This window comes from Pseudonocardia kujensis, from assembly GCF_021283305.1.
GTDB classification, from domain to species: domain Bacteria; phylum Actinomycetota; class Actinomycetes; order Mycobacteriales; family Pseudonocardiaceae; genus Pseudonocardia; species Pseudonocardia kujensis.
The window spans coordinates 1-56357 of record NZ_JAJSOK010000035.1; the positions used below are offsets into that span (position 1 = coordinate 1).

54 protein-coding genes and 1 pseudogene (1 of these 55 running past the window's edge) are annotated in these 56357 nt (G+C 74.7%); 23 read left to right on the plus strand and 32 right to left on the minus strand.

What is annotated here, in order from left to right; all coding sequences use genetic code 11:
• From LWC35_RS22605 to LWC35_RS22615, 3 genes and pseudogenes are all read left to right on the plus strand, one after another.
• Nucleotides 1-1998: pseudogene (locus tag LWC35_RS22605) on the plus strand (hypothetical protein); the annotation flags it as partial.
• A 50-nt stretch (nucleotides 1999-2048) separates the two neighbouring features.
• Nucleotides 2049-3122 carry a class I SAM-dependent methyltransferase gene (locus LWC35_RS22610; RefSeq protein ID WP_232872219.1) on the plus strand — a complete coding sequence of 358 codons (1074 nt, stop codon included), beginning with the start codon at nucleotides 2049-2051 and terminating at the stop codon, nucleotides 3120-3122.
• A gap of 1 nt (nucleotide 3123) precedes the next feature.
• Entirely contained in the window at nucleotides 3124-4032 is a 909-nt protein-coding gene (locus LWC35_RS22615; RefSeq protein ID WP_232872221.1) for a GNAT family N-acetyltransferase, read from the plus strand.
• Here LWC35_RS22615 and LWC35_RS22620 read toward each other — a convergent pair.
• From LWC35_RS22620 to rimP, 8 genes are all read right to left on the minus strand, one after another.
• Entirely contained in the window at nucleotides 3966-4559 is a 594-nt protein-coding gene (locus LWC35_RS22620; RefSeq protein WP_232872304.1) for a class I SAM-dependent methyltransferase, read from the minus strand. The two genes, LWC35_RS22615 and LWC35_RS22620, sit on opposite strands and share 67 nt — an antisense overlap.
• Nucleotides 4560-4746: 187 nt before the next feature.
• A complete protein-coding gene (locus LWC35_RS22625; RefSeq protein ID WP_372463081.1) occupies nucleotides 4747-5751 on the minus strand; it encodes a DHH family phosphoesterase in 1005 nt (334 codons plus the stop codon).
• A gap of 70 nt (nucleotides 5752-5821) precedes the next feature.
• On the minus strand, nucleotides 5822-6295 hold the full coding sequence (gene rbfA, locus LWC35_RS22630) for a 30S ribosome-binding factor RbfA (RefSeq protein ID WP_232872223.1): 474 nt from the start codon (nucleotides 6293-6295) through the stop codon (nucleotides 5822-5824).
• Between the two features lie 69 nt (nucleotides 6296-6364).
• On the minus strand, nucleotides 6365-6658 hold the full coding sequence (locus LWC35_RS22635; protein WP_232872306.1) for a DUF503 domain-containing protein: 294 nt from the start codon (nucleotides 6656-6658) through the stop codon (nucleotides 6365-6367).
• 56 nt (nucleotides 6659-6714) lie between these two features.
• Complete coding sequence (gene infB / locus LWC35_RS22640; protein ID WP_232872225.1) at nucleotides 6715-9879, minus strand: translation initiation factor IF-2; 3165 nt, start codon at nucleotides 9877-9879, stop codon at nucleotides 6715-6717.
• Nucleotides 9880-9975: 96 nt separating this feature from the next.
• Nucleotides 9976-10248 carry a YlxR family protein gene (locus LWC35_RS22645; protein WP_232872307.1) on the minus strand — a complete coding sequence of 91 codons (273 nt, stop codon included), beginning with the start codon at nucleotides 10246-10248 and terminating at the stop codon, nucleotides 9976-9978.
• A gap of 113 nt (nucleotides 10249-10361) precedes the next feature.
• Entirely contained in the window at nucleotides 10362-11426 is a 1065-nt protein-coding gene (gene nusA, locus LWC35_RS22650) for a transcription termination factor NusA (protein WP_232872226.1), read from the minus strand.
• The gene (gene rimP / locus LWC35_RS22655) at nucleotides 11423-11986 is read right to left on the minus strand and encodes a ribosome maturation factor RimP (RefSeq protein WP_232872228.1); all 564 of its coding nucleotides are present in this window, start codon (nucleotides 11984-11986) and stop codon (nucleotides 11423-11425) included. Before rimP ends, nusA begins: the two co-directional genes overlap by 4 nt.
• Nucleotides 11987-12105: 119 nt before the next feature.
• Between rimP and LWC35_RS22660 the strand changes: the two genes are divergently transcribed.
• Together LWC35_RS22660 and LWC35_RS22665 are read left to right on the plus strand one after the other, a co-directional pair.
• The gene (locus LWC35_RS22660) at nucleotides 12106-12621 is read left to right on the plus strand and encodes a hypothetical protein (protein ID WP_232872230.1); all 516 of its coding nucleotides are present in this window, start codon (nucleotides 12106-12108) and stop codon (nucleotides 12619-12621) included.
• Entirely contained in the window at nucleotides 12618-13067 is a 450-nt protein-coding gene (locus LWC35_RS22665) for a ferritin-like domain-containing protein (protein WP_232872231.1), read from the plus strand. The genes LWC35_RS22660 and LWC35_RS22665 overlap by 4 nt, the downstream gene beginning before the upstream one ends.
• A 313-nt stretch (nucleotides 13068-13380) precedes the next feature.
• On the opposite strand, the gene LWC35_RS22670 is transcribed toward LWC35_RS22665, so the two are convergent.
• Entirely contained in the window at nucleotides 13381-14397 is a 1017-nt protein-coding gene (locus tag LWC35_RS22670; RefSeq protein WP_232872233.1) for an aminotransferase class V-fold PLP-dependent enzyme, read from the minus strand.
• A 232-nt stretch (nucleotides 14398-14629) separates the two neighbouring features.
• On the opposite strand from LWC35_RS22670, the gene LWC35_RS22675 reads away from it, so the two are divergent.
• The gene (locus LWC35_RS22675; protein ID WP_232872234.1) at nucleotides 14630-15040 is read left to right on the plus strand and encodes a secondary thiamine-phosphate synthase enzyme YjbQ; all 411 of its coding nucleotides are present in this window, start codon (nucleotides 14630-14632) and stop codon (nucleotides 15038-15040) included.
• A gap of 9 nt (nucleotides 15041-15049) precedes the next feature.
• On the opposite strand, the gene LWC35_RS22680 is transcribed toward LWC35_RS22675, so the two are convergent.
• Entirely contained in the window at nucleotides 15050-15373 is a 324-nt protein-coding gene (locus LWC35_RS22680) for a hypothetical protein (protein ID WP_232872236.1), read from the minus strand.
• Nucleotides 15374-15447: 74 nt separating this feature from the next.
• On the opposite strand from LWC35_RS22680, the gene LWC35_RS22685 reads away from it, so the two are divergent.
• Together LWC35_RS22685 and LWC35_RS22690 are read left to right on the plus strand one after the other, a co-directional pair.
• Nucleotides 15448-16296: a DUF8017 domain-containing protein gene (locus LWC35_RS22685; protein WP_232872237.1), complete on the plus strand. Its 849-nt coding sequence runs from the start codon at nucleotides 15448-15450 to the stop codon at nucleotides 16294-16296.
• An 89-nt stretch (nucleotides 16297-16385) separates the two neighbouring features.
• Nucleotides 16386-18119 carry a serine/threonine-protein kinase gene (locus tag LWC35_RS22690; protein WP_232872238.1) on the plus strand — a complete coding sequence of 578 codons (1734 nt, stop codon included), beginning with the start codon at nucleotides 16386-16388 and terminating at the stop codon, nucleotides 18117-18119.
• Here LWC35_RS22690 and LWC35_RS22695 read toward each other — a convergent pair.
• Together LWC35_RS22695 and LWC35_RS22700 are read right to left on the minus strand one after the other, a co-directional pair.
• The gene (locus LWC35_RS22695) at nucleotides 18074-19198 is read right to left on the minus strand and encodes a ferredoxin--NADP reductase domain-containing protein (protein WP_232872240.1); all 1125 of its coding nucleotides are present in this window, start codon (nucleotides 19196-19198) and stop codon (nucleotides 18074-18076) included. The two genes, LWC35_RS22690 and LWC35_RS22695, sit on opposite strands and share 46 nt — an antisense overlap.
• Before the next feature lie 111 nt (nucleotides 19199-19309).
• A complete protein-coding gene (locus LWC35_RS22700; protein ID WP_232872242.1) occupies nucleotides 19310-21052 on the minus strand; it encodes a proline--tRNA ligase in 1743 nt (580 codons plus the stop codon).
• A gap of 151 nt (nucleotides 21053-21203) precedes the next feature.
• On the opposite strand from LWC35_RS22700, the gene LWC35_RS22705 reads away from it, so the two are divergent.
• Nucleotides 21204-22424 (plus strand): acyl-CoA dehydrogenase family protein, encoded by a 1221-nt coding sequence (locus tag LWC35_RS22705; RefSeq protein ID WP_232872243.1) that lies wholly within the window; start codon nucleotides 21204-21206, stop codon nucleotides 22422-22424.
• Nucleotides 22425-22474: 50 nt separating this feature from the next.
• On the opposite strand, the gene LWC35_RS22710 is transcribed toward LWC35_RS22705, so the two are convergent.
• The 3 genes from LWC35_RS22710 to LWC35_RS22720 all read right to left on the minus strand — a co-directional run bounded on the left by LWC35_RS22710 (nucleotide 22475) and on the right by LWC35_RS22720 (nucleotide 26469).
• A complete protein-coding gene (locus tag LWC35_RS22710; RefSeq protein ID WP_232872245.1) occupies nucleotides 22475-24322 on the minus strand; it encodes a sigma-54-dependent Fis family transcriptional regulator in 1848 nt (615 codons plus the stop codon).
• 95 nt (nucleotides 24323-24417) lie between these two features.
• On the minus strand, nucleotides 24418-25548 hold the full coding sequence (locus LWC35_RS22715) for an LLM class flavin-dependent oxidoreductase (RefSeq protein ID WP_232872246.1): 1131 nt from the start codon (nucleotides 25546-25548) through the stop codon (nucleotides 24418-24420).
• Nucleotides 25549-25560: 12 nt separating this feature from the next.
• Nucleotides 25561-26469 (minus strand): alpha/beta hydrolase fold domain-containing protein, encoded by a 909-nt coding sequence (locus LWC35_RS22720; protein WP_232872247.1) that lies wholly within the window; start codon nucleotides 26467-26469, stop codon nucleotides 25561-25563.
• Nucleotides 26470-26670: 201 nt separating this feature from the next.
• Here LWC35_RS22720 and LWC35_RS22725 point away from each other — a divergent pair, with 201 nt between their 5' ends.
• The 5 genes from LWC35_RS22725 (at nucleotide 26671) to LWC35_RS22745 (ending at nucleotide 30704) form a co-directional block, all read left to right on the plus strand.
• Nucleotides 26671-27510, plus strand: coding sequence for a mycofactocin-coupled SDR family oxidoreductase (locus LWC35_RS22725; RefSeq protein ID WP_232872248.1), 840 nt, complete (start codon nucleotides 26671-26673; stop codon nucleotides 27508-27510).
• 88 nt (nucleotides 27511-27598) lie between these two features.
• Entirely contained in the window at nucleotides 27599-28033 is a 435-nt protein-coding gene (locus LWC35_RS22730) for a PPOX class F420-dependent oxidoreductase (protein ID WP_232872249.1), read from the plus strand.
• Between the two features lie 113 nt (nucleotides 28034-28146).
• Nucleotides 28147-29427, plus strand: a complete 1281-nt coding sequence (locus tag LWC35_RS22735) for a phosphodiester glycosidase family protein (RefSeq protein ID WP_232872250.1) — start codon at nucleotides 28147-28149, stop codon at nucleotides 29425-29427.
• Nucleotides 29428-29473: 46 nt separating this feature from the next.
• Complete coding sequence (locus LWC35_RS22740) at nucleotides 29474-30043, plus strand: VldE C-terminal domain-containing protein (protein WP_232872251.1); 570 nt, start codon at nucleotides 29474-29476, stop codon at nucleotides 30041-30043.
• 4 nt (nucleotides 30044-30047) lie between these two features.
• A complete protein-coding gene (locus LWC35_RS22745; RefSeq protein ID WP_232872252.1) occupies nucleotides 30048-30704 on the plus strand; it encodes a Dph6-related ATP pyrophosphatase in 657 nt (218 codons plus the stop codon).
• Here LWC35_RS22745 and metX read toward each other — a convergent pair.
• Nucleotides 30685-31827, minus strand: coding sequence for a homoserine O-acetyltransferase MetX (metX, locus tag LWC35_RS22750; protein ID WP_232872253.1), 1143 nt, complete (start codon nucleotides 31825-31827; stop codon nucleotides 30685-30687). The genes LWC35_RS22745 and metX overlap by 20 nt on opposite strands.
• Nucleotides 31824-33134, minus strand: a complete 1311-nt coding sequence (locus tag LWC35_RS22755; protein ID WP_232872254.1) for a bifunctional o-acetylhomoserine/o-acetylserine sulfhydrylase — start codon at nucleotides 33132-33134, stop codon at nucleotides 31824-31826. The genes metX and LWC35_RS22755 overlap by 4 nt, the downstream gene beginning before the upstream one ends.
• Before the next feature lie 204 nt (nucleotides 33135-33338).
• Here LWC35_RS22755 and yaaA point away from each other — a divergent pair, with 204 nt between their 5' ends.
• The 3 genes from yaaA to LWC35_RS22770 all read left to right on the plus strand — a co-directional run bounded on the left by yaaA (nucleotide 33339) and on the right by LWC35_RS22770 (nucleotide 37400).
• Nucleotides 33339-34085 carry a peroxide stress protein YaaA gene (gene yaaA / locus LWC35_RS22760; protein WP_232872256.1) on the plus strand — a complete coding sequence of 249 codons (747 nt, stop codon included), beginning with the start codon at nucleotides 33339-33341 and terminating at the stop codon, nucleotides 34083-34085.
• 694 nt (nucleotides 34086-34779) lie between these two features.
• Entirely contained in the window at nucleotides 34780-35640 is an 861-nt protein-coding gene (locus LWC35_RS22765; protein WP_308194636.1) for a serine protein kinase RIO, read from the plus strand.
• A 383-nt stretch (nucleotides 35641-36023) separates the two neighbouring features.
• Entirely contained in the window at nucleotides 36024-37400 is a 1377-nt protein-coding gene (locus LWC35_RS22770; RefSeq protein ID WP_232872309.1) for a DEAD/DEAH box helicase, read from the plus strand.
• A gap of 252 nt (nucleotides 37401-37652) precedes the next feature.
• Here LWC35_RS22770 and LWC35_RS22775 read toward each other — a convergent pair whose 3' ends face one another.
• Nucleotides 37653-38081: a LapA family protein gene (locus tag LWC35_RS22775; RefSeq protein WP_232872258.1), complete on the minus strand. Its 429-nt coding sequence runs from the start codon at nucleotides 38079-38081 to the stop codon at nucleotides 37653-37655.
• 102 nt (nucleotides 38082-38183) lie between these two features.
• The gene (locus LWC35_RS22780) at nucleotides 38184-38642 is read right to left on the minus strand and encodes a GNAT family N-acetyltransferase (protein WP_232872260.1); all 459 of its coding nucleotides are present in this window, start codon (nucleotides 38640-38642) and stop codon (nucleotides 38184-38186) included.
• Between the two features lie 61 nt (nucleotides 38643-38703).
• On the opposite strand from LWC35_RS22780, the gene LWC35_RS22785 reads away from it, so the two are divergent.
• The 3 genes from LWC35_RS22785 (at nucleotide 38704) to LWC35_RS22795 (ending at nucleotide 42732) form a co-directional block, all read left to right on the plus strand.
• Nucleotides 38704-40086: a mycothione reductase gene (locus tag LWC35_RS22785; protein ID WP_232872262.1), complete on the plus strand. Its 1383-nt coding sequence runs from the start codon at nucleotides 38704-38706 to the stop codon at nucleotides 40084-40086.
• A gap of 97 nt (nucleotides 40087-40183) precedes the next feature.
• On the plus strand, nucleotides 40184-41167 hold the full coding sequence (locus tag LWC35_RS22790; RefSeq protein ID WP_232872264.1) for an acyl-CoA desaturase: 984 nt from the start codon (nucleotides 40184-40186) through the stop codon (nucleotides 41165-41167).
• A gap of 125 nt (nucleotides 41168-41292) precedes the next feature.
• The gene (locus LWC35_RS22795) at nucleotides 41293-42732 is read left to right on the plus strand and encodes an MFS transporter (RefSeq protein WP_232872266.1); all 1440 of its coding nucleotides are present in this window, start codon (nucleotides 41293-41295) and stop codon (nucleotides 42730-42732) included.
• 45 nt (nucleotides 42733-42777) lie between these two features.
• On the opposite strand, the gene LWC35_RS22800 is transcribed toward LWC35_RS22795, so the two are convergent.
• On the minus strand, nucleotides 42778-43599 hold the full coding sequence (locus tag LWC35_RS22800; protein ID WP_232872268.1) for a lysophospholipid acyltransferase family protein: 822 nt from the start codon (nucleotides 43597-43599) through the stop codon (nucleotides 42778-42780).
• A gap of 166 nt (nucleotides 43600-43765) precedes the next feature.
• Between LWC35_RS22800 and LWC35_RS22805 the strand changes: the two genes are divergently transcribed.
• Nucleotides 43766-44467, plus strand: a complete 702-nt coding sequence (locus LWC35_RS22805) for an alpha/beta hydrolase (RefSeq protein WP_232872270.1) — start codon at nucleotides 43766-43768, stop codon at nucleotides 44465-44467.
• Nucleotides 44468-44640: 173 nt separating this feature from the next.
• Here LWC35_RS22805 and LWC35_RS22810 read toward each other — a convergent pair whose 3' ends face one another.
• From LWC35_RS22810 to dxr, 11 genes are all read right to left on the minus strand, one after another.
• Nucleotides 44641-45210, minus strand: a complete 570-nt coding sequence (locus LWC35_RS22810) for a pyridoxamine 5'-phosphate oxidase family protein (RefSeq protein ID WP_232872272.1) — start codon at nucleotides 45208-45210, stop codon at nucleotides 44641-44643.
• Nucleotides 45211-45241: 31 nt separating this feature from the next.
• Nucleotides 45242-45787: a TIGR03086 family metal-binding protein gene (locus tag LWC35_RS22815; protein ID WP_232872274.1), complete on the minus strand. Its 546-nt coding sequence runs from the start codon at nucleotides 45785-45787 to the stop codon at nucleotides 45242-45244.
• 47 nt (nucleotides 45788-45834) lie between these two features.
• Complete coding sequence (map, locus tag LWC35_RS22820; protein WP_232872279.1) at nucleotides 45835-46686, minus strand: type I methionyl aminopeptidase; 852 nt, start codon at nucleotides 46684-46686, stop codon at nucleotides 45835-45837.
• A gap of 119 nt (nucleotides 46687-46805) precedes the next feature.
• Nucleotides 46806-47189, minus strand: coding sequence for a DUF3054 domain-containing protein (locus LWC35_RS22825; RefSeq protein ID WP_232872280.1), 384 nt, complete (start codon nucleotides 47187-47189; stop codon nucleotides 46806-46808).
• 55 nt (nucleotides 47190-47244) lie between these two features.
• Entirely contained in the window at nucleotides 47245-49065 is a 1821-nt protein-coding gene (locus LWC35_RS22830; RefSeq protein ID WP_232872281.1) for a penicillin-binding transpeptidase domain-containing protein, read from the minus strand.
• Nucleotides 49066-49186: 121 nt separating this feature from the next.
• The gene (locus tag LWC35_RS22835) at nucleotides 49187-50023 is read right to left on the minus strand and encodes a GNAT family N-acetyltransferase (RefSeq protein WP_232872282.1); all 837 of its coding nucleotides are present in this window, start codon (nucleotides 50021-50023) and stop codon (nucleotides 49187-49189) included.
• A 100-nt stretch (nucleotides 50024-50123) separates the two neighbouring features.
• Nucleotides 50124-51269 (minus strand): flavodoxin-dependent (E)-4-hydroxy-3-methylbut-2-enyl-diphosphate synthase, encoded by a 1146-nt coding sequence (ispG, locus tag LWC35_RS22840; RefSeq protein WP_232872283.1) that lies wholly within the window; start codon nucleotides 51267-51269, stop codon nucleotides 50124-50126.
• A 179-nt stretch (nucleotides 51270-51448) separates the two neighbouring features.
• Entirely contained in the window at nucleotides 51449-51664 is a 216-nt protein-coding gene (locus LWC35_RS22845) for a hypothetical protein (RefSeq protein WP_232872284.1), read from the minus strand.
• Between the two features lie 149 nt (nucleotides 51665-51813).
• On the minus strand, nucleotides 51814-52305 hold the full coding sequence (locus tag LWC35_RS22850) for a phosphatase domain-containing protein (RefSeq protein ID WP_232872285.1): 492 nt from the start codon (nucleotides 52303-52305) through the stop codon (nucleotides 51814-51816).
• A gap of 39 nt (nucleotides 52306-52344) precedes the next feature.
• Nucleotides 52345-53637: a M50 family metallopeptidase gene (locus LWC35_RS22855; protein ID WP_232872286.1), complete on the minus strand. Its 1293-nt coding sequence runs from the start codon at nucleotides 53635-53637 to the stop codon at nucleotides 52345-52347.
• Complete coding sequence (dxr, locus tag LWC35_RS22860) at nucleotides 53634-54794, minus strand: 1-deoxy-D-xylulose-5-phosphate reductoisomerase (protein WP_232872287.1); 1161 nt, start codon at nucleotides 54792-54794, stop codon at nucleotides 53634-53636. The genes LWC35_RS22855 and dxr overlap by 4 nt, the downstream gene beginning before the upstream one ends.
• Before the next feature lie 81 nt (nucleotides 54795-54875).
• On the opposite strand from dxr, the gene LWC35_RS22865 reads away from it, so the two are divergent.
• A complete protein-coding gene (locus tag LWC35_RS22865; protein WP_232872288.1) occupies nucleotides 54876-55127 on the plus strand; it encodes a DUF2631 domain-containing protein in 252 nt (83 codons plus the stop codon).
• 17 nt (nucleotides 55128-55144) lie between these two features.
• Complete coding sequence (ligD, locus tag LWC35_RS22870) at nucleotides 55145-56101, plus strand: non-homologous end-joining DNA ligase (protein WP_232872289.1); 957 nt, start codon at nucleotides 55145-55147, stop codon at nucleotides 56099-56101.
• A 35-nt stretch (nucleotides 56102-56136) separates the two neighbouring features.
• On the opposite strand, the gene mug is transcribed toward ligD, so the two are convergent.
• Nucleotides 56137-56357 carry the final stretch of a G/U mismatch-specific DNA glycosylase gene (mug, locus tag LWC35_RS22875; RefSeq protein ID WP_232872290.1) on the minus strand. The gene runs 334 nt beyond the window's last position, so 221 of the gene's 555 nt are visible here — the last part of the coding sequence; the start codon falls outside the window, past its right edge; its stop codon occupies nucleotides 56137-56139.

Below are 56357 nucleotides of genomic sequence, written 5' to 3' on the forward strand. Positions count from 1 at the left end.
GCGGGCGTGCCGGGGGTGGGGGGGGCGGCGGGGGCGACCGCGGTCCGGGCCGCGACCGCCGCGACCGCCGGCGCGGCCCACGAGGACGCCGTGCGGTGGCTGGCGACCGCCCTGACGCACCTCGACCCCGCGGGCCCCGTACCCGGCCGGGGGGAGGTGCTGTGCGCTCTGGGCGAGGCGGCGCTGGCCGCGGGCGATCCGGGACGCTCCCGGGCGGTCTACCTCGAGGCGGCCGCCGACGCCCGCCGGCACGACCGTCCCGACCTGCTCGCGACCGCCGCGCTCGGTGCGACCGGGGGCACCACCGGCTTCGAGATCGACCTGCGCGACCCGGGCCGCTGCGCTCTGCTCGAGGAGGCGCTGGCCGCCGTCCCGCCGGGCGAGCCGGCCCTGCGGGCGGCCCTCGCGGCCCGGCTCTCGGTCGCGCTGGCCTTCACCGGCGACGAGCCGCGCCGGCTGGCCCTGGCCGACGAGGCCGTCGCCGGCGCCCGCAGGCTGGGCGATCCCCGGGTGCTGGCCGCGGCCCTCGCGGCCCGCTGCGACGCGACGGCCGGGCCGGCGCACGTCGCCGAGCGGCGCGCGGCGGCGGACGAGATCGTGGCCTGCGCGCGTCGGATCCCGGACCGGGCGAGGGAGCTCCTGGGCCGGCGCCTGCGCACGGTCGCGCTGGCCGAGGCGGGCCGCTGGGCGGACGTCGACGTCGAGATCGCCGCGTACGCGCACGTCGCGCAGCCGCTGCGGCAGGCCGGGCTGAGCTGGTGCGTCCCGCTGTGGCGCGGCGCCCGCGCGCTCGCCGCCGGGGACGAGGAGGCCTGGCGGCGGCACGACGCCGAGCTCGCCGGGCTGGTCACGCGCTCGCGCAGCGGCAACGCCGAGATCCTGCTGCTCACCCAACGGTTCGTCGCGGCGGTGCTCGGCGGCCGGCCCGAGGACGCGGACCTCGAGGGTTTCCTGCGCCTGGCGCCGGCCCTCGGCCCGTCGGTCTACGCGACCCACGCCCTGCTGCGCGCGCTCGCCGGCGAGCCCGGGGCGGCCGACCTGCTCGACCGCTGGCTCGACGGGCGTGCTGCCGGGCCGCACGACAGCGAGTGGCTGCCCGAGGCGGTGCAGGTGGCCCAGGCAGCGCTGCTGCTCGGCGACCGCACCGCCGCCGCGCGTACGTATGCCCTGCTGCTCCCCCACGCCGGGCTGTTCGCGGTGGAGGGCATGGTCGCCGGCACCTGGGGCTCGGTCGACGCGTTCCTGGGCCGGCTCGCCGCGCTCCGCGGGGACTCGGCCGCGGCGCGGCGGCACCTCGTCGCGGCGGTCGAGGCCGATGCGCGGGCCGGGGCCGCGCTGGAGCGGCGGACCAGGGCGTGGGCGGCAGAGCTGGACGGCGTCGGCGAGCCGGCCGGGCGGACCGAGCCGGACCAGCCGGCCGGCGAGAGCGGCGCGGTCGGCACCGCAGGACCCAGCGCGGGACCCACTGCGGGACCCGCCGAGTTCCGCCGCGAGGGTGAGCTCTGGGCCCTGAGCTACGCCGGCCGGACGGTGCGGCTGCGGAACAGCAAGGGCCTGCGCGACCTCGCCGTCCTGCTCGCCCGGCCGGGCCGCGAGGTCGCCGTGCACGAGCTGGCCGGAGTGCCTGCACCGGACGGGAGCGGCCTCGTGCTCGCCGACCGCACCGCCGTCGCCGCCTACCGCACCCGGCTGCGGGACCTCGACGAGGAGGTCGAGGACGCCGCCGCGACACACGACCCGGAGCGGTCCGCCCGCGCCACTGCGGAACGGGACGCGCTGATCGCCGAGCTCGCCGCCGTGACCGGGCTGGGCGGGCGTCCGCGCACGGCGGGGTCCGACGTCGAGCGGCGGCGCAAGGCCGTCGGCAACCGCGTGCGGGCGGCCGTGGACCGGGTCGCCGCGGTGCACCCCGAGCTGGGCCGGCACCTGCGCGCGTCGGTCCACACCGGGACCTTCTGCCGCTACGACCCCGAGCACGCGGTCACCTGGCGGCTGTAGCACCGCTACGCGGTCCGTGGCGCCTTCTCCGACGAGGGAAGGAGAACACCATGACCGAGAACCCCGCCCCGTCCGTCACCGAGGAGCTCGCCGGCCGCCTGTTCGAGGCGGGCCTGGGCGCGTTCGAGCTGGCCACGGTGCTGCTCGGCGACCGGCTGGGCCTGTACCGGGCCCTCGCCGGCAGCGGCCCGTCGACCGCGCCCGAGCTGGCCAAGGCCGCCGACGTCGACGCCCGGTACGCCCGCGAGTGGTGCGAGCAGCAGGCCACCGCGGGCCTGCTCGCCGTCGACGACCCGGCCGCGGATCCCGAACAGCGCCGGTTCGGCTTGATCCCGGGGAGCGAACCGGTGCTGCTCGACCCCGACAGCCCCGCCCGGCTCGTCCCGCTCGCCGAGTTCGTCGAGTCCCTCGGCCGGGTGCTGCCCGCCCTGACCGAGGCCTTCCGCACCGGCGCGGGCGTGCCCTACGGCGCCTACGGCGTCCAGCACGCGCAGGCGGCCCTGAGCCGGCCCTGCTTCGTCGGGCAGCTGGTGCAGGAGTGGGTGCCGCAGGTGCCCGGGCTCGATGCCCGGCTGGCCGCCGGCGGCACCGTCGCCGAGTTCGGCTGCGGCGAGGGCTGGGCGGCGATCGCGCTCGCGCTGGGCTACCCCGGTGTGCAGGTCGACGCGTTCGACGCGGACCCGCCGTCGATCGAGGCGGCCCGGGAGCACGCCGCCGCGGCGGGCGTGGCCGACCGCGTGCGGTTCGTGGTCGCCGACGTCGCGGACCCGGCGCTCACCGGCCGGTACGACACGGTGTTCGCCTTCGAGATGCTGCACGACCTCGCCCACCCGGTCGCGGCGCTGCGGACCGCGCACCGGATCACCGCCGGGCCGGTCGTGATCATGGACGAACGGGCCGACGAGACCTTCTCCCCCGGCGCCGACCCGATGCAGCGCTTCCTGTACGCGGCCAGCGTGCTGCACTGCCTGCCCGTCGGCCGCAGCGAACCGGGTTCGGCCGCCACCGGCACCGTGCTGCGCCCCGACGTGCTGCGGCGCTACGCCGCCGAGGCCGGCTTCGCGGGCGTCTCGGTGCTGCCGATCGAGCACGAGATGTTCCGCTTCTACCTGCTGGAGCCCTGAGATGGGCGCCGGGACGAGCGCCGGGACGAGCGCGGGACCCGTCGCCCCGATCAGCGGCTGGGAGGACACCACGCCGGACGGCGACTCGCTCACCCTCGCCGCGGTCCGGGCCATGACGGACCGGGCCGCGAGGTGGGCCGAGGCCGCCGGCGGCACGGTCCGGCGGGTGGGCGGGCTCGTCCTCGCCGACGCGCTGTCGCCCTGCGTGTTCCTCAATGCGGCGGTGTCGGCGGGACCCGTGGACCTCGACGCGGCGCGCGCGGTGGCCACCGCGGCGAACCCGCCCACAGTGCCCGCACTGCCCACAGTGCCCCCAGTGCCCCCAGTGCCCCCAGTGGCCCCAGTGGCCGTCATGGCCACAGTGGCCACGACGAGCCCCGGGAGGCCCTGGCTGCTCGTCACCCCGCACCCCACACCGGACCTGCGGCCCGCCGGCCTGCAACCGATGGGGCATCCGCACTTCATGGTGCGGCCCGCGGACCGCGCCGCCCCGCCGCTGCCGTCCGGCGTCACCGTGACCGAAGTGGACGATCCGGGCGGCCTCGCGGAGTGGGGGGACATCCTCGCCGCAGGCTTTCCCGCGCCCGCCTCACCGGTACCGCCCGCGCTGCTCGGCGGACCGGCACGGTTCTGGCTGGCGCACGCCGACGGCCGCCCGGTCGCGACCGCGCTGTCCTGGACCGGGCACGGCGTGGTCGACGTGGAGTGCGTGACGACCCTGCCGCGGTATCGCGGCCGCGGCCTCGGGGCGGCAGTCACCTGGGCGGCGACCCTGGCCGACCCGGCGCTGCCCGCCGTCCTGATCTCCAGCGACGACGGCCACGGCGTCTACCGGCGGATGGGCTATCTGCCCGTGTCGCGCTGGACGCTCTGGTACCGCCCCTCGCTCCTGGGACGGCGGCAGACGTAGGCGTAGGCCGGCGGGAGGTTGCGCCAGATCGTGCGGCTGACCACCACCTCGTCGAACACCTCGGACAGCATCCGGCGGAAGCGGCGGGCCGTGGTCATGGGCGCGGTGTGGGTGTAGGCGAAGGTCGCGAAGGCGCCGGTCGGGCCGATGGCCGCCGCGACCTGGTCGAGGATCGCGCGCTGGGTGGCCCCGCCGAACAGCGACCAGGGCAGCCCGCTCACCACGGCGTCGACCGCGGGCACCGAGCGGGCGGCGAGCAGCCCGGTGAGGTGCTCGGCGTCGCCGACGACGACCTCCATGTCCGGACGGGTGCGGCGCAGGTAGGCCGCGAGGCGCGGGTCGAGCTCCACGGCGAGGTGCCGTGCGCCGGCGGGCAGCCGCTCGGCGATGGCCGCCGACACCGAGCCGGTGCCCGGCCCGAGCTCGACGACGATGGGCGCGCCGTGCGTGGGGACCACCGAGGCCAGCAGGTCGGCCAGCCTCGGCGAGCTCGGGGCCACGGCCCCGATCTGGCCCGGGCTGCGCACGGCCGCGGCCAGGAAGGCCCGCCGCGGCCCGGCGGCGAACGGCGGAACGGTGCAGGTCGGGATGCTCCCGGCCACGCCACCCCGGGGGGTGGACGGGGCGGGGAGGGCGGGCTCAGCAGTCAAGTCGTCCTCCTCGTCGGGCCCGAGGGTACGCACCCCTTGCTGAGAACGAGGTGAACATCGTGGGTCAGCTGCGTCCGGATCGTCCCCTGGTGGTGAGCGCGGTCCGGATCGTCGCGAGGATCTCCTCCCGCGTGCCGTCGATCGTGAACCCGGCGGCCCGCGGGTGCCCGCCGCCGCCGAGCCCGACCGCAACCGCGGCGACGTCGACCCCGCCGCGCGAGCGCAGGGAGACGGTCCAGCGCGTCCGGTCCACCTGCTTGAGCACCACGGTGACCTCGGCCTCGACGGCGGTCCGGACGTGGTCGACCACGCTCTCGACCTCCTCGGGCCGGAAGCGCCGGACGACGTCGAGCGGCACCGTGGCGTGGACCGTGGCCCGGCCCGCCGGCACGCCGTTCTCGAGTTCGGCGGTCGCCAGGATCCCGCCCAGGGCACCCAGCCAGGCGAAGGGGTGCGAGTCGACGAGCCCGCGCATCAGCGGCTCGACCTCGACCCCCACCTCGACGAGCTCGGCGGCCAGCCGGTGCGGCCCCGGCCCGCCGATGCGGAAGCCGACGGTGTCGGTGGCCAGCCCCGCGTAGAGGCAGCGGCCGATCTCGGGGTCGAGCGGCGTGCCGAGCTCGGCGAGGATGCGCCGGACGAGCATCACGGTCGCCTCGGCGCGCGGGTCGAGCACCCGGACGGTGCCGAACCCGGGGTTCGACGCGTGGTGGTCGACGAGGACCGAGCGGCCGGCGGCGTCCACCCGGCCGGCGAGCACCCCGAGACGGTGCTGGTCGGCGGTGTCGCAGGCGACCAGCACCTCCGGCGCCTCCGGCACGGCCGAGGCCGGGACCAGCAGGCCCGCGCTGTCGAGCGCGCGCAGGGACTCGGGCGCTGACTCGTCGCCGCCCCGCACACCGAAGGAGACCTGCACGGACTTCCCGCGCCGGTGCAGCGCGAGCCCGAGCGCGAGGGCGCTGCCGAGGGCGTCGGCGTCGGGCGACACGTGCCCGAGGACGACGACCTCCCGGGCGTCCTGCAGGACGGCGGCGGCGTCGCGCACCGCCCGGGTGACCGCGCGGTCGATCGCGGCGTCGGCGTCGTCCCGGTCGTCCGGGCCCAACGCCGCGAACCGGGGGTGCGCGGTCACCGGTCGCTCACTCCTCCCCGGCCGCGGCGGAGTCCGAGAAGCCCTCCTGCTCGCGGGGTGCGCGGTAGGGATCGGGGTCGCCGGCGGGCCGGGCGCCGGCGGCCAGCCGCGCCACCTCCGCGTCGGACTCGCGGGTGCGGGCGAGCAGCTCCTCCATCCGGCGGGCCTCGTCCGGGACCTCGTCGGCGACGAAGGCGAGGCTCGGGGTGTGGCGGATGCCGGTCTGCCGGCCCACCATCGTCCGCAGCACGCCCTTGGCGCTGTCGAGCGCGGCGGCGGCCCCCGCGTTGTCGGGCGCCTCGTCGACCGTGCGGCCGAGCACCGTGTAGTAGACGGTGGCCTCGCGCAGGTCCCCGGTGACCCGGGTGTCGGTGATGGTCACCATCGCCAGGCGGGGGTCCTTCACCTCGTGCTCCAGCGCGCCGGCGACGATCTGCGAGATCCGCTTCGCCAGCCGCCGGGCGCGGGCCTGGTCCACCATGACGCGCTCCTCCCTGCGGGTCGTGCGCGGCGACCGTCGACGATCGACAGATCACCACTCACGGGCCGTTCAATCCTCCGGTCCCAGCATCCGGTGCCGGGCGGACAGCAGTTCCAGCTCGGGGCGGGCGGCGACGAGCCGCTCGCAGGAGTCCAGCACCTCGGTGACGTGACCGGGGTCCGCGGCGACGCAGGACACCCCGATCAGGGCACGGCGGTGCAGGTTCAGGTGCCCGGCCTCGGCGGCGGACACCGCGAAGCGCCGCCGCAGCTCGGCCACGACGGGCCGGACGGCGGAGCGCTTCTGCTTGAGCGAGTGGACGTCCCCGAGCAGGACGTCCAGCTCCAGTGCTCCTACGTACATGTCACCTGTGGACGACGACGCGGCCGGGGTGACCCCGGCCGCGCCGCCGACATCGATCACGCGCGGGGCTTCTCCCGCATCTCGAACGTCTCGATGACGTCGTCGACCTTGATGTCGCTGTAGGTCCCCAGGGTCAGACCGCACTCGAAGCCCTCGCGGACCTCGACCACGTCGTCCTTGAAGCGCCGCAGCGAGCTGATCGGCAGGTTCTCCGCGATGACGACCGAGTCGCGCAGCAGGCGCCCGCGGGCGTTGCGGCGGATCTCGCCGTTCATCACGAGGCAACCGGCGATCGTGCCGAACTTGGAGGACTTGAAGACCTCGCGGACCTCCGCGCGGCCCAGCTCGACCTCTTCGTACTCCGGCTTGAGCATGCCCTTCAGGGCCTGCTCGATCTCCTCGATCGCCTGGTAGATCACCGAGTAGTAGCGGATCTCCACGCCCTCGCGGTTGGCCAGCTCCGTGGCCTTGCCCTCGGCACGGACGTTGAAGCCCATGACGATGACGTTGTCCGCGATGGCGAGGTTGATGTCGCCCTCGGTGATGCCACCGACGCCGCGGTGGATCACCCGCAGGTCGACGTCCTCACCCACGTCCAGCTTCATCAGGGCGTCCTCGAGGGCCTCGACGGTACCCGAGTTGTCACCCTTGATGATCAGGTTGAGGGTGCTGGTCTCCTTCAGCGCGGCGTCGAGGTCCTCGAGCGACACGCGCTTGCGGCGGCTGGCCAGCTCGGCGTTGCGCTCGCGCGCCCGCCGCCGGTCCGCGATCTGCCGGGCCACCCGGTCCTCGTCGACGACGAGGAACGTGTCACCCGCACCCGGGACTGAGGTCAGACCGATGACCTGCACCGGCCGCGACGGGAGCGCCTCGGTGACGTCCGCGCCGTGCTCGTCGACCATCCGCCGGACGCGCCCGGAGGCGTCGCCCGCGACGATCGAGTCGCCGACGCGCAGCGTGCCGCGCTGGACGAGGACGGTCGCCACCGGACCACGGCCGCGGTCGAGGTGACCCTCGATCGTGACGCCCTGGGCCTCCATGTTCGGGTTGGCCCGCAGGTCCAGCGCCGCGTCCGCGGTGAGCAGGATGGCCTCGAGCAGCTGCTCGATGTTCGTCCCCTGCTTCGCGGAGATGTCGACGAACATCGTGTCGCCGCCGTACTCCTCCGCGACCAGGTTGTACTCGGTCAGCTGCTGGCGGATCTTCGACGGGTTGGCGCCCTCGACGTCGATCTTGTTCACCGCGACCACGATCGGCACGTCGGCCGCCTGGGCGTGGTTGATCGCCTCGACCGTCTGGGGCATGACGCCGTCGTCGGCCGCGACCACGATCACCGCGATGTCCGTGGACTTCGCCCCGCGGGCACGCATGGCGGTGAACGCCTCGTGACCCGGGGTGTCGATGAAGGTGATCGGCCGCTCGACACCCTCCAGCTCCGTCTGCACCTGGTAGGCGCCGATGTGCTGGGTGATACCGCCGGCCTCGCCCTCGCGGACGTTCGCCTTCCGGATCGTGTCGAGGAGTCGGGTCTTACCGTGGTCGACGTGACCCATGATGGTCACGACCGGCGGCCGGACGGCCCAGTCCTCCTCGTCACCCTCGTCGCCGAAGGAGATGTCGAAGCTGTCGAGAAGCTCGCGGTCCTCCTCCTCCGGGCTGACGACCTGGACGTTGTAGTTCATCTCGTTGCCGAGGAGCTCGAGCACCTCGTCGGCGACCGACGCCGTGGCCGTCACCATCTCGCCCAGGTGGAACAGCACCTGGACCAGCGAAGCCGGGTTGGCGTTGATCTTCTCCGCGAAGTCGGTGAGCGACGCGCCGCGCGGCAGCCGGATCGTCTCGCCGCTGCCCTTGGGCAGGCGGACGCCACCGACCGACGGCGCCTGCATCGAGTCGAACTCCTGGCGCTTCTGCCGCTTCGACTTGCGGCCCTTGCGCGCCGGACCGCCGGGACGCCCGAAGGCACCCGCGGTCCCGCCGCGGCCACGACCGCCGCCGCCACCGGGACGACCGCGGAAGCCGCCGCCCGCCGGGGCACCGCCGCCACCGCCGCCGGGGCCGCCACCGCCACCGGGACGGAAGCCGCCGCCGCCGGGACGACCGCCCGGACCGCCGGGACGACCGCCGGGGCCACCACGACCGCCGGGGCCACCACGGCCACCGGGCGCGGGACGCCCGCCGGCCGGGCGGGCCGGCATCATGCCGGGGTTCGGGCGCGGGGGCATGTTGCCCGGGCTCGGCCGCGGACCGCCGCGACCGGCCTCACCGGAGCGCTGCGGGGGCCGCGGGCCACCGGCACCGGGGCCGGGACGCGGGGCGCCGCCCTGCTGGCCGCCCTGGCCGCCCCCCTGCTGGCCACCCTGCGCGGGCGGCGGGCCGGGGCGCGGCGCGGCCGGACGCGGCGGGGCGCCGGAGCCGACGCCGAACGGGTTGTTGCCGACGCGCGGCTGGCGCGGGCCGGGACGCGGCCCGGCGCTGCGCGGGGGCACCGTGCCGGCACCGGAACCACCGGACGCGGCCGCGGGCTGCTGCCGCGGGGCGTCCGGACGCGGGCCCGGACGCGCGCCGCCGGGCTGCGGGGCCTGCTGGGCACCGCCCTGACCGCCCTGGGGACCACCCTGCTGGGCGGGCCGCTGCTGGGGGCCGGGACGCGGACCCGGACGCGCGCCGCCGGGCTGGGCCGGGCGCTGGCCGGAACCCTGCTGGCCCGAACCCTGCTGGCCCGAACCCTGCTGGCCCGAACCCTGCTGGTCCGAACCCTGGTCCGGACGCTGCGTCGCGGGGCGCTCGGGAGCGGGCGCCGACGCCGACGCGGCCGGCGCCTCCGGGCGCGGGCCGGGCCGGGGGCCGGGCCGCGGGCCCGGACCGGGAGTGGGCGCGCCGGAACGCGACGGGCCGGGGGTCGAGCCGGTGGTCCCCGGCGCGGAGCCGGGCGCCGCACCGCCGGTCGGGCCCGACGGCGCCGCGGGGCGCGGACCCGGGGCGGGCGCACCCGAGGACTGGCCGGGACGGGGGCGGCTGCCGCCGCCACCGGGGACCCCACGACGGGGGCCGCCACCGTTGCCGGCCATGGAGTCGCGCAGCTTGCGCGCGACGGGGGCCTCGACGGTGGAGGACGGGGACTTCACGTACTCCCCGAGATCCGCGAGCTTGCTCAGGACCTGCTTGCTGGAAATGCCGAGCTCTTTCGCGAGCTCGTGCACGCGGGCCTTGCCTGCCACTGCTCTCCTATGTCTCCGAGAGGCCGGGCGGCAGGTGTCCGCTCGACCTCGAACCTAGAGTCGATGCACGTTCATGGTGCGATCTTCACGACTGGCTCATGACGGGTCGACCTTGTCTTCCGTGACTGACGGAACCGGGACTGTCCCGGCTCCCTCCTGTTGCCCCCCAGCAGGATCCGCCGCCGTGGCGGCGCTGATCCCGTCGAGGTACGACCTGACCGCGGTCACCGGCAGCGGACCCGGGACACGCAGTGCCCGCGGGAACGCCGATCGGCGCTCGGCCCGGTCGAGACACCCCGAGGCGGGATGCACCCAGGCACCCCGGCCGGGGAGGCGTCCGCGCGGATCCGGGACCAGGGCCCCGTCCACCGCGACGACGCGCAACAGACCGGTGGCCTGCTCCCGGGTGCGACACCCGACACAGGTGCGGACGGGTCCCTGCGCCCGGTTGCGGGCCGGGATCGAGTGTAGCGCGTCCTCCCTCAGCCGACCGACTCCGTCCCCGAGGTGCGCGCCACGGGGGACTCGTCCTCCGGGTCCGCGTCGAGCTCGGTCCGGCCGGCCCGGGCGCGGGGGTCCGCGTCGCTGCGGATGTCGATCCGCCAGCCGGTCAGACGGGCTGCGAGCCGTGCGTTCTGCCCCTCCTTGCCGATCGCCAGGGACAGCTGGAAGTCCGGCACCACGACCCGCGCGGTCCGGGTGCGCGCGTCGATCACCGTGACGGACACCACCTTCGACGGCGAGAGCGCGTTGCCGACGAACGTCGCCGGGTCCTCCGACCAGTCGATGATGTCGATCTTCTCGTCGTGCAGCTCGCTCATGACGTTGCGCACCCGCTGGCCCATCGGGCCGATGCAGGCGCCCTTCGGGTTGACCCCGGCGACCTTGGACCGCACCGCGATCTTCGACCGGTGCCCGGCCTCGCGGGCGACGGCGACGATCTCCACCGACCCGTCGACCAGCTCGGGGACCTCCAGCGCGAACAGCTTGCGCACGAGGTTGGGATGCGTGCGGCTCAACGTGATCTGCGTGCCGCGCATTCCCCGGCTGACGCCGACGACGTAGCAGCGGATCCGGTCGCCGTGCTCGTAGCTCTCCCCCGGCACCTGCTCGGTCGGGGGCAGCACGCCCTCGATCTGCCCCAGGGAGACCACGACCACACCGCGGGCGTTCGCGCGGGCGTCGCGCTGGATCACCCCGGAGACGATCTCGCCCTCCTGGGCGGCGAACTCGCCGTAGGTGCGCTCGTGCTCGGCGTCGCGCAGCCGCTGGACGATGACCTGCCGCGCGGTGGTGGCGGCGATCCGGCCGAAGCCCTCCGGGGTGTCGTCCCACTCGGGGCCGGGTTCGCCGTCCTCGCCGACCTCGTGCGCCATGACCCGGACCAGCCCGGTCTTGCGGTCGATGTCGATCCGCGCGTGCGGCTGATGGCCCTCGGTGTGCTTGTACGCCGTGAGCAGGGCGGTCTCGATGGCCTCGATGACCGTGTCGAACGGGATCTCCTTCTCCCGCTCGATGGCCCGCAGCGCCGCGATGTCGACGTTCATGCCTGCTCCTCGTTCCCCGGGGCCGCCCCGCCGGCCCCGTCGAGCGCCTCGACCTCCGCCTTCGGCGGCGCCTTGAACTCCACCTGCACCACGGCCCGGGTCACGTCGGCGTAGCGCAGCTCACGCGGGTGCGGCTTCTTCGCGCCCGCCTCCACCACGGTGACCGACTCCGGCCCCGCGCGCCCGACGCGCACCTCGAGCGTCTCGCCGCCGGCCAGCGTCACCCGGACCAGGCGCAGGTGCGCCCGCCGCCAGTGCAGCGGCCGGGTGAGCGGGCGGTCGATGCCCGGGGAGGTCACCTCGAGCGTGTACGAGCCCGCGATCAGGTGCTCGTGCCGGTCCAGCTCCGCCGCGGCCGAGCGGCTCAGCCGGGCGATGGCGTCGAGCCCGACGCCGGTCTCCTCGGCGTCCTCGGGCACGTCGACGACCACCTTCACGGTGTGCTTGCGCCCGGCGGCCCGCACCTCGATGTCCTCGATCTCGAACCCGGCGCCGGCGACGACGGGCTCCAGCACACCGCGCAGGGTGCCGGTGAGCTGATCGGGGGCGGGGCTCGGCATGGATCTCCTTCGCGGGCGCTCGGCAGGTCGTAACGGCCGTCCAGACTATCGCGGACCGCCGGAGGGACCGCCGGACCCGTGCCCCGCCGCCGCAGCGGCGGCTGGCAGGATGCCGGGCTGTGCACCCCGGCCCTCCGCCCCGCCCGGCAGCCCCGCGGCTGACCCGCAGGCGGGCGTTGTCGCTGGGCCTGGCGGCGGGCGGGCTGGGCCTCGCCGCCCCGGTCCTCGCCGGGTGCGCCGCCGCGTCCTCCGACGACGGCCCGGACCCGCTGATCCCGCTGGTCACCCGGGCCCGGTCGGACGCCGCCCTGGTCACCGCCGTGATCACGGCCGACCCGTCGCTGACCGGGCAGCTCGACCCGCTCCGCTCGGCCCGCACCGACCACGCCACCGCCCTCGAGCAGGAGATCGCCCGGGTCGCCGGCACCACCGCGCCCGCCACACCCGCCCCCGCGCCGACGGCCCCGCAGGCGGGCGCGGACCTGGACGCGGTGCGCCAGGCCGTGGCCGACGCCGCGCGCGAGGCCGCCGGGCTGGTCGGCAGCGTGCCCACGGCGCGGGCCGGGCTGGTCGGCTCCGTCGCCGCCTGCTGCGCGGCCTACACCACGGTGCTGGGGGCGCCGCAGACATCATGAGCGTCCCGATCGACGACGAGGCCGTCAACGCCCTTCAGGGCGCCCTGTCCGCCGAGCACGCCGCCCTCTGGTCCTACACGCTGATCCTCGCGTTCGTGCCCGCGGACCAGGCGGCCGTGGCGCGCCAGGACATCGCGGGGCACCGCACCCTGCGCAGCCAGATCGAGCAGACGCTCACGGACGTCGGGGCGCGGCCGGTGTCGGCGCAGCCGGCCTACACCACGCCGGTGCCGGTGACCGACACGCTCTCCGCCGGGCGGCTCGCCGTGACCGCGGAGGCCGACGCGCTCGCGGCCTGGCGGTCCGTGCTGGAGCACACCACCAACCAGCAGCTGCGGGTCGCGGCGCTCAAGGCGCTGTCGGAGGGGACGGTCCGCGCCTCCCGCTGGCGCGCCGCCACGGGCACCGCCCCGACCATCCCCTCCCTCCCCGGCATCGTCCGCTGAGGAGTCCCACCCGGGTCGCGCTGTGAGCTCCCGAGAGTCGCGAGATCCGGCAGCGCGAGTCGCCAGATCCAGCAGCGCGAGTCGCCAGATCCAGCAGCGCGAGTCGCCAGATCCAGCAGCGCGAGTCGCCAGATCCGACAGCGCGAGTCGCCAGATCCGACAGCGCGAGTCGCCAGATCCGACAGCGCGAGTCGCCAGATCCGACAGCGCGAGTCGCCAGATCCGACAGCGCGAGTCGCCAGATCCAGCAGCGCGAGTCGCCAGATCCGACAGCGCGAGAAGGCGGTTTCGAGCGGCCGAACCGCAGGGGTGCTCAGGTCAGGGCGGCGAGGGCGCGCTCGACGTCGGCGTCGGTGCTGTAGAGGCCGAACGAGAGCCTGGCCCCGCCGCCGCGCGCGGTCGCGACGATCCCGGCCCCGGCGAGCCGGCGCGCCGCGTCGGGCAGGCCGATGTGCACGATCGCCGAGCCCGCGGGCGGGAGGCCGAGGCCGGCGCGGAACCGGTCGGCCAGGCCGGCGCAGTGCGCTCGGACGGCCACTAGATCGAGCCCGGCGAGCCAGCCGAGGGACTCCGCGGCGCCGACGTGGCAGTACCAGGCCGGCGAGGTGTCCAGCCCGCGCGCCTCGGCGGCGAGCTTCGGCGGCAGGCCCGTGGTGCTGCTCCACGGGTCCTCCGCGGCGTACCAATTCGCGGCGTGCGGGACGAGCTCGAGCTCCGGGCGCACCGCCATCCAGGCAGCGCCGCGCGGGGCGAAGAGCCACTTGTAGCAGGCGCCTGCGACCGCGTCGGCCCAGCCGAGGTCGAGCGGCATCCACCCGGCGGCCTGGGTGACGTCGAGCAGCACCCGGGTGCCCGAGGCACGCGCGGCGCGCAGCGCGTCGAGGTCGGCGAGCCGCCCGTCGAGGGACTGGACCACGCTGACCGCGACGACGTCGGCCTCCGGCGCCCGCTCCCCCAGCTCCTCGAGCGGCACCTCGGTGACCGTGATCCCGCGGCCCTGCACCGCGAACGGGTAGCTGACACTGCTGAACTCGCCCTCCGCCACGAGGACCTGCGCGCCGTCCGGCGTCGCGGCCGCGACGAGTCCGACCAGCGGCGACACCGAGCCCGCGACGGCGACCCGGTCGGCGCCGACCCCCACGAGGCGGCCGAAGGAGGCGCGGGCGCCGGCCACCACGCCGTCGAAGTCCGTGGCCCGGCCGGTCCCGTGCCGCCAGGCGTCGAGGGCGCGGTCGACGGCGTCGGCCGTCTCGCGCGGGGGGACCCCGACACTGGCGGTGTTCAGGTAGCCGTCGGGCACGTCGAAGATCCGTCCGAACGCCTCTCGCACGCCCCGACCCTACGGCGGCGCGCTGCGGCGGGCTGACCGAATTCCGGCGGCGTGCCGGCCCGCACCACAACTCCCGACTCGCGCCACCACAACTCCCGACTCGCGCCACCGGAACCCCCGACTCGCGCCACCGGAACTCCCGACTCGCGGAAACCCATGGCCCGACTCGGGGGAAGCCGCGCAGCGTGGCGCGCGGGAGGCCGGGTGCGCGGGGCTCTTCTAGGGTCGGGGCATGCACAGCGAGCTGATCGAGGTCCGCACCGGCGGCGAGGAGCGGGTCGTCGACCTGACCTCGCGCATCGCCGACCACCTGCGCTCCGTCGACGCGCGGGAGGGCCTGCTCAACGTCTGGGTGCCGCACGCCACCGCCGGCGTCGCGGTGATCGAGACCGGCGCCGGCAGCGACACCGACCTGCTCACCGCGCTGCGCGACCTCCTGCCGGCCGACGACCGCTGGACCCACCGCCACGGCAGCCGCGGGCACGGCCGCGACCACGTGCTGCCGGCCATCGTCGCGCCCTCCATGTCGGTCCCGGTGATCGACGGCGCACTCGCGCTGGGCACCTGGCAGTCGGTGTGCCTGGTGGACACGAACGTCGACAACGCGGTGCGCTCGGTCCGGCTGTCGTTCCTGCCCGGCTGATCAGCCGGATCACAGATCGCGGACCCTGCGGGCGGCCGCGCCGAGGCCGGTGGCGGGGCGCAGCTCGCGGAGCCGGTGGATCGCGGCGACCTCTCCCTGCCGCAGCTTCACCTCGCGGATCTCGGCGAGTTCGTCGTCGTCGAGGTCCAGCGGCAGGTAGGCGACGGTGATGCGGCGCAACGGCTCCACCATGAGCAGCGCCGCGGCGGCCACGACCCCGGCGGCGGTGTAGGCGCCGGCGAGGACCAGGACGAGCGCCGCCAGCAGCCCGGCCGCCGGAATCGCCCAGAGCAGCCAGGGCAGCCGCCGGCGCAGCGCGTCCACCGCGTCCATGGCGGAAGGACACCACACCCGGGGCCACGCCCGCCACCATGATCGAGTGCCGGCCGCGCGCTACCCTCCCGCGCGTGGACGCCCCGGACGAGCCCCGCCGGCCTGCGGGAGGCCCGGAGCCCACCCCGTCCGACGCCCCGCAGTACCCCGGCCAGCGCTACCCCGCCGTCCCGGGGCGGGAGGGCGAGCCCGAGATCCCGGGCGAGCAGCCCTGGGGCCCTCCGGACACCCCGCCGCAGTCGGAACCGTCCTGGGCCCCGCCGCCGGTCGAGCGTCGGGAAGGGCACACCGGCCGGTGGATCGCCGGGCTCACCGCCGTGATCGTGCTGGCCCTCGCGGCGATCGGCGGCGGCGCCTGGTTCCTCGCCACCGCGCTGTCCGGGCCGACCGTGCCGGCGGGCTACCGGCCCGTCGCCACGCCGTCCCTGACCTACGCCGTGCCCGGAGACTGGACCCCGCTCGACGGTGTCGGCGCCCGCGGGCTCGGCGTCGCGTTCACCGGCGGCGCCGATGCGCCCGGCTACGTCTGCCGCGGCAACCCCTACAAGCGCGGCACCGCGACCAGCGCGCTCGTGCAGGCCCCCGACGACCCGGCCACCCTCGCCCGCCGCTTCGCCGCCGACTTCGGCCGCTCCTTCTACACGAGCACCGCCGGCCACGGTCCGCGCGTCGAGGTCGGCGCGCCGCGGACCGTCGAGATCGGCGACGCGACCGGGGTGGTCGTCGAGGCCGTCTCCACCACCCCGGGCGACGACGGCTGCCTGGCCACCGAGGGCCGCACGGCGGTGCTCGCCGTGCCGACCGCGGGCGGCACCGCGCTGCTGCTCGCGAACGCCGACACGGCCGGCGGCCCGCCGACCCCGCCGCTGGTCCCGCCGTCGACCGTCGACGACGTCATCGGCACCGCGGCCCTCCCCCGGTGAGCCGGTAACGCCGCCGCACCCCCGCCCGAGATCGCGTACGGTCCCGCCACGCCCACGGTGGCGCGTCCGCGGGGTCCGAAGGGGGCACGGTGCAGGGCACGACGTTCGGCCCCTACACGATCGAGGAGCTGCTCGGCCGCGGCGGCATGGGCGAGGTCTACCGCGCCTTCGACACCGACACCGACCGCGAGGTCGCGCTCAAGGTCCTGCCGCCCGCGCTGGCCGGCGACGCCGACTACACCGAGCGCTTCCGCCGCGAGTGCCGGGCGGCAGCGCGGCTGCGCGAACCGCACATCGTCCCCATCCACCGCTTCGGCGAGATCGACGGCCGGCTGTACCTGGACATGCGCCTGGTCGAGGGGGCCGACCTCGGCTCCTGGTTGGCGGCGCACGGCCCGCTCTCCCCCGCCGCGGCCGTCGCGGTGATCTCCCAGGTCGCGAGCGCCCTCGACGCCGCGCACGAGGAGGGGATGGTGCACCGCGACGTCAAGCCGTCGAACATCCTGCTCGCGGGGGCCGACCACGCGGCCGGGATCGACCCGGGCGAGGTGTTCGCCTACCTGTTCGACTTCGGCATCGCCAGCTCCACCGCGGCCGGCGAGGACGGTGAGCAGCTCACCCGCAGCGGCACGGTCCCCGGCTCGGTCGCGTACCTGGCGCCGGAGCGGTTCCACGGGGTGCCGGCCGACCGCCGGGTCGACGTCTACGCCCTCGCCTGCGTGCTGCACCAGGCCCTGTCCGGACGACAGCCATTCACCGGCGACCTGCCCACGCTGATGCATGCGCACCTCGTCGTGCCGCCGCCCCCGATCGGCCGGCCCGGCGTGCCGGGGGCGCTCGACGAGGTCGTCGCGCGCGGGATGGCGAAGGACCCCGACCACCGGTTCCCGACGGCCGGCGCGCTGGCCGCCGCGGCCCGCGCGGCCCTGGGGGCCCCGGTCGGGCCGATCCCGGCCGCACCCCCGGTACCGGCCGGCGGGCCCCGGCCGTCGAGCTTCGGGTCCGGCCCGCCCGCCCCGGCGCCGGGCGACCTGCCCGCCGCGGCCACCGGCCCGGCCCCGGGCGACCGTGGCGGGAGGCCCGCCTGGAGCGACCCGCGCCACGCGCCGGCCGACGCATCGTCGGCGCCCGACATGCCCCGACGATGGCAGGCCCCGCCGCCCCGTACCGGCCCCTCCCGGGCCGCGATCGGGGTCGTGGTCGCCGGAGTGCTGATCGTGCTCGCCGGGCTGGCCGCCGTGGGCGTCCTGCTGGTCCGCGGCGGCGGCTCGACCTCCGACCCGACGCCGGCGGCGGCCCCCACCCCGGCGCCGACGGCCGCGACCCCGGCGCAGAGCGTGGTCCCGACCGTCGCGGCCGGATCCGGCGACGCCGCCCTGCTCGCCGACCTCCCGGCCGGGTTCTCGGCGCGCAACTGCAGCGCCGACGCGAACACCGCCGCCACCATCGGCGCGGTGTCCTACCTGGTGTGCGAGGACGGTCCCGCCGACGGCCCGGACGGCGGCACCTTCACCCGGTACGACCAGCAGAGCCGGCTCGACGACGGCTTCGACGGCGCGGCGCGGGCGGCGAACGTCCCGCTCGTCGAGAACGGCCAGCACTCGAGCTGCAAGACCGGCACGACCATCGCAACCGGCTACAGCCAGAACGACGTGTTCGCCGGCCGCGTCGGCTGCTACCGCGACGCCGCGAGCGGCGCGGCCTACCTGTTCTGGGCCGACGACAAGGCCCTCGCCTTCGGTTACCTGCGCCGAAGCGACGGCGACATGACGGCGCTCTACGACTGGTGGAGCGCCCACGACTTCAGCGCGCCCGGACGCTGACCCACCCGGGCGAGGTCCGCCCTCTCCTCGCCCGGCGCGACCCCTAGCCGCTCGCGGCCCCGCTCCTCGCCGAGCCCGCGCGCGTGCTCGTCCAGCTGCAGCCGGCCGTCCCACGTCGTGTGGCGGACGCCGCGCTCCTCCAGCAGCTCGACGACGGCGGCCGGGTCCGGCACGGGGGCCGGGGCGAGGTCGTCGGCGTCGGCAAGGAGGCTGCCGACGGTCTCCAGCACACAGGGTGGGCGGGTCGACGGCACGATGTGCCCGATCGGCCCGACGGGGCCGCGCTTGATCCAGCCGCAGGCGTAGACCCCGGGGACGTGCTGGTCGTCGAAGTCGAGGACCCGGCCCGCAGCGTGCGGCAGGGTGCCGGACAGGGCGTCGAACGGCAGCTCGGGCAGCTCCGAGCCGATGTACCCCGTTGCCCGGTACAGGGCCTGGAGCGGGTGATCGGTGAACACACCGGTGCCACGGACGCCGCCGCGGCCGTCGAGCTCTATCCGCTCGGTGCGCAGCCCGGTGACGCGGTCCGCGCCGAGCACGGCGACCGGCGCCGCCAGGAAATGCAGGTGCAGCCGGCGCAGCGCCGGGTCGTGGGCGGGGCGGCGGTCGCGCAACGCCCAGTCCTGCAGGGTCCTCACCACCATCCGGGTCTGCTCGCCCGCCCGCAGCGCGGCGAGCGACCCCTCGTCGAACTCGACGTCCTCCGGGTCGACAACGACCTCGACGCCCGGCACGTGGTCCAGCTCGCGCAGCTCCTTCGGCGTGAAGCGGGCCTGGACGAGGCCGCGGCGGGCGAAGACGTGCACGTCGGTGGCCCGGTTGACGGCGAGCCCGCGGTGGAGTTCGTGCGGGATCTCGGTGACGGGCACGTCCTCGGCGTGCTTGGCCAGCACCCGGGCGACATCGAGCGCGACGTTGCCCGCCCCGATCACGCCGACGTGCCGCGGCTGCGGGGACCAGTCGCGCGAGACGTCCGGGTGGCCGTCGAACCCCTTCACGAACTCGGCCGCGCCGTGGCTGCCGGGCAGGTCGATGCCGGGGATGTCGAGGTCGCGGTCCCGCCGCAGCTCACGCCCCATACCCACTCCTCGCTCGTGTCGATCGACTCCGACCTAGCGAAGAAAGGTATGCCTTACCTAATGAGGACGACACGCCCTGCTGCAGGGCCCGGCAACCACCGCCCGACGCGATCAGCCGCGGACCAGGGCGGCGAGCGCGTCGGCGGCACCCTCGCGCGGGATCTCGGAGCGCTCGCCGGTCCGGCGGTCCTTGACCTCCAGCTTCCCCTCGGCCAGGCCGCGCCCCACGACGACGATCGTGGGCACGCCGATCAGCTCGGCGTCGGCGAACTTCACGCCGGGGCTGGCCTTGCGGTCGTCGAGGATCACCTGCAGGCCCGCGGCCTCCAGCTCGGCGGCGACGGCCTCGCCGCCCTCGAGCAGCTCCGCGCTCTTGCCGGCGACCACGACGTGGACGTCGAACGGGGCCACCGCGCGCGGCCACACCAGGCCGGACCCGTCGTGGTTCTGCTCGGCGATCGCCGCGACGAGCCGCGAGACGCCGATCCCGTAGGAGCCCATGGTGATCCGGACGGGCTTGGAGTCCGGCCCGAGCGCGTCGAGGGCGAAGGCGTCGGCGTACTTGCGGCCGAGCTGGAAGATGTGCCCGATCTCGATGCCGCGCGCGGCCTCCAGCACCCCGGTGCCGTCCGGCGAGGGGTCGCCGGCGCGGACCTCGGCGGCCTCGATCGTGCCGTCCGGGGTGAAGTCCCGGCCCGCCACGAGGTCGACGACGTGGTGGTCGAGCTTGTCCGCGCCCGTCACCCAGGCGGTGCCGGTGACGATCCGCGGGTCGACCAGGTACCGCACGCCGTTGGTCTGCAGCGACTCCGGGCCGATGTAGCCCTTGACCAGGAACGGGTTGGCCGCGAAGTCCTTCTCCTCCAGCAGCGCCACCTCGGCCGGCTCCAGCGAGGCCTCGAGGCGCTTCATGTCGACCTCGCGGTCCCCGGGCACGCCGATCCCGAGCAGCTCCCACTCGGTCGCGCCGGGCTGCTTGGTCTTGACCAGCACGTTCTTCAGCGTGTCGGCCGCGGTGAACGTGCGGTCCGTGTGCGCGTTGAGGAAGTCGACGAGCGTCTCGATCGTCGGGGTGTCCGGCGTGTGGTGGACGACGGCGGCGGGCTTGTCCTCGACCGGCAGCGCGGGCGGCGCGGGCGTGGTCACGGCCTCGACGTTCGCCGCGTACCCGCCGGGGCCGCGCACGAAGGTGTCCTCGCCGGTCTCCGACTCGGCCAGGAACTCCTCCGACGCCGACCCGCCCATCGCGCCCGAGGTCGCGGCGACGATGACGTACTTCAGCCCGAGCCGGTCGAAGATCGTGATGTACGCCTTGCGGTGCTTGGCGTACGACTCGGAGAGGCCCTCGTCCGACAGGTCGAAGGAGTACGAGTCCTTCATGAGGAACTCGCGGCCACGCAGGATGCCCGCGCGGGGGCGCTCCTCGTCCCGGTACTTGGTCTGGATCTGGTACAGGATGACCGGGTAGTCCTTGTACGACGAGTACTCGCCCTTGACCGCGAGCGTGAACAGCTCCTCGTGCGTGGGGCCGAGCAGGTAGTCGCCGCCCTTGCGGTCCTTGAGCCGGAACAGGTTCGGCCCGTACTCGGTCCAGCGGTTCGTGGCCTCGTAGGGCTCGCGGGGCAGCAGCGCGGGGAACTGGATCTCCTGGGCGCCCATGGCGTCCATCTCCTCGCGCACGACGTTCTCGACGCGCCGCAGCACCTTGAGCCCGAGCGGCAGCCAGGAGTAGACGCCCGGGGCCACGCGGCGGACGTAGCCCGCGCGGACCAGCAGCTTGTGGCTGGGCACCTCCGCGTCGGCCGGGTCCTCGCGGAGGGTGCGGAGGAACAGCGACGACATCCTGGTCAACACGCTGAGCAGGGTACTGAGCGTGTCCTCGGGACCTCATCCCGGTTCCGCCATCTCAGAGTGAGACCTCCGCGGAGGGTGCCCGCCGCGTTCTGATGATCCGGCAAGGCCGCGACGACGGCGTCCGGCCCCCGCCGAGAAGGACGGTGTGCACATGACCGCGACCGCGGAACGCGCCGAGAAGACCGGGCCGGCCGACCGGCCCTCTGCCGAGGAGCTGATCGCCCGCGCCGAGGCCCTCGTCCCCGTGCTGCGCGAGCGCGCCCAGCACTGCGAGGAGCTGCGCCGGGTCCCCGACGAGACCATGGCCGACCTGACCGAGGCCGGGCTGTTCGACCTGGTCGCGCCGCGCAGCCTCGGCGGGTACGGCTACGGGATGCGCGAGTTCGGCACGATCACCCGGATCCTCGCGCAGGGCTGCGCGTCCACGGCGTGGGTCTACTCGTTCCTCGTGGTGCACAACGTGTCGCTGGTGCAGGACACCCCGCACCTCCTGCACGGCAAGGCGTTCGCCGCGTGCGCGCTGTCGGCGGGGTTCCAGGCCACCCCGTCCGGCACGGCGGTCCCGGTCGAGGGCGGCTGGCGGCTCACCGGGAAATGGCCCTTCGCCAGCGGGATCATGAACTCGGAGTACTCGCTGCTCATCACCACCGAGGACCGCGGCGACGGGAGCGAGCCCGCGCTGCTCGGCCTGGTCGTCGACGTCGCGGACGTGACGATCCACGACGTCTGGCACATGTCCGGGATGAAGGGCACCGGCTCCAACACGTTCTCCTGCGAGGACCTCTTCGTGCCCGCCGACCGGCAGTGGACCGTGTTCGGGCAGGAGCCGATCCACCCGCTCGACCACGGCGACGACCGTCCGCTCGAGGGCTTCTCGATGATCCGGATGTTCGACGTGCTGCTGGCCGCCGTCGCGGTCGGCAGCGCGGAGGCCTGCCTCGCCGACTACAAGCAGCGGATCCTGACCCGCACCGTCGGGTTCGGGCTCGGCCCGCAGCGCGAGCACCGCGAGGCGTGGGTGCGCTACGGCGACGCGGTCACCCGCACCCGGATCGCGCGGCTGGTGTGGGACGAGACCCACCGCGTCGTCACCGAGCTCGCCGACGCCGGCAACAAGGCATCCCTGGAGCAGGCCTGCGAGCTCCGCATGGCGTCGCCGGCGATCTGCCGGCTCGCCCGCGAGGCGATCGACACCATGCTCGACGGCGCCGGGTCCAGCGTGAACGAGCTGCGCAGCCCCTTCCAGCGCCACAAGCGGGACGTCGACACCCTCAAGAGCCACTCCTACCTGCACTGGGACGGCGCGGCGGTCACCGCGGGCGCGGCGCTCCTCGGCGTCACCGACGAGCCCGACGGCCTCCTGCTGGTCTGAGCCGCGGTGCGCGACGAGGGGTGCCGGGCGCCGTCGCCGCGCACCGCCCGTCAGGCGATGCCGAAGCGGCGGATCTTCCGGTAGATCGTCGCGCGGGAGATGCCCAGGTCGGCGGCGGCGCGGTCCTTGTTGCCGCCGGCCTTCTCCAGGGCCGCCACGATCGCGTCCCGCTCGGTGCTCTCCATCCGCGCGAGCGGGCGCGTCGGCGGGCCGGCGCGGTACCCCTCGGGCAGGTGGCGGACGGCGATGTCGAAGTGCATCGCCGCGACCGTCGCGCCGGCCAGGACCCGGCGCAGCTCGCGGACATTGCCCGGCCAGGGGTGGGCGCGCAGCGCGGTCAGCGCCTGCGCGGTGCACCGCGGCCGCGGCCCGTCGGCGGGGGCGAGCTCGCCGAGCAGCTCCTCCACCAGGGCCGACAGGTCGGCCGCCCGGTCCCGCAGCGGCGGCACGGCCAGGGCGGCCCCGGCCTGGTCGAGCAGCCCGCCCGGGCGCCCGTCCGGCCTGGTCGCCGTCAGGACGACCCGGGCCTCGGCCGCGCCGACCAGGGCGGTCAGCGCGCCGTCGGCGTCGAGCTCCTCGGCCCGGCGCAGCACCACCGTCGCGTGCGGATCGGCGAGCGCCGCCGGGAGGTCCGCCGGCCGGTCCGCCCGGCAGTCGACGACCGTGCAGGGACCGTCCCCCGCCCGCTCGTGCAGCCACCGCGCCAGCCGCGTCTTGCCGACACCGGGTTCGCCGTGCAGCAGCAGCGGCCCGCCCAGCTCGGCGAGCCGGCCGGCCCGCCGTTGCAGCTGCGCCCACGTCGAACCGGGACCGGAACCGGAGCCGGCGGTCGCCCGCCCGTCGGCGGGGACCATGGTGACCACGACCCCGGCCGGCCACGGCCCGCCGCCGTCGACCGGTGCGCACCGGGCGTCGACGACGACGTCGCGGGTCAGGGTCAGCCGCCCGGTGATCTCCCGGCCCGAGGCCACCGCCCCACGGGCCCAGTCCCACAGCAGGGCGTGGTCGGCGGGCTCGAACAGCTGGGCGGCCGCCGAGTTGGTGAAGAGGAACTCCTCGTTGAGCGAGGCCACGGCCACGCTGCGGCGGCGCCGCGAGCGCGCCACGAACTCCTCGAACAGCGCCCGCTCGTGCACGGTGGCCTGCTCCCGCAGCCGCACCTCGATCTCGCGGACCGCCTCGGTGAGCAGGGGCAGCAGGAGCTCGTTGGTGTCCCGGGAGGCGCAGGTGAGGTCGAGGACGCCCTCGAGCCGGCGGGACAGCGGGTCGAGGACCGGCACGCCGACGCAGGTGAAGTCCTGCATCGCGTCCTGGTAGTGCTCGCCGCCGACGATCAGCGTGGGGCGCCGCTCCTCGACCACCGTGCCGAGCCCGTTGGTGCCCACCCGCTCCTCGCCGAGGCAGCAGCCGGGCGAGGCGGAGATCGCGTCGAGCCCGGCGAACAGCGCCGCGCGCCCGGCGCCCCGCCAGAGGATCCAGGCTTGGGCGTCGGCCAGCACCACGGCCGTCGTCGTGCCGGCCAGCTGGGCCACGAGCCGGTCGAGCACCGGCTCGGCCGCGCGCAGCAGCCGCGGCGTGCCGGAGCGGTCCGGGTCGGCGGGGCCGGTCGGCATCCGGCCGGGGTCCACACCGGAGAGCAGCGAGCGCCGCCACGACGCCGCGATCTCGGGGCGGACCAGCTCCTCGGTCGCGGTGGCGACCGGTGACGACGCCGTGATCGCCGACGTCACCTCCGCGGACGCCGCCGACACCGCCGACACCGCCGCCGCGCCGGGACCGGCCGACAGGAGCCGCTCCCGGGCCCGCCTGATGAGCCGCTGGCCCTCCGGGCTCCAGCGCGCCGGCGCCGGCCGCACCCGGCCGTGCGCGACCGCGCCTGTGGACGATGCCTGCGCCATCCCGACCTCCTCGTCGGCACGCCCCCGATCTTCTCGACCCTGCCTGCCGAACGGTCGTCGGGCAACCCCCGACGACCGTTCGGCCGGGGTCCGGGTCAGCCGCCCGCGGCCTCCCGGCGCTGCCGGGTGGTGCGGTGCTCGGGGTCGGTGTCGAACTTCGGGATCACGTGCTCGCCCATCAGCTTGATCATGCGCAGCGTCTCGTCCTTGCTCTTCACGCCGCGCAGCATCAGGAACTGGTCGGCCCCGGTGGCCTCCCAGCGGCGCAGCTGGGCGATCACGTCCTCGGGGTCGCCGACGATCGCCGCCCCCAGCTCGAGGAACCCGTCGAGGGCCTCCTCGGTGAGCTCGGGGAGCACCTCGGGCCACACCGGGAACCCCTCCGGCCGCGGGAAGGTGTCGTGGTACCGGAAGACCTGCGACATCTGGTAGTGGTTGCCGCCGTTGAGGAAGTCGCGGCGGGCCGTCTCCCGGTCCTCCGCGATCGAGTTGAACCCGTTGGCCACGATGAGGTTGTCGTTGACCCAGGCGCCGATCGGGTCGTCGCAGCGGGCGACCGCGTCCTTGTAGGCCTTGATCGCCAGCTCGGTCTTCGGGATCTCGTCGAGGGAGAAGCCCAGCGCGCCCATGCCGCGGCGGCCGCACATCTCGAAGCTGGTGGTGTTGCCCGCGGCGTACCAGATCGGCGGGTGCAGCGGACCGTACGGCTTCGGTAGCACCCGCCGCGCCGGCATGTCCCAGTACTTGCCGGAGAAGCCGGGGTACTCGTCCTTCAGCCACATCTTCGTGAACTCGGGCACCGTCTCGAAGAAGATGTCCTTGGTCTCGTTCACGTCCGTGACGTGGGTGTGGAAGCCCTTCACCTCGTGGCTGCCGGCGCCGCGGCCGACGCCGAACTCGAAGCGCCCCTCGGTGAGGTGGTCGAGCATCGCGACCCGCTCCGCGACCGCGGCGGGGTGGTGCACGCGCGGCAGCGGGTTGAAGATCCCGGAGCCGACGTGGGCCCGTGTGGTGAGCGCCCCGAGCGCGCCGAGGAACACGTCGTTCGACGAGATGTGGCTGTACTCGTCGAGGAAGTGGTGCTCGGAGATCCAGATGTACTTGAACCCGGCCTGCTCGGCGGCCAGGCACAGCTCCAGGTCCTCCATGAGCACCCGGTGCTCCGCGTCGGGGTCGGTGCGGCGGTCGGCGGGCAGGTAGCCCTGGGTCAGGAAGCCGAACTCCATCGCCGTCCCCTCTCAGACCGCGGCCGCGTCGACGACCGCGCTGCGCACCTGCGCCCGGACGAACGCGCCGATCCGGTCGATCGCCGCGGCCCCCTCGGGCAGCCGGTCGGCGAACATCGGGAACACGTGCACCATCTCGTACCCGACCTGCAGGAACGCCTCGCCGCCCGCTCGGAGCACGCCGTCGGCGATCCGCACGGCGTCGTCCTCGAGGACCTCGCTGCTGCCCACCTGGACCAGCAGGGGCGGCAGCCCCGCCAGGTTCCCCAGCAGCGGTGACGCCCGGTGGTCGGCCGGGTCGGCCCCCTGCAGATAGCCCTGCTGCATCTCGGTGAGCACGGCCCGGCTCACGAGCGGGTCGACGGCCTCGCGGCCGTCCATCGAGTCACCGGAGAGGGTCAGGTCGGCCCAGGGCGACATCAGCACGCCGGCCGCCGGCAGCGGGTCGCCCGCGTCCCGGGCCGCGGCGAGGACCGCCAGCGCCAGGCCACCGCCGGCCGAGTCGCCGGACACCACGAGCGAACCCGGGTCGACGCCGTCGGCGAGCATCCCGCGGTAGGCGGCCACGCCGTCGTCGTGGGCCGCCGGGAAGGCGTGTTCCGGGGCGAGCCGGTAGTCGGCGAGGAACACCCGGGCGCCGGCGGCCCGCGCGAGCCGCGCCCCTAGATCGCGGTGGCTGGTCGGCGAGCCGATCAGGTAGCCGCCCGCGTGGAAGTGCAGGATCGTCGTCGCGCCGCTCCCGGGGACCTCCACCCACGTGCCGCGCACGCCCCCGACCACGCCCTCGGTGAGGGTGGCGTCGGCGGCCGGCTCGGGGCACATGCCGTCGAAGCCCGTCCGCATCTCCTCGAGGGTCGCGTCCTCCCGCAGCCAGCCCGCGTAGGCCGCCGCGGCCATGTCGTTCACCCGTGCCGAGACCATCGCTCCTCCGTCGGTACCCGCGGGCCGCGCCGCCCGCTCCACGGGGAGATCACCAGCCCGCGGGCGCGCGCGGAGGTCTCAGTCTGAGATCGGCCGGTCTCAGAGTGAGACCTCCGCGGCGACGGGCCGGTTGCCTAGCGTCGACGGCGGGGCCGGCGGCGTGGCCGGCCCGAGGAAGCCGATCGGAACGGTGGTGCACCCATGGGACGGATGGACGGCAAGGTCGCGCTGGTCACCGGGGCGGCGCGCGGGCAGGGCCGCTCGCACGCGCTGCGGCTGGCCGAGGAGGGCGCGGAGATCGTCGCCGTCGACCTCTGCGCGCAGATCGAGTCCGTGCCGTACGGCATGTCGAAGCCGGAGGACCTCGCCGAGACGGCCAAGCTGATCGAGGAGCTGGACCGCCGGGTCGTCAGCCGGGAGGCCGACGTCCGGGACTCCGGCTCCCTCGACGCCGCCGTGCAGGCGGGCCTGTCGGAGTTCGGGCACATCGACGTCGTCTGCGCCAACGCGGGCATCTTCAGCTACGCCCCCGCCTGGGAGATGACCGACCAGATGTGGGACGAGATGCTCGCGGTCAACGTGACCGGCGTGTGGAAGACCCTCCGGGCGGCGCTGCCCTCGATGATCGAGCGCGGTGCGGGCGGCTCCCTGGTGCTGACCAGCTCCACGGCCGGGCTGCGCGGGTTCGCGAACATGGTCCACTACACCGCGGCCAAGCACGGCGTCGTCGGGATCATGCGGACGATGGTGCAGGAGGTGTCGCAGTACGGGATCCGCTGCAACACGGTGCACCCCACCGCCGTCGACACCGACATGATCCAGAACGAGCCGATGTACAAGCTGTTCCTGCCGGACGCGAAGCCCGAGGAGCTGACCCGGGAGCGCTACGGCGAGGCCTTCCAGGCGCTGCACACCATGCCGCACCCCTGGGTCGAGCCGCACGACATCTCCAACGCCGTGCTCTGGCTGGCCTCCGACGAGTCCCGCTACGTCACGGGCCAGACCCTCGCCGTCGACCTCGGGTTCCTCGAGAAGGTCTGACGCAGGTCCGCTGCGCGGTGGGTGGTGCCGGAACACCACCCACCGCGCTCGGCGGAATCAGCGGGGCGGGCGACGGGTTGGGCCAGGTATGACCGCCGCCACAGACTTCGACCCGCACGCCCTGCTGGCCGAGAGCCGCCTCGGGGTGCTCGCCACGATCAAGAAGGACGGGGGGCCCCAGCTCTCCCCGGTGACCCCCTTCTACGACCGCGAGGCGGGCACCATCTCGGTCTCGATGACGGAGGGCCGGGCGAAGACGGCGAACCTGCGCCGCGACCCGCGGGCCGCGCTCGAGGTGACCAGTCCCGACGGGTGGGGATGGGCCACCGCGGAGGGCCCGGTGACGCTGACCGGGCCGGGCGCGAGCCCCGACTCCCCCGAGGTCGAGGCGCTCGTCGAGTACTACCGCCGGGCGGCCGGCGAGCATCCGGACTGGACGGAGTACCGGGAGACCATGGTCGCGGACCGCCGGGTGCTCATGACCATGACGGTCGAACGGGTCTACGGGGCCCGGATCCGGTAACCCGACACGGGAGCTTTCCTCCACTCCGGAGTGAACCGCGTGTCGCTCCCTCGGAGTTGCTCGCTCTTCGTGGTCGCATTTCCCCTGGAACACGGTCTCCGGGGGGAGCGGACATGCGCGTGGGACTGCTGCCGACAACGGTCGGGCGACTGCTCGTGACGGTCGGTGCCGGGCTGCTCCTGCTGGCGCCGGCCGCGAGCGCCGAGCCGCTCCCCCCACCCCCGGACCGGCCCGAGCGCATCGTCGAGTCGCTCTCCGAGGCGGTCGAGGTCGCCCCGGGCGTCACGCACCGGGACATCACCACGACCACCGCCGCCGGGAACGTGATGGGCGACGTGGTCGAGGTCGACCTCACCACACCCGGGGTGCACGCCGACCTGCTCACGCCCGGTGCCGTCGCGGCCCGCGCCGGGGTCAAGGCGATGGCCGACGGCAGCGGCGCCGTCGCCGGGATCAACGGGGACTTCTTCGACATCGGCCGCACCAGCGCACCGGCCGGCCCGGCGGTGCAGAACGGCCGGTTCCTCAAGGCCGCGGTGCCGCAGGGCCGCCGCGCCGCGCCCGCGGTCCCGGGAGCCGAGATGGACTACGTGTTCGCGGTCGGCACCGACGGGGTGGCCCGGGTCGACCGGCTGCCGCTGCGGGGCGAGGTGCGGCGCACGGGGATCGAGCAGGTCTCCTACGAGGGCCCGCGCACCGAGCGGGACACCGAGCAGGACGCCCTGCCGATCGTCGCGCTCAACCAGTTCGCCGTACCGGTCGGCGGCATCGGCGTGTTCACCTCGGACTGGGGCGACGCCGACCGCGCCCGCACCCTCTGCGGCTCCGACACCGACCGGGACGCGCCGTGCGCGGCCGACCAGGCGGAGGTCGTGGTCCGCGACGGCGCCGTGACCGCGGTCCGCGCGCCCGGGGCGGGGCGGCTGCCCGCGGAGGAGACCGCGCTGGTCGGGCGCGAGCAGGGCGCCGCCGCGCTGCGCGGTCTGAAGGTCGGCGACCGGGTGAGCGTGGACTACGGCCTGGTGCCGGCGAGCGGGGTCGCACCGCGGATGGCCGTCGGGGGCAGCCCGATCCTGCGCGACGGGGCCCCCACCGAGCGGCTCGACGACGGCGCCCGCGCCCCGCGCAGCGGCGCCGGGGCGACCGCCGACGGCCACCGGATGCTCCTGGTGACGGTCGACGGCCGGCAGTCCGACAGCGTGGGCGCCACCTTGTTGCAGTTCTCGAACCTGCTGCGCGAGCTGGGTCTCGACGACGCCGTCAACCTCGACGGCGGCGGCTCCTCCACCCTCGCCTACCGTGACGGCGGCGCCCCCGCGACGACGATCGTCAACGACCCGTCCGACCCCTCGCCCCGCCTGGTGCCCAACGGCATCGGCGTCTACTCGGGATAGCCGCCGGGTAGCCTCGGTACCGGACATTCCGGACCGAGGAGCCCACGTGCCCCGCACCCGCCGAACCCGCACGGGCCGCGCGATCGCCGTCCTGCTCGCACTCGCCCTGGCCGCCGTCGCCGTGTTCGCGGTGGTGCGGTTCGACGTGGCGGACCGGCTCCGGGACCGGGTAGCGCCCGAGCCGTCCCCCGGCTGCGTCGCCGACGACCCGACCAGCGAGGGCTGCCTCACCCCCGCGACGCTCGCCCTGCACGACCGGGCGGAGGCGGAGTTCGGCGACCGGCTGCGCGGCACCACCTGCTGGAGCGCGCACGAGTGGAACCCCTCGAGCGACCACCCGCAGGGCCGGGCCTGCGACTTCTTCCCCACCGGCGCCGGCACCTTCCCCGAGGGCGCCGAGCTGGAGACCGGGTGGGCGGTCGCGAACTGGCTGCGGGACCACGCCGAGGAGCTCGACGTCCGGTACGTCATCTGGCAGGGCCGGATCTGGTACCGCAGCGCGTTGTTCCCCGACGAGGACGGGTGGGGCCGCCCGTACGGCGGCGGCGGCGTCTACGACCCGTCCGACGCCACCGGTGGCCACTTCGACCACGTGCACGTCTCCGTGCGACGGTAGCCGGGTGTCGGCCTGGCTGAGCTGGTCCTGCAGGAAGGACGGCGCCTGCGCGCTGGGGGTCAGCGCGGACGTCACCGGGCTCTTCACCACGGTCACGGCCGGCCGGGTGCCGGTCCACGGCGTCCGGCAGCAGCTCGTCGAGGCACAGGCCGCGGCGCTGGGCCTGCCGCTGCACGTCGTCGAGCTGCCGTGGCCGTGCCCGAACGCGGAGTACGAACGGCGGACCGGCGCGGCGCTCGCCGCCGCCCGCGCGGCCGGTGCGGACACCGTGGTCTACGGCGACCTCTTCCTGGACGACATCCGCGCCTACCGCGAGCGCACGCTGGCCGGCACCGGGCTCACCCCGCGGTTCCCGCTGTGGGGCAGGCCGACCGGGCCGCTCGCCCGGGACATGATCGCGGCCGGGCTGCGCGCCGTCGTCGTCTCCGTGGACCCGACGAGGATGCCGGCCGACCTCGCCGGGCACGCGTTCGACGAGGAGTTCCTCGCCGCCCTGCCCGCGGGCGTCGACCCCTGCGGGGAGAACGGCGAGTTCCACACCTTCGTCACCGACGGACCCGGCTTCCGCGCCCCCGTACCCGTCACGGTCGACGGCGTGGTCGACCGGGACGGGATGACGGTCGCCGAGCTCGTGCCCGGGATCAGCCGAGCAGCTCGGTGACCAGCCCGCCGACGGCCTCGGTCTCGATGAGGAAGCCGTCGTGCCCGTACGGGGACTCGATCAACCGCAGCTCCGCGCCGGGGATGCCCGCCGCCAGCTCCTCCTGCTGCGCGACCGGGTAGAGCCGGTCCGAGCTGATCCCGACGACCGTGGTGCGGGCCGTGACCCGGGCCAGCGCCGCGGCCGTGCCGCCCCGCCCGCGCCCGACGTCGTGGGCGTTCATCAGCTCGGTGAGCCGGACGTAGGAGCCGGCGTCGAAGCGGTGCACCAGCTTCGCCGCGTGGTGGTCCAGGTAGGACTCCACGGCGTACCGGCCGCCGTGGAACGGGTCCTCACCGGGCTGCGGGTCGCGGCCGAAGCGGGTGGCCAGCTCGTAGCCGCTGCGGTAGCTCAGGTGGGCGATCCGCCGGGCCACGCCCAGTCCCGCGTGCGGCCCCGCCCCCACCGGGAGGTCGTGGTAGTCGCCGCCGTGCCAGCCCGGGTCGGCCCGGATGGCCGCCAGCTGCGGGGCGGCCCACCCGATCTGGTCCGCCGAGGCGGCCGCCGGCGACGCCAGCAGCATCAGCCGGGCGACCCGCTCGGGCTCGCTCGCGGCCCACTCCAGCGCACGCATGCCGCCCATCGACCCGCCGACGACCAGCGCCCACGTGCCGACGCCGAGCGCGTCGGCCAGCGGGACCTCGGACCGGACCGTGTCCCGGGCGGTGACCAGCGGGAACCGGCTCCCCCACGGGCGCCCGTCCGGCGCCCGCGACGCCGGCCCGGTGGTGCCCTGGCAGCCGCCGACGACGTTCGGCGCCACCACGAACCACCGGTCGGTGTCCAACGGGCGGCCCGGCCCGATCAGCCCGTCCCACCAGCCTGCGGTCGGGTGCCCCGGTCCCGCCGGGCCGGTCACGTGCGCGTCGCCGGTGAGGGCGTGCAGGACCAGCACGGCGTTGGACCCGGTCGCGTCGAGCTCGCCCCAGGTCTCGTAGGCGAGCCGGACGCCGGGGAGCTCCCCGCCGGACTCGAGCGGCAGCGGGGCGGAGAGGTCCAGGAAGCGGCGTCGGCCGGGATCCGCTCCCTCCCGCCACGCGCCGGTGGCGGGAGGGAGCAGAGTCTCCGGATCCGTGGTCGTCACGCGCTCTTGGCCGCCCGGAACCCGGCGTCGAGGTCGGCCTTGATGTCCTCGATGCCCTCCAGGCCCACCGACAGCCGGATGAGGCCCGGTCCGACGCCCGTGGCCAACTGCTCCTCGCCGGAGAGCTGGCTGTGGGTGGTCGACGCCGGGTGGATCACCAGGCTGCGGACGTCGCCGATGTTGGCGAGGTGGCTGTGCAGCTCCAGCGCGTCGACGAACTTCTTGCCCGCCTCGACGCCCCCGCGGATGTCGAACGCGACGATCGCGCCCGCGCCCTTGGGCAGGTACTTCTGCTGCAGCGCGTGCCACGGGCTGGACGGCAGGCCGGCGTAGTAGACCTTCTCCACCTCGTCCCGGCCCTCGAGCCACTCCGCGACGGCCTGCGCGTTCTGCACGTGCCGCTCGAGCCGCAGCGACAGCGTCTCGATGCCCTGGATGAGCAGGAACGAGTTCAGCGGCGCGATCGCCGGGCCGAGGTCGCGCAGCAGCTGCACGCGGAACTTGATCAGGAAGGCCTGCGGGCCGAGGGCCTCCCAGTAGTTCAGCCCGTGGTAGCTCGGGTCGGCCGTGGTCAGGCCCGGGAACCGCTCGGCCTGGGCGCCCCAGTCGAAGTTGCCCGAGTCCACGACGACGCCGCCGATGCTCGTCCCGTGTCCGCCGAGGAACTTCGTGGCCGAGTGCACCACGATGTCCGCGCCGTGCTCGAACGGCCGCACCAGGTACGGCGTCGGCACGGTGTTGTCGACGATCAGCGGCACGCCCACCTCGTGCGCCAGGTCGGCGACGGCGCGGATGTCGAGGACGTTGCTGCGCGGGTTGCCGATCGACTCGGCGTAGAAGGCCTTGGTGTTCGGCCGGACCGCGGCTCGCCACTCCTCGATGCTGTCAGGGTCCTCGACGAACGTGACGTCGATGCCCAGCTTCGGCAGCGTGTAGTGGAAGAGGTTGTACGTGCCGCCGTACAGGGAGGCGGAGGACACGAAGTGGTCCCCGGCCTGCGCGATGTTGAGGATCGCCAGGGTCTGCGCGGCCTGCCCGGAGGCGACGGCGACGGCCCCGATACCGCCCTCGAGCGCGGCCACGCGCTGCTCGAGGACGTCCTGCGTCGGGTTCATGATCCGGGTGTAGATGTTGCCCAGCTCGGCGAGCCCGAACAGTGCCGCGGCGTGGTCGGTGTCCCGGAACGTGTACGACGTCGTCTGGTAGATCGGGGTGGCGCGGGCACCGGTCGTCGGGTCCGACGTGGCGCCGGCGTGGACCTGCTTGGTCTCGAAGGACCAGGCGGCGGTGGGGTCGTTCTCGGGCATGCAGGGTCTCCTGAGGTGATCGTTCGGGGGCGACGCGTGGGGATGTGGTTCAGCCGCGCGAACGACAGGCCGCGCTGGTCACGCGCATGAAGTCGACATGGCGACGGGCCACGAGGCGGATCACGAAGGCGACCGTAACGGGGTCGTCATACCGGCACAACACCGGTCCGGGTGGCGGTCCCCGTGCCGGTTACCCTGCCGGGCGTGCTCGTCCTGCTGCCGCCGTCGGAGACCAAGCGCACCGGGGGCGACGGGCCACCGCTCGACCTCGCGGCGCTGAGCCACCCGGAGCTCGACCCGGTGCGCAAGGCACTGGTCGACGAGCTGGTGGAGCTGGCCGACGACGTCCACGCCGCGCGCGCGGCCCTGGGCCTGTCCGAGCGGCAGGGCGACGAGATCGAGCGCAACGCGTCCCTGTGGACCTCCCCCACCGCCCCGGCGATCACCCGGTACACCGGCGTGCTCTACGACGCGCTCGACGTCGGGTCGCTGCGGGGGGCCGCCGCGGGCCGGGCGCGGGAGCGGCTCACCGTGGGGTCGGCGCTGTTCGGCCTGGTCCACGCGGGCGACCCGATCCCGGCCTACCGGCTGTCGGCGGGCTCGGCGCTGCCCTCGGGCGGCACGCTCGCGGCCCGGTGGAAGCCCGTGCTGGAACCGGTGCTCGCCGCGATCGCGGCCGAGCAGCTGGTGGTGGACCTGCGGTCCGGCGCCTACGCGCAGCTGGCGCGGGTCCCGGGCGCGGTCACGGTCAACGTGCTCGCCGAGCGCGCCGACGGGTCCCGCTCGGTGGTGAGCCACCACAACAAGTCGCACAAGGGCGGGCTGGCCCGGCTGCTGGTGAGCAGTCGCGCCGAGCCGGCCGACGCGGCGGGGGTCGCGCGCCTCGCCCGCCGCGCCGGCCACGTCGTCGAGCGCACCGCCGACCACCTCGACCTGGTCATCCCCGCCTAGCCCCCGCAAGTCGCACCCCGACCTCCCGCGAGTCGGGAGTTCCGGATGCGCGAGTCGGTAGTTTCAGGTGCGCGAGTCGGCAGTTCCGGGCGCGCGAGTCGGCAGTTCCGGGCGCGCGAGTCGGCAGTTCCGGGCGCGCGAGTCGGCAGTTCCGGGCGCGCGAGTCGGCAGTTCCGGGCGCGCGAGTCGGCAGTTCCGAGTGCGCGAGTCGGTAGTTCCCGGCGCGCGAGTCGGCAGTTCCGGGAGACGGGCGCCGGGTCCGGAGCGGGGAGCCCCCCGGATTTCGGCAACCGTGCCGCGTCGCCTGCGCGATCCCCGACCCACACCCGGAGCCATGATCACCGACCGTGGAGCGCGAACGTCGAAAACCGACCGCCTTCGCCCCGACGCCGTGATCATGATCAACGAGCCGCGCAGCAGCACCGCGAGTCGACACCGGCACCGACACCGGCGGCGACACCGACCGCGACACCGACCGCGCGGAAAACAGGTTGAGCGCGCGGCATCGGCCGCGCGACCCTCGCCCGGTCGACGTGAGGTCCGGCCGACGTGAGGTGGAGGAGGTGCCCCGTGACGACCGCCGCCCGGGTGGCGGCGCGCAGGCGCGCGCCCTCCCGCCACCGCACCCCGCGCTGAGGCCGGCACCGAGGTCGCTCGCGTGGGGTGTCCACCCCACGTCAGGAGAACCCTTCTCATGCGCGAGCGCATGCCCAAGCGCCGTCGTGGCTTCGACGACGACGAGTACGTCCCCCACCCCGTGCCCCTGCACGAGGACCCCGACATCCCGCCCGCCGGCGACCGCTGGTCGACCTGGACCGGCGCGCAGCACGGCCCCGAGCCCCGCCCGGCCTGGGTGCAGACCGCGCACGCCGCGGTCGACACCGAGCTCGGCGTGCTGAAGACCGGCAAGGAGGCCGACGTCCACCTGGTCGAGCGCGGGGTCCCCGGCGCGCCGGGGGTGCTGATGGCCGCCAAGCGGTACCGCACCGACGACCACCGGATGTTCCACCGCGACGCCGGCTACCAGGAGGGGCGCCGCGTACGCCGTTCCCGGGAGATGCGGGCCATGTCCAACCGGACCGCGTTCGGCCGCGAACTGCTGTCCGGGCAGTGGGCGGCCGCGGAGTTCGCAGCGCTGTCCACGCTGTGGTCGGCCGGTCTGCCGGTCCCCTACCCCGTCCAGCTCGACGGCACGGAGCTGCTGCTCGAGTTCGTCGGGGACGGGACGACGGCGGCGCCCCGGCTGGCCCAGCTCCGCCCGACGCGAGCGGAGCTGGCCGACCTGTGGGTCCAGCTGGTCGAGGCCCTGCGCGGCCTGGCCCGGCACGGCTGGGCGCACGGCGACCTGTCCGCCTACAACCTGCTGGTGCGCCGCGGCCGGCTGGTGCTGATCGACCTGCCCCAGGTCGTGGACCTCGTCGGCAACCCGCACGGGGCCGAGTTCCTGGTCCGCGACGTCCGGCGCGTGGCGGAGTGGTTCACCGCCCGCGGGCTGCCCGGCGAGCCCGGCGAGGAGCTCTTCCACGAGCTGGTCGGCGAGGCGGGCCTGGCCTAAGTCACGGGTGGGTGGCGCCCCCGCGCCACCCACCCGTGCGGACCACGGTGGGCGAGCACACCCTCCGGCGACCTCGGTGCGCGCCGCCCGCTCCTGTAGAGTGATCGGTGACCGCGCGGGCCGTTCACTCGTGTCCGCGTTCCTGCATCATCCGTCGGGCGTGCTCCCCATCAGCCGCGCCCGGGCTCGTCCCCGTGCCGGCCGCGCAACGCCGCCGACCGCTCCGTGTGACGTGCCAACGTCCCGGAGGTCTCGTGACCAGTCCGTCCCGCCGCCCTGCCCGCCGCCCCGAGCGGAACGCGGCGCAGCCGCGCCGCTCCGGTGGTGCGCCGCGCCGCCGCTCCGGCGCCGCCCCGCAGCAGAAGCGGCCCGTCCGGCCCGCCATGCCCCAGGAGGTCCTCTGGACCGCCCCGGAGAGCGGGCTGCCCACCTTTGCCGAGCTCGGCCTGCCCGAGCCGGTGCTGCGTGCCCTCGCCGCGGAGGGCTTCACCGAGCCCCGCCCGATCCAGGCCGCCACGCTCCCGGATACCCTCCGCGGCCGCGACCTGCTCGGCCGCGGCCAGACGGGCTCCGGCAAGACCCTCGCCTTCGGCCTCGCGCTCGTCGCGCGGCTCGCCGGCGGCCGCGCCGAGGCCCGCCGCCCGCGCGGCCTGGTCCTGGTCCCGACGCGCGAGCTGGCCCAGCAGGTCGTCGACGCCGTGGAGCCGTTCGCCAAGGCGCTGCACCTGCGGCAGGCCGTCATCGTCGGCGGGCTGTCGATGAACCGGCAGATCGACACGCTCGCGCGCGGCGTCGATCTGCTGGTCGCCACCCCCGGCCGGCTCACCGACCACCTCACCGAGGGCACCTGCGACCTGTCCGCCGTCGAGATCACCGCGATCGACGAGGCCGACCGCATGTCCGACATGGGCTTCCTGCCGCAGGTCCGGCGGATCCTCGACCGCACCCCGGCCGACGGTCAGCGGCTGCTGTTCTCCGCCACGCTGGACAACGAGGTGTCGACGCTGGTCGAGCGCTACCTGCACGATCCGGTCACCCGCGCCGTCGCGTCCGCGGCCGCGCCGGTCGAGACCATGGACCACCACCTGTTCCTGGTGCGCCGTGACGACAAGACCCGGATCGTGCACGAGATCGCCGCCCGGGAGGGCCGCACGATCTTCTTCGTGCGCACCAAGCACGGCGCGGACCGCGTGGTGAAGCAGCTGCGCCGCGAGGGTGTGCAGGCCAGCGCGCTGCACGGCGGCAAGGCACAGAACGCCCGCAACCGCGCGATCGACGCCTTCAAGGACGGGAGCATCCCGGTGCTCGTGGCCACGGACGTCGCCGCCCGCGGGATCCACGTCGACGACGTCAGCCTCGTCGTGCACGTCGACCCGCCGGGCGACCCGAAGGACTACCTGCACCGCGCCGGCCGCACCGCCCGCGGCGGCGAGTCGGGCGTCGTGGTCACGCTGGTCACCGCCGAGGAGCGGCGCGACGTCGACACCCTCATGAGGCAGGCCGGCGTCACCCCCGACGTGACCGACGCCGCCCCCGGCTCCGCCTCGCTGGTCGAGGTGACCGGGGCACGCCTGCCCAGCGGCATCCCGGTCGAGGCCCCGAAGCCCCCGCAGCAGCAGCCCGCCGCCGGCACCGGACGGCGCCGCCGCAGCTCCGGACGCGCCGTGACCGGCCGGCAGCCGGGCGCCGCGGGCGGCGACAGCCGGGGCCGGCGCTCCGGCGGGCCGCGCCGGGGCGGGAGCCCCCGCACCGCGGCCTGACCCTCTCCCCGTCCGGGCCCACCGTCCGGCGCACCGACCGTTCCGCGTCCGCGCGCACCGCCGAGGGCGACGGACGCGGCTCATGGGCCGCTCGGCCGTGTTGTCGAAGTCGCGGTCGATGGGCTTCGTGATCCAGATCGTGGCCGGCAAGGCGCCGCCCCGGCCTCGTACCGAGACGGGCCGCGGGTGGCAACGCCGCCAGGCCCGATCTGGGCGCGAAGACCGCGATCAGGGACTTCTTGAACACGGCCTCTAGAGCGCCCGGCGGTCCTTCTTCGCCGCCCGGCGGAGCTGGACGATCCGGGCGCTGCCGGGGATCGCGACCAGCAGCACGCCGGCGATCGCGGCGAGGAGCAGCGCGACGCCGGTGGGCAGCGTGCCCGTCGCGCCGAGGAAGTGGATCTGCACCGGGTCCAGGTTCTGCAGGATGAAGATCAGCAGGAACAGCAGGACGATCGCGGAGAGGATCAGCCCGACCCACATCCCGCTGACCCGCGTGCGGTTCGCGGCGGCCCGGTGCCCGCCGGGCCGCGGCGTCGCGGGCCGGCCGGTCGGCCCGGCCGGCCCGGTCGGCACGGCGACCGTGGCGTCCGGCGACGTCGGGCCCGCGGGCACCACCGGCGCGGTCTCCCCCTCGGTGGCCGGCCCGGTCCCGGTCGTCCGGACCTGCTCGTCGTTCATCGCTCTCCCTCGCCCGTCCCGGGCGCGGGCCGCCCGGCTGCGCGGAGTATCGCGCAGGAACGGCCCGTCCGCCCGGATCCGGACGTCACCGGAGCGGGTGGCTCAGCGTCCCGCGCGCCGCATCGGCAGGTGCGCGACGCCGTCCCAGTCGTAGGCCGGACCGGTCGGCTCGAAGCCGTAGCCGTGGTAGAAGTCGGCGAGGTGCTCCTGGGCGTCGAGCACGCACGCACCGCTGCCGACCTCGGCGAGCGCGGCGTCCATCAGCTGCCGCCCCAGCCCCCGGCCGCGCGCGGTCTTCGCCGTGCACAGCCGCCCGATGCGGTAGCCGCCGTCGGGCTCCTTGAGCAGCCGCACGGTGCCGAGGACGGCGGCGGGCTCACCGTGCCCGGCCAGCCAGTAGTGCCGGGCCCGCTCCTCGAGGTCCCGCCCGTCGAGCTCTCCGTAGGGGCAGGCCTGCTCGACCACGAAGACGTCGACGCGGAGCCGGAGCAGCTCGTAGAGGGTGGCGGCGTCGAGGTCCAGGGCCCAGGATCGGCGGAGCGTCGCGGCGGTCTCGGTCATGGCCCGTGCCTACCAGACTTCCGGTCGCGCCGACGCGGGCGCGGGCGATTAGCCTCGTGCCGTGCCCCACCACGATCTCGTCGTCATCGGTACCGGATCCGGCAACACGTTCCTCGACGAGCGGTACGCCGACAAGGACGTGGCCCTCGTCGAGCACGGTGTCTTCGGCGGCACGTGCCTCAACGTGGGGTGCATCCCGACCAAGATGTACGTCTACGCGGCCGACGTCGCCGAGCACGTCCGGCGCGCGCCGAAGTACGGCGTCGACGCGAGCGTCGACAAGATCCGCTGGCGCGACATCCGGGACCGGGTGTTCGGCCGCATCGACCCGATCTCCGCCGGCGGGCGGGCGTACCGGGTCGAGCGCAGCCCCAACGTCACCGTGTACTTCGGGCACGCCTCGTTCACCGGACCGCGCGCCCTGCGTGTCGAGCGCACGGACGGCTCCGGCGAGGACCGGCTCACCGCGGACCAGGTCGTCGTGGCCGCGGGCGGCCGGCCGATGGTCCCGCCGGTGATCGCGAAGTCCGGCATCCCCTACGAGACCTCCGACACCGTCATGCGGATCGACGACGTGCCGCCGCGGCTGGCCGTGATCGGCGGCGGGTACATCGCCGCCGAGTTCGCGCACGTCTTCTCCGCCCTCGGCAGCACGGTCACCCTCGTCGTGCGCGGTGGGCGACTGCTCAAGTCGCACGACGAGACCATCTCGCAGGCCTACACCGACCTCGCCGTCCGCGGCTCGCGCATCGACGTCAAGCTGAACACGCAGGTCAGGGCGGCCTCTAAGACCGAAGGCGGCATCACCCTCGCGCTCGACGACGGGGAGACGCTCGAGGCGGACGTCGTCCTCGTCGCCGCCGGCCGCATCCCCAACGGCGACCGGATGAACCTGGGCGCGGCCGGCATCGGCACGCACTCCGACGGCCGGATCGAGGTCGACCGCTTCCAGCGCACCACCGCGGAGGGGGTCTGGGCGCTGGGCGACGTCAGCTCGCCGTGGCAGCTCAAGCACGTCGCCAACCGCGAGGCGAAGGTCGTGGGGCACAACGTCCTGCACCCCGACGACCTGATCGAGATCGACCACCGGTACGTCCCCTCGGCCGTGTTCACCGACCCGCAGGTCGCGAGCGTGGGCAAGACCGAGGAGCAGTGCCGGATGACGGACATCGAGTACGTGGTCAAGGTCCAGCGGTTCGGCGACGTCGCCTTCGGCTGGGCCATGGAGGACACCACCAGCCTCTGCAAGGTCATCGCGGAGAAGGGCACCGGCCGGTTGCTCGGCGCGCACCTCATGGGGCCGGAGGCGTCGTCGCTGATCCAGCCGCTGATCCAGGCGATGTCGTTCGGGCTGACCGCCCGCGAGATGGCCACCGGCCAGTACTGGATCCACCCGGCGCTGCCCGAGGTGGTGGAGAACGCACTCCTCGGCCTGGACCTGTAGATCTCGCGTTCCCGGTGAGGGTCCACTTACCCTGGACGGGCTGATCCGCCGCGGCCGCTCTCGGGGCGAGCCGCAGACCGACACACGAGGTACCCGTATGACCCTGGCCGCCCAGCCGGAGCAGACCCAGCCGGAGCAGATCCAGCCGGAAGCCCGCACCGGGCCGAAGCCCGTCCTCGCCGGGACGCGCGGCCTGCCCCAGCAGATCGGCGTCCACGTCTTCGTGTTCACGCCGCTCGTCGCCCTGCTGGCCGCGGTCCCGCTGGCGCTCACCGTCGGGTTCCTCGGCTGGTCCGACGTCGTCATCGGGCTCGTGTTCTACGTGATCAGCGGGCTGGGCATCACCGTCGGGTACCACCGCTACTTCACGCACGGCTCGTTCAAGGCCACCCGCGGGCTGAAGATCGCGCTCGCGCTCGCCGGCAGCCTCGCCATGCAGGGCCCGGTGATCAAGTGGGTCGCCGACCACCGCCGGCACCACGCCTTCTCCGACAAGGAGGGCGACCCGCACTCCCCCTGGCTCTTCGGCACCTCGACGCGCGCGCTGGCCAAGGGGTTCTGGCACGCGCACACCGGCTGGCTGTTCGACCGCGACCTCACCAACGAGGAGCGCTTCACCCCGGACCTGCTGGCGGACACGGACCTGCGCCGCATCGACTCGCTGTTCGGCCTCTGGAGCGCGCTCACCCTGCTGGTCCCCGCCGCGCTGGGCGGGCTGGTGACCTGGTCCTGGTGGGGCGCGCTGACCGCCCTGTTCTGGGCCGGGCTGGTGCGCGTGGCGCTGCTGCACCACGTCACCTGGTCGATCAACTCCATCTGCCACATGTGGGGCGAGCGGCCGTTCGCCGCGCGGGACCGCTCCGCGAACGTCTGGTGGCTCGCCGTCCTCTCCTTCGGCGAGTCCTGGCACAACCTGCACCACGCCGACCCCACGTGCGCGCGGCACGGCGTCCGCAAGGGGCAGGTCGACCTGTCCGCGATCGCCATCCGGGCGTTCGAGAGGCTGGGCCGGGCCACCGCCGTCCGCTGGCCCACGACCAAGCGCCTCGACCGGCTCGCCAAGGACCCCGCCGCGGCCTGAGACCTTGCGGTGCAGGCGCTGCCGAGGTGATCGTGCCGTTCCGGGCCGAGCGCCGTCATCGAGCGGCCGGGCTCGTGCGGACGTAGGCTTCTCGCCGCTCACTCACGCGTGAGGAGGCCCCGTCCATGGCCGTGCTGGTACCCCACGAGCCCCCGAGGACCTGGACGCTGGAGGAGGTCCTGGTCACCGAGCCGGGCGTGATCCGCAGAGCGATCGCCGCCGCGGCGATCGGTAACGTCACCGAGTGGTACGACTTCGGCGTCTACGCCTACTTCGAACCGACGATCAGGAAGGTCTTCTTCTCCGGCCTCAGCGAGACCGTCGGCACCATCGCGACGTTCGGGCTGTTCGCCGTCGCGTTCCTGATCCGGCCGTTGGGCGGGCTGTTCTTCGGCCCGCTGGCCGACCGGATCGGCCGCAACCGCGTGCTGGCCACGACGATGGTGCTGATGGCGCTGGGCACCTTCGCGATCGGGTGCATCCCCAGCGAGAGCCGCATCGGCATCTGGGCGCCGATCCTGCTCCTGCTGGCGCGGCTGGTTCAGGGGTTCTCCACCGGCGGCGAGTACGGCAACGCGATGACGTTCATCGCCGAGTACGCCCCGGACCGCCGCCGCGGCTTCCTGGGCAGCTGGCTGGAGTTCGGCACGTTCACCGGCTACCTGCTCGGGGCCGTCGTGGTCACCGTCGCCGACACCGCCCTCACCCAGGACCAGCTGCTGTCCTGGGGCTGGCGGCTGCCGTTCTTCGTCGCCCTGCCCCTCGGCCTGATCGGGGTCTACATGCGCACCCGGCTGGCCGACACCCCCGCCTTCGTCGCCCTGGAGCGCGAGGCCGAGCAGCGGGAGAAGGCGCACCGGAACCTGCACCCGCACGAGACCCGGACCCTGCTCGCCCTGTGGCCGTTCCTGCTGGTCTGCATGGGTCTGGTGCTGGTCTGGAACGTCACCAACTACATGCTCACCTCCTACATGCCGACCTACGTCACCGAGACCGTGCCGAAGGCGCAGGGCGCGACCACCGACACCACGACCACCTCCCAGGTGGTGCAGATCGCCGTGATGGTGGTCGCCCTGCTGCTGATCCCGCTGATCGGGAGGCTCTCGGACCGCATCGGACGCAAGCCGATCGCCTGGGTGGGCTCCATCGGGCTGGTCGTGCTGGGCCTGCCGATGATCCTGCTGGTCCGGACCGAGACCACGGTGGGGATCTTCCTCGGCCTGATGATCATGGGTTTGCTGTTGATCTGCTTCAGCGCGACGATGCCCTCGACGCTGCCCTCGCTGTTCCCGACCGAGGTGCGCGGCGGGGGCCTGTCGATCGCGTTCAACGTGTCGGTGTCGGCCTTCGCCGGCACCACCTCGCTGGTGGTCGGCGCCCTGGTCGCGCTGTCCGGCGACCTGAACTGGCCGGCCTACTACCTGATCATCGCCGGGGCCATCGGCATCGCCTCGCTCTGGTTCCTGCAGGAGCCCAACCGCCGGCGCATGTGGGGCTCCCCGCCGTCGGCCACCAGCCGGGAGGAGGCCGAGCGGATCGTCCGGGCGCAGCAGACGCAGCCCTGAGCGCCCACGCCGCCGCACCGGGGCCACGGGGCGCCGAGCGGTCCCTCAGCTCGCCGCGGGAGGCTCTGCGACGGGTTCCGGCGGCCCGGCGGGGGCGGGGGCGCTCGCCGGGTCGTAGGGCTCCGCCGGCGGCGTCTCCCCCCGCACCTTCCCGACCAGCTCGGTGACGGCGGACATGATCGCCGCCGTGGCCCCGTCGAGGTTCGTCCTGGTCCGCGGCCTGCCGACGTACGCGGACAGGTCGACCGGGGGCCCGGCCACCACGCTGACCCGCTTCCGGGGCCAGAGCGAGGGCTTCCCGTCGGTCGGCAGCACGTCCTGGGTCCCCCAGTTGGCCAGGGGGATCACCGGCACCCCGGTCATGACCGCGATCCGGCCGATCCCGTTCTTCGCCTTCATCGGCCAGCCCGCCGGGTCGGCCGTGTACGTCCCCTCCGGGTAGAACACCACGACCTCGCCGCGCTCGAGGGCCGCGACGGCCTCCTTGTAGGCGTCGGTCGCCCGGGCGGACTGCCGGTACACGGGGATGTGCCCGCCCTTGCCGAGCACCGAGCGCACGATCGGCACGTCCCACAGCTCGGACTTGGCCAGGTACCGCGGCATCCGCCGGTGCGAGATCACGAACGCGGTGTCGAAGATCGGGTCCGACGACGACACGTGGTTGGCCGCGATCAGCACCCCACCCGTGCGCGGGATCCGCTCCCCGCCCGACCAGCCGAGCTTGGTGAAGAGCATGACGAACGGCCAGATCACCTCGATGGCCAGCCCGAACCAGAAGCCCGAGCCCCGGCGCCGGCGGCGCAGCGTCAGCAGCAGGCGCCGGCGGGCCGTCAGCGGCGGCGGCAGGTCCGGTGCGGCACTCGTCACGTCTCCTCCATCGGTCGGTACTCCCCCGATCCTCGCCCACGACGGACGGACGGACGGGCCCGGGGCGGGCGATGCTCCCCCGATGTGACATGTCTCCCAGGACACCACCCGACGGTCCCGCGAGGATCGGAGGAACTACGGAACCGCCGAACGACGTGAGGTGCACGTGCCCGAGAGCCTGCCGCGGCTGGAACCCGTCGGACCGCAGCGGGGGCGTCCGGCCGCGCTCGCCGTCGTCGCCCACGGGGGCAGTGCCAACGGGACCGACTCCGCCGGCCTGCGCGGGCTGCCCTACTGGCGGATGGTGCCCTTCGCCCGGGCGCTCGCGCGCACCGACGGCCTCGCGGTGTTCCTGCTGCGGTACCGGCTGCGCGGCTGGAACGGGGTCGCCCGCGACGCCGCCCGCGACGCCGACGAGATGCTCACCGACCTGCACGGACGCCACCCGGGCGTCCCGATCGCGCTGGTCGGGCACTCGATGGGCGGGCGCGCCGTGCTGCACGCCGCCGGCGGCGCGGGCGTCCGGGCCGTCGCCGCCCTGGCCCCGTGGCTCGACGGCACCGACCCCGTCGAGCAGCTCGCCGGGCGCAGCCTGCTGATCGCCCACGGCGACCGCGAGCGCACCACCGACCCCCGCGAGTCGCTGGCCTATGCCGTCCGGGCCCGCGAGGTCACCGACCGGGTCGCACGGTTCGACGTGCTCGGCGACGGGCACGCCATGCTCCGGCGCGCCCGGGAGTGGCACGCCCTCGTGACCCGGTTCGTGCTCGGCGAGCTCGGGCTCGCCGCGGAGGACCCGGCGATCGCCGACGCGATGCGGCAGCCGTGCCCGGACGGCCTGCAGGTCCCCCTCCCGGGGGCCCGGTGACGGCGCGTCGGTACGCCGACGGGCGGGCCCGGCGAGAGGACCGTTCTCCCGTGAGCTCCTGCGGAGGTCCGGGGAGGCGGGCGAGACTCCCCGTGCCACCTCAGGGATGGGGCGAACCGACCGCTCGCCGGCGCCGTGTCCGGATCCTCGGACCGGGACGGCCTCCCGCCCGGTCAGGGGCGGGCGGCCAGGCCCGGCAGGCCGTCGAGGCTCACGTCGTTGCGGGTGCGGTGGTACTCCACCATCTGCTCGGGCGACTTCCTCGCCAGCGCCTTGTCCAGGACGTCGCGTTCCTCGACCAGGTCCATCCGCGGCACGGCGAACCCGCACGAGTCGGCCACCCGCGTGACGTCGACGGTCACCACCGAGCGCGCGCCGTGCAGGCGGCTCGCCCCGGCCTCGCCGAACGTGGCCACGGCCTCCTCGAACCCGGGCTCGCCGACGGCGACCACGCGCCCGGTGCCGTGCAGCCGCACGACGGTCGGCCGGCCCTCGAAGGCGCAGAACATCACGCAGATCCGGCCGTTCTCGCGCAGGTGGGCCACGGTCTCGATGCCGCTGCCGGTGAGGTCGAGGTAGGCCACCGTGTGCGCGTCGAGCACCCGGAAGGTGCCGCGCGTGCCCTTCGGCGACAGGTTCACCAGACCGTCCGCGGAGAGCGGCGCCGTGCCGACGAAGAAGACCGGCTGCCGCTCCAGCCACTCCCACAGCTTCGGCGTGATGCCGTCGTAGACCGTGCCCACGGACCGAGCGTAGAGCCGGGGCCGGCGCCGTTCACCAGGCTTTCCGGCCGATTTCTGCGAGGAGGCGGGTGTGCGCGTCCGCGCCGGGCGGCGGGGTGAGCGCCGGGCCGAACACCGTGCCCGCCTCGCGGACCTCGTCCGGCATCATCTCCAGCACGGCCGCGACCCGCGGGAACTCGTCCTCCGGGACCGCGACGTCGAGGCCCGCGGCCCGGCCCAGGTCCCAGCGGTGCACCACGAGGTCGAACGTCACGAACCCGTCGACGGCCCCCTCGAAGGTCTGTGTGCCGAACATGCCCTCGTAGGTCGCGCCGGCCCGCTCGGGGTCCTCCAGGTCGGCCTGCACGATGTCCCGGACGTACGCGAACGCCTCCGCGCGGTCCTCCGGGCCCGGCTCGGGCTTGCGGCCCACCAGGCCCAGGAACATGCCGTGGACGTCGACGACGTGCGCCACGACGTCGGCCGCGGTCCACCCGTGGCAGGGCGACGGCGCGGACCAGCGGTCCGCGGGGACGGCCGCGATCGTGGCGGCGAAGGCCGCGGCGTGCCGGGCGTAGCGCTCCGAGATCTCCGTCATGCGGCCCAGCCTGGCAGCGGGCCGCATCCCGGGACAGGAGATACCCGTCAGGGCAGGGTGAGGATCTCGGCGCCGTCGGTCGTGACCAGCACGGTGTGCTCGAACTGCGCGGTCTTCTTCCGATCCTTGGTGACGACCGTCCAACCGTCGTCCCAGATGTCGTACTCGATCGTGCCGAGCGTGATCATCGGCTCGATCGTGAACGTCATGCCCGGCTCGAGAACCGTGTGGACGTCCGGCTGGTCGTAGTGCAGCACCACGAGGCCGCTGTGGAACGAGCGCCCGATGCCGTGCCCGGTGAAGTCGCGGACCACGCCGTAGCCGAAGCGCTTGGCGTAGGACTCGATGACCCGCCCGACGACGTTGAGCTCGCGGCCCGGCCGCACCGCCTTGATGGCGCGCAGGGTCGCCTCGCGGGTGCGCTCGACCAGCAGGCGGTCCTCCTCGCTGACGTCGCCGGCGAGGAAGGTGGCGTTCGTGTCCCCGTGCACGCCGCCGATGAAGGCGGTCACGTCGATGTTCACGATGTCGCCGTCGTTCACGACGGTGGTGTCGGGGATCCCGTGGCAGATGACCTCGTTCAGGCTGGTGCAGCAGGACTTCGGGAAGCCGCGGTAGCCCAGCGTCGAGGGGTAGGCGTCGTGGTCGACCAGGAACTCGTGGACCACGCGGTCGATCTCGTCCGTGGTGACGCCGGGCCGCACGGCCTCGCCGCCCACCTGCAGCGCCTGCGCCGCGATCCGGCTCGCGACCCGCATCGCCTCGATGGTCTCCGGCGTCTGCACGTCCGAGTCCCGGCTCGGCGACGGCGCCTTCTTCCCGACGTACTCCGGCCGCGGGATGTGGGCGGGGACGTCACGGATCGGGGTCGGCGCGCCGGGAACGAGAACTGCGGTCACGCCTCGACTGTAGCCCGGGGCCCGCGGCCCTTTCCGCCCCCGGCGACGCAGGTCGCACCGCACGGGCGCGGTCGCACGACGGGTCGATGCTCCGCACCTGCGCTGCAGGTTCCCGTGGATCAGCGGACGGAGGTGCGGCGGTGGGAGAGGCGGGAGGTCAGGGCGGCGACGCCCCGCCAGCCCAGCAGGAACACCGCCAGCGAGACCGTGGCGACGATCGCGAAGCTCAGCGGCAGCCGGCCGGTGAAGGCGGCGCGCAGCAGCAGGCCGAGGACGGCGGTGCCGGCGAGCACGACGCCGCCCGCCCTGAACCCGACCGGGTGCGCCCGCACCCACGGTGTGGCCCACGCGGCGACGGCGCCGGCCAGGAACGGCGCGGCGGTGCCGAGCAGCCCGACGACGCTGCCCGCCTCCTCGTGGCTCGCGCGCCCGATCGCGGCGAACACCAGGACGGCCACGACGTCGGCGGCGAAGGCCAGGACGGGGATGCGGGGGCGGCGCACCCGTCGAGCCTACGCCCGCGTCCGGAGCCCGGGCCGCAGCGCCGCGCGAGGTTCCTCACGCCCCCCGCAACCCCGCCAGGAACCGCTGGGCGACGCCGACGGCGGGGCCGGAGGAGCTGCCGTCGACCACCAGGACGGCGAAGGCGAGGTCGCCGCGGTAGCCGACGAACCAGCCGTGCGCCCGGTTCGTCCCGTCCTGGCTGTACTCGGCGGTGCCGGTCTTGCCGTACACCTCACCGGAGCTGCGCAGCCCCGTGGCGGTCCCGTCCGTGACGACCTGCCGCATCATCGGGCGCAGTTGCGCGAGGGCGGCGGCGTCGGGCTGGGTCGCGGCGGTGACCGTGGCGGTCGGCCGGTCGCGGATCAGCTGCGGGACGACCGGGGCCCCGTGCGCGACCGTGGCCGCCACCAGGGCCATGCCGAACGGCGTGGCGACCACGAGGCCCTGCCCGAAGCCGTCCTCGGCGCGCTGGACGAGGTCGTCGGCCGGCGGGACGCTCCCGGTCACGGTGGTCAGCCCGGGCACGGTGTAGTCCGCGCCGAACCCGAGCTGCAGGCCCGCGGTGGGCAGGGCATCGGGGGCGAGCTGCGAGGCGAGGGTCGCGAAGGTGGTGTTGCAGGAGCGGGCGAAGGCCTGCTGCAGCGGCACCGTGCCCAGCACGAACTCGTCCTCGTTCGGCACCACCCGGCCGCCGAGCGACGTCGTGCCGGGGCACGGTTCCGGGGTGGTCGCCGTGACGCCGAGGTTCTGCAGCGCGGCGTTCGCCGTCACGATCTTGAACGTGGAGCCGGGCGGGTACCGGCCGGTGAACGAGATCGCCCCGGCCCGGTCGGCGGCGGAGTTCTGCGCCGCCGCGAGGATGTCACCGGTCGACGGCTGGACCGCCACGATCGCGACCTGCTGCGGCAGCGTGTCCGCGGCGTCCTCGGCGGCGGCCTGGACGGTGCGGTCGAGGCTGACCTGCGCGGTGGTCCCGGGCGTGACGGGCTGCTCGGTGAGCGTCTTCTGCGTAGCCCCGGTGCTGTCCACGGCGTCGACCGACCAGCCGTCCTTGCCGTTGACCTGCGCCGCGACCTCGGTCCGCACGCCGGGCAGCACCTGGGAGGCGAAGTCGGCGTCGGGCGCCAGCAGCCGCGAGGACGACGTGAACCGCACGCCGGGCAGGTCGTAGATCGCCTGCCGGACGCCCTGGTAGTCGGTCTCGCGCAGGACCGCGACGGTGTAGGCCTGCCCGTCGGGCGTGCGGGCCGCGCCGTCGGTGATCGTCTGCTGGGTGATCTCCCGGTCGACCGGGTTGAGCGCCCGGGCCAGCGTGCTGGCGACGGCGTCGAGGTCGCCGGTCGCCTTGCGGTCCAGCAGGATCGTGACGACCTTCGTCGGGGCGAGCAGGGGCGTACCGTTGCGGTCGGTCACCGGCGCCGGGTCCGGGCTGGTCGTGCGCAGCGCGAGGGTCTGCCCCGCCTGCAGGTCCGGGTGCACCACCCCCGGCGCCCAGTGGATCCGCCAGCCGGTCTCCGCGTCGGGGGCGGGCTGCAGGTCGAGCTGGGTGAGGTAGCTCCAGCGCCGGTCCTGCCCGAGGTCCCAGCTCACGTTCACCGAGGCCGACGACCGCTGTCCGGCCGTGCGGACCTGCTCGACCTCGGCGGTGATCGCGGCCGGCTTCAGCGCGGCGCGGACCGCGCCGAGGAGGTCGCGGGCGGCGTCGGTCGAGTCGGTCTGCGCGGCGGCCCCGGCGTCGTCGCCCCCGGTCCAGGCCTTCACGTAGGCGTCGACGGTGTCCTGCGGGCCGCTGTCGCCGAACAGGCCGCACCCGGCCGTCGCGAGCACCGTCACCAGGGCGAGCAGGAGGGCCGGGATCCGGGCGGGTCGGGGCACCGGACGAGTATGCATTATGGATCCATAACGCGATTTTCGAGGCCGTCCGACGCCATTATGGTTCCATAATGCACGCCACCGCCCGCCGAAACCGCATTATGGCTCCAAAACGCGGTCCGGGTTAGAACAGGACCGTGGCGAAGCTGGCGACCTGCGTGAAACCGATGCGGGCGTAGGTGCGGCGGGCGGGCGTGTTGAAGCCGTTCACGTAGAGGCTGGAGATCCGGCCGAGCGCGGTGAGCCGCTCGACGACGGCGGCGGTGCCGACCGTGCCGAGCCCCTCGCCGCGCCGCGACGGGTGCACCCACACGCCCTGGATCTGCCCGACCCGCGCCGACATCGCGCCGATCTCGGCCTTGAACACGACCTCGCCGTCGTCGTCGAAGCGTGCGAAGGCCCGGCCCGCGGAGATCAGCTCGGCGACCCGGGCGCGGTAGCCCGCCCCCCCGTCGCCGGCCCGCGGGTCGACGCCGACCTCCTCGGTGAACATCGCGATCGCGGCCGGCAGGTACCGGTCGATCTCCTCCGGGCGAACCGGGCGGACCTGCGGGTCCGGTGCGATCCGCGGCGGGCCGGCGAGCACCATCAGCGGCTGGTCGGCGCGCACCTCGCGGGCGGGCGCCCAGCTCGGGGCGAGCTCCTCCCACAGCGGCAGGACGAGCTCGGCCCGCCCGACGAGCGACGAGCAGGAGCGGCCGTGCCGGCGCGCGCGGTCGGCGAAGGCGCGGATGGCCCCGCGCTGCCCGCGCAGGGGGACGAGGTTGGCCCCGGAGAAGCAGAGGCCCTCGAGCCGCGAGCCCGACGCCCAGATCTCGCCGCCGAGCCGCCAGGGGTCGAGCCCGGCCGCCTCGACCCGCGCCGCGACCATGCACGACGCCACCGGGTCGGCCTCCAGCGCAGCGCGGACGCCACCGCGGTCCCGATCATCGAGCAACCGAGCCCCGGCGACCCTCAGCACCCCTCTACGGTGCCACACACGGGGCGTACTGCCTACGCCAGGATCACCGGCCCGACCACCCGCACGGTCGTCCCCGCCCCGCAGGACGTTCACCCGCCGCTCAACCCACGGTCACCGACGGCTCGCCGGCGCCCTCCTCCATCGTCTCGGCGATCTTCATCGCCTCCTCGATCAGGGTCTCGACGATGGCGTGCTCCGGCACGGTCTTGATGACCTCGCCCTTGACGAAGATCTGGCCCTTGCCGTTGCCCGAGGCCACGCCGAGGTCGGCCTCACGGGCCTCGCCCGGGCCGTTGACGACGCAGCCCATGACGGCCACGCGCAGCGGCACCTCCATGCCGGTGAGACCGGCGGTGACCTGGTCGGCCAGCTTGTAGACGTCGACCTGCGCGCGCCCGCAGGACGGGCAGGACACGATCTCCAGGCGGCGCGGCTTGAGGTTCAGCGACTCGAGGATCTGCCGGCCGACCTTGACCTCCTGCACCGGCGGAGCCGACAGCGACACCCGGATGGTGTCGCCGATGCCCCGCGAGAGCAGCGCGCCGAAGGCCACCGCGGACTTGATCGTGCCCTGGAACTCCGGGCCCGCCTCGGTGACGCCGAGGTGCAGCGGGTAGTCGCACTGCTCGGCCAGCAGCTCGTAGGCCCGGACCATGACGACCGGGTCGTTGTGCTTGACCGAGATCTTGATGTCGTGGAAGTCGTGCTCGGCGAACAGGCTCGCCTCCCACATCGCCGACTCGGCGAGCGCCTCCGGGGTGGCCTTGCCGTACTTCTGCAGCAGCCGCTTGTCCAGCGAGCCCGCGTTGACGCCGATCCGGATCGGGGTGCCGTGGTCCTTGGCGGCCTGGGCGATCTCCTTGACCTGGTCGTCGAACTTCCGGATGTTGCCCGGGTTGACGCGCACGGCCGCGCAGCCCGCCTCGATGGCGGCGAAGACGTACTTCGGCTGGAAGTGGATGTCCGCGATGACCGGGATCTGCGCCTTCCGCGCGATCGCCGGCAGCGCGTCCGCGTCGTCCTGGCTCGGGCAGGCGACGCGCACGATGTCACAGCCCGCGGCGGTGAGCTCGGCGATCTGCTGCAGGGTGGCGTTGACGTCGGCGGTCAGGGTGGTGGTCATCGACTGCACCGAGATGGGGTGCTCGCTGCCGACCCCGACCGACCCGACCATCAGCTGCCGCGTCGGACGGCGCGGCGCCAGGGTGGGAGCGGGGGTCGAGGGCATGCCCAGGGAGACGCTCACGACCCCCAGTATGCGCCTCTTCCGCCGCCGAGATCGTGTGACCCGGGTCCGTCACCTGCTGTTCAACTCGACCCGCACGTCGCGGTGCCGATCCGGCGACCGCGGCGGGCCGGGGCCGCGCACGGTCCGCCGTGCGACGACGGCGCCCCCGGCGGTGCGCGCGGGCCCGGGCAGAGCACCTACTCCTCCAGGCCGCCCCGGGTGCGGAACGCGAGGTAGTCGCCGAGCGTCAACGCGACCCCGCCGAGGCTCAGGACGTCGCCCTCGGCCATCGAGAACGGCTCGGTGCTGGTCAGCCGCACGGTGCCGTCCTCGCCGCGGACGGCCGCGAAGCGGAGCTCGCGGACCCCGTCCGGGGTGAGCAGGTGGCCGGTGCGGTCGGCAGGAGTGGGCATCCCCGGGACCTACCCGCCTCCGCCGCCGGCACGCACGCGGTGCGCTGTGCGGTGACGGGCGGACCGCGGGCGAGGGCCCTCCGCCTCGGAGGCGCCCGGGCGCGGCTGCTCCCCGCAGTCGGCGGCGAGCGCCCTCCGGTGCGGCAGGATCACGTGCGGCCCTTGCTCTCCTGGGCGTCCTGCAGGGTCGACGAGTGCGGCAGCCAGGTGGCGAGCTCGACCGGCCATCCGTCGGCCTCCAGCACCTGGACGACGGCGGGGTCGTCGTCGATCACGGAGGCGATCTCGCGGCGGGCGGCGAGCAGGCGCAGGACCTCGCGCTTCATCATCCGGGCCGGCCGGTAGTCGTCGTCCTCGCGCATGAACAGCGGGCCGGTGGGCAGGTCGTGCTCGGCGAGCCAGCGCTCGGTGAGCCGGCGGTTCCGTTCCGGCCGGCCGGTGAGGTAGACGACGTCGTGGTCGGACCGGGCGGCGCGCAGCCGCTCCGCGCCCTCCTCCAGCAGCGGGTCGACGTCCGCCGCCGCGAAGAACCGCTCCCAGCGCTGCGGCCGGGCGCGCAGGTGGTGCAGCCGGTGGGTGACGTCGGCCAGGACTCCGTCGATGTCGAAGACCGCGAGCGGTCGGGCTCCGTTCCGGGTCACAGCACGATCACCGGTCCAGTATCGCCGGTGATCGCGCTCTCAGCTCAGCCGGACCGGGTTGATGACGTCGGCGACGAACACCAGCGCGCTCCAGCCGATGAAGATCAGGGCGACCGTCATCGCCACCGGCATGAGCTTGGCCGCGTCGACCGGCCCGGGATCGGGCCTGCCGCGCAGCATGGCGAACCGCCGCCGGACGGCCTCCCAGATGGCCGGGAAGATCTGCCCGCCGTCGAGCGGCGGGATCGGCAGCAGGTTGAACAGGAACAGCGAGATGTTGACCAGCGCCAGCAGCGACAGGAACGCGGAGATCTCCTGCCCGGGCGGGGCGTCGCTGGCCAGGATCTGCCCGCCGATCCGGGAGGCGCCGACGATGCCGACCGGCGAGTCCTGGTCACGCTGCTCGCCGAGGAAGACCGCGCCGAAGAGGTTGGGCACCCGCTGCGGCATCTCGACGAGCTTCTGCCCCACCTGCCCCACGATGTCGACCATCGTGGTGCCGACGGCGCCGATGCCCTGCCGCTGGACCTCGCGCAGCGGCGAGAGGCCGAGGAAGCTCGCCTGCTCGGTCTTCGCCGGGTCGTCGAGGTCCGGCAGCTCGGTGGTGATGAGCGTCGGGTTGAGCGTGACCTGCTGCCCGCCGCGCTCGACCACGACGGTCACGGTCCCGCTGGCCTGCCGGATCGCGGCCTGCAGGTCCTCCCACCTCTCGAACGGCCGGCCGTTGAACGACACGATCCGGTCGCCGGCCCGGAAGCCCGCCGCCGCGGCCGGGGTGAGCGGCGCACCGGGCGGGCAGGTGTCGGTCTGCGTGGCCGTGGCGGGCAGGACGCACTGGCTGACCGTGCTCACCGTGAGCGTGGAGGTCATCTGCCCGAAGCCCATGAGCACGATCGCGAACAGCACGACCGCGAGGATCAGGTTCATGACCGGCCCGGCGGCCATGACGATGATCCGCTTCCAGGGGCGGCGGGTGTAGAACTGCCGGTCCGCGTCCTCGGGGCCGACGTCGGCCATCGAGGCCTGGCGCGCGTCGTCGATCAGGCCCTGGAACGGGCCCGTGCGCCGGCTGCGCCCGTAGACCTCGCCCTTGGCCGGGGGCAGCATGCCGATCATCCGGATGTAGCCGCCCAGCGGCACGGCCTTGACGCCGACCTCGGTCTCCCCGACCTTGCGCGACCAGACGGTCCTGCCGAAGCCGACGAAGAACTCCGGGACCTTGATGCCGAACCACTTGGCCGTGACGAAGTGGCCGAGCTCGTGCCAGGCGACCGACAGCAGGATGCCCAGGAAGAAGACGACGATCCCGACGATCGTCCAGAGGATGGTCACAGCACTCTCTCCTGTGCATGGGCCCGCGCCCACTGCTCCGCTTCCAGGACGTCCGCCACGGTAGCGGGGTCACCCGTCCAGGCGTCCGCGGCCTGCAGCACGCGCTCCAGCTCGTCGGTGATGGCGGTGTAGCCGATCCGGCCGGCCACGAACGCCGCGACCAGCTCCTCGTTGGCCGCGTTGAACACCGCGGGCAGGCATCCGCCGGCCCCGCCCGCGGCGCGGGCCAACCGCACGCCCGGGAAGGCCTCGTGGTCGAGCGGCTCGAAGGTCCAGCTCTGCGCGGTGTCCCAGGTGCACTGCGGGGCCGCTCCCGGCACCCGGTCCGGCCAGCCCAGCGCCAACGCGATCGGAAGCCGCATGTCCGGCGGGCTGGCCTGGGCGATCGTGGCGCCGTCGGCGAAGGTCACCATCGAGTGCACGATCGACTGCGGGTGCACCACGACGTCGATCCGGTCGTAGGGCACGCCGAAGAGCAGGTGCGCCTCGATCAGCTCCAGGCCCTTGTTGACGAGGGTCGCCGAGTTGATCGTGACGACCGGGCCCATGTCCCAGGTCGGGTGCTTGAGCGCGTCCTCGACCGAGACGTGCTCGAGGTCGGCGCGCGGCCGGCCGCGGAACGGGCCGCCGGACGCGGTGAGCACCAGCCGGGCGACCTCCTCGCGGCTGCCCCCGCGCAGGCACTGCGCCAGCGCGGAGTGCTCCGAGTCCACCGGCACGAGCTGCCCGGGCGCGGCGGCGTCGAGCACCAACGGCCCGCCGGCGACCAGGGACTCCTTGTTGGCCAGCGCCAGCACCGCGCCCGAGCGCAGGGCGGCGAGGGTGGGCCCGAGGCCACGCGATCCGGTGATGCCGTTGAGCACGACGTCCGCCGGGGTGGACTCCACGAGCTCGGCGGCGGCGCCCGGCCCGTCGAGCACCTCGACGCCCGGCACCTGCGCGCGCAGCCGGGCCGCCGCGGCGGGGTCGGCGACGGCCACCCGACCCACCCCGGTGGCCTTGACCTGCGACGCGAGCAGCTCGACGTCGCCGCCGCCCGCGGCGAGGCCGGCCACGGTGAACCGGCCGGCCGCCCTGTCGACGACCTCGAGCGCCTGGGTGCCGATCGAGCCGGTCGAGCCCAGGACCAGCACCGACCGCGGTGGGTTCGCGTTCATCACCGCCCATCATCCCCGGCGCGGTGTTGTGCGACGATGAGGCCCGCACGACACGTGCCCACGCGGACACAGGAGGAACTCATGGCGAGCAGCTCCCGCGAGCTGGCGAAGGTCGACCCCGCGGACGAGCCCTCGGCCGAGTGGGGCTGGCACGGCACCTTCCCGAAGGCCATCCCGGCGGCCGGTGTCGTCGTGGCGATCCTGCTGTGCCTGATCCTGATCGGCCACCACGCGAGCGTCACCGAGATCCTGTACGCGGTGGTGCCGGCCGTGGTCATCCTGCTGGCCGTGATCGTCGGGACCCTCCGCAAGCGCAACGACTGGCGGCGCTGAGCCACCGGGCCGATCCGGTGGCGGGGGACGCGGTCGAGCTGGAGGTCGGGGACCGTACGGTCCGACTCTCCAGTCCCGACCGTGTGTACTTCGCCGCCCGGGGCGAGACCAAGCTCGACCTCGCCCGCTACTACATCGCGGTGGGCGACGGGATCGTCCGCGCCCTGCGCGAGCGGCCCTGCATGCTGCACCGCTTCCCCACCGGGACCGACGGCGAGAAGGTGCACCAGAAGCGCCTGCCCCGTGGAGCCCCGGACTGGGTCCGCACGGTGCGGGTGCACTTCCCCCGCTACAACCGGCACGCCGACGAGCTGTGCGTGACCCACCCCGCCGACGTCGTGTGGGCCGTGCAGATGTCCACCGTCGAGTTCCACCCGTGGAACTCCCGCGCCGCCGACACCGAGTCCCCCGACGAGTGGCGCATCGACCTCGACCCGATGCCCGACGCGTCGTACGCCGACGTCCGGCGGGTCGCGCACGTGGCCCACGAGGTGCTCGACGAGCTGGGCGCCACGGGGTATCCGAAGACCTCCGGGGGCAAGGGACTGCACGTCTACGTGCGGATCCCGCCGGAGCACGGGTTCGCCGAGGTCCGCCGGGCCGCGCACGCGTTCGCCCGCGAGGTCGAGCGGCGCTGCGCGATCGTCGACCTGAGCTGGTGGCGCAAGGACCGCGACCCGAAGTCGATCTTCGTGGACTACAACCAGAACGCCCGCGACCACACCATCGCCTCGGCCTACTCGGTCCGCGGCACGCCGGAGGGCCGGGTCTCCACGCCGATCCGCTGGGACGAGATCGACGCGGCCGAGCCGGGCGACTTCACCATCGCCACGGTGCCGGCCCGCTTCGCCGAGCTCGGGGACCTGCACGCCGGCATCGACGACACGGTCTTCCGCATCGACCGGCTGCTGGAGTGGGCGGACCGGGACGCGCGGGACTCGGGCGAGGACGTGCCGGATCTCGACGAGCTGTGAGCGCCGCGCGCACGCAGGCCTCCTGACCTGCGGCGTCAGAAGGCGGCGGCCTGCAGCCGCGCGAACTCCTCGGTCAGCCCGGCGCGCGACCAGTGCGCGTTGAGCCCGCTGGGGTTGGGCAGCACCCAGATCCGCGTGGCCCCCAGCGTCGGTTCCTGGGGACCGACGAGGGCGCCGCGGTCGGCGAAGGCCGTGCGGTAGGCCCCCAGCCCGACGACGGCGAGCCAGGTCGGGCGCAGCCGCTCCACCAGCGCGC

What these genes read in the sequence shown, in the direction of transcription:
- LWC35_RS22610 (WP_232872219.1), top strand. Translation starts at nt 2,049, where the DNA reads ATGACCGAGAACCCCGCCCCGTCCGTCACCGAGGAGCTCGCCGGCCGC.
- LWC35_RS22615 (WP_232872221.1), top strand. Translation starts at nt 3,124, where the DNA reads ATGGGCGCCGGGACGAGCGCCGGGACGAGCGCGGGACCCGTCGCCCCG.
- rbfA (WP_232872223.1), bottom strand. Translation starts at nt 6,295, where the DNA reads ATGGTGGACCAGGCCCGCGCCCGGCGGCTGGCGAAGCGGATCTCGCAG.
- LWC35_RS22635 (WP_232872306.1), bottom strand. Translation starts at nt 6,658, where the DNA reads ATGTACGTAGGAGCACTGGAGCTGGACGTCCTGCTCGGGGACGTCCAC.
- nusA (WP_232872226.1), bottom strand. Translation starts at nt 11,426, where the DNA reads ATGAACGTCGACATCGCGGCGCTGCGGGCCATCGAGCGGGAGAAGGAG.
- rimP (WP_232872228.1), bottom strand. Translation starts at nt 11,986, where the DNA reads ATGCCGAGCCCCGCCCCCGATCAGCTCACCGGCACCCTGCGCGGTGTG.
- LWC35_RS22665 (WP_232872231.1), top strand. Translation starts at nt 12,618, where the DNA reads ATGAGCGTCCCGATCGACGACGAGGCCGTCAACGCCCTTCAGGGCGCC.
- LWC35_RS22675 (WP_232872234.1), top strand. Translation starts at nt 14,630, where the DNA reads ATGCACAGCGAGCTGATCGAGGTCCGCACCGGCGGCGAGGAGCGGGTC.
- LWC35_RS22680 (WP_232872236.1), bottom strand. Translation starts at nt 15,373, where the DNA reads ATGGACGCGGTGGACGCGCTGCGCCGGCGGCTGCCCTGGCTGCTCTGG.
- LWC35_RS22695 (WP_232872240.1), bottom strand. Translation starts at nt 19,198, where the DNA reads ATGGGGCGTGAGCTGCGGCGGGACCGCGACCTCGACATCCCCGGCATC.
- LWC35_RS22705 (WP_232872243.1), top strand. Translation starts at nt 21,204, where the DNA reads ATGACCGCGACCGCGGAACGCGCCGAGAAGACCGGGCCGGCCGACCGG.
- LWC35_RS22710 (WP_232872245.1), bottom strand. Translation starts at nt 24,322, where the DNA reads ATGGCGCAGGCATCGTCCACAGGCGCGGTCGCGCACGGCCGGGTGCGG.
- LWC35_RS22715 (WP_232872246.1), bottom strand. Translation starts at nt 25,548, where the DNA reads ATGGAGTTCGGCTTCCTGACCCAGGGCTACCTGCCCGCCGACCGCCGC.
- LWC35_RS22720 (WP_232872247.1), bottom strand. Translation starts at nt 26,469, where the DNA reads ATGGTCTCGGCACGGGTGAACGACATGGCCGCGGCGGCCTACGCGGGC.
- LWC35_RS22725 (WP_232872248.1), top strand. Translation starts at nt 26,671, where the DNA reads ATGGGACGGATGGACGGCAAGGTCGCGCTGGTCACCGGGGCGGCGCGC.
- LWC35_RS22730 (WP_232872249.1), top strand. Translation starts at nt 27,599, where the DNA reads ATGACCGCCGCCACAGACTTCGACCCGCACGCCCTGCTGGCCGAGAGC.
- LWC35_RS22735 (WP_232872250.1), top strand. Translation starts at nt 28,147, where the DNA reads ATGCGCGTGGGACTGCTGCCGACAACGGTCGGGCGACTGCTCGTGACG.
- LWC35_RS22755 (WP_232872254.1), bottom strand. Translation starts at nt 33,134, where the DNA reads ATGCCCGAGAACGACCCCACCGCCGCCTGGTCCTTCGAGACCAAGCAG.
- LWC35_RS22765 (WP_308194636.1), top strand. Translation starts at nt 34,780, where the DNA reads ATGCGCGAGCGCATGCCCAAGCGCCGTCGTGGCTTCGACGACGACGAG.
- LWC35_RS22770 (WP_232872309.1), top strand. Translation starts at nt 36,024, where the DNA reads ATGCCCCAGGAGGTCCTCTGGACCGCCCCGGAGAGCGGGCTGCCCACC.
- LWC35_RS22775 (WP_232872258.1), bottom strand. Translation starts at nt 38,081, where the DNA reads ATGAACGACGAGCAGGTCCGGACGACCGGGACCGGGCCGGCCACCGAG.
- LWC35_RS22780 (WP_232872260.1), bottom strand. Translation starts at nt 38,642, where the DNA reads ATGACCGAGACCGCCGCGACGCTCCGCCGATCCTGGGCCCTGGACCTC.
- LWC35_RS22790 (WP_232872264.1), top strand. Translation starts at nt 40,184, where the DNA reads ATGACCCTGGCCGCCCAGCCGGAGCAGACCCAGCCGGAGCAGATCCAG.
- LWC35_RS22795 (WP_232872266.1), top strand. Translation starts at nt 41,293, where the DNA reads ATGGCCGTGCTGGTACCCCACGAGCCCCCGAGGACCTGGACGCTGGAG.
- LWC35_RS22815 (WP_232872274.1), bottom strand. Translation starts at nt 45,787, where the DNA reads ATGACGGAGATCTCGGAGCGCTACGCCCGGCACGCCGCGGCCTTCGCC.
- LWC35_RS22845 (WP_232872284.1), bottom strand. Translation starts at nt 51,664, where the DNA reads ATGCCCACTCCTGCCGACCGCACCGGCCACCTGCTCACCCCGGACGGG.
- dxr (WP_232872287.1), bottom strand. Translation starts at nt 54,794, where the DNA reads ATGAACGCGAACCCACCGCGGTCGGTGCTGGTCCTGGGCTCGACCGGC.
- LWC35_RS22865 (WP_232872288.1), top strand. Translation starts at nt 54,876, where the DNA reads ATGGCGAGCAGCTCCCGCGAGCTGGCGAAGGTCGACCCCGCGGACGAG.